61 protein-coding genes, 1 tRNA gene and 1 pseudogene are annotated in these 50,256 nt (G+C 69.6%); 31 read left to right on the forward strand and 32 right to left on the reverse strand.

Going from position 1 to position 50,256, the window contains the following annotated elements:
- Positions 1 to 179: 179 nt before the first annotated feature.
- The 3 genes from VGE03_RS02460 to VGE03_RS02470 all read right to left on the reverse strand — a co-directional run bounded on the left by VGE03_RS02460 (position 180) and on the right by VGE03_RS02470 (position 4,847).
- Positions 180 to 986: a TIGR02186 family protein gene (locus tag VGE03_RS02460; RefSeq protein ID WP_331044884.1), complete on the reverse strand. Its 807-nt coding sequence runs from the start codon at positions 984 to 986 to the stop codon at positions 180 to 182.
- Entirely contained in the window at positions 983 to 1,906 is a 924-nt protein-coding gene (locus tag VGE03_RS02465; protein WP_331044885.1) for a sulfite exporter TauE/SafE family protein, read from the reverse strand. The genes VGE03_RS02460 and VGE03_RS02465 overlap by 4 nt, the downstream gene beginning before the upstream one ends.
- Positions 1,907 to 2,021: 115 nt before the next feature.
- A complete protein-coding gene (locus tag VGE03_RS02470; protein WP_331044886.1) occupies positions 2,022 to 4,847 on the reverse strand; it encodes a hypothetical protein in 2,826 nt (941 codons plus the stop codon).
- A 228-nt stretch (positions 4,848 to 5,075) separates the two neighbouring features.
- On the opposite strand from VGE03_RS02470, the gene VGE03_RS02475 reads away from it, so the two are divergent.
- From VGE03_RS02475 to VGE03_RS02490, 4 genes are all read left to right on the forward strand, one after another.
- Positions 5,076 to 5,276, forward strand: coding sequence for a hypothetical protein (locus VGE03_RS02475; protein WP_331044887.1), 201 nt, complete (start codon positions 5,076 to 5,078; stop codon positions 5,274 to 5,276).
- A gap of 62 nt (positions 5,277 to 5,338) precedes the next feature.
- Positions 5,339 to 5,848 (forward strand): pyridoxamine 5'-phosphate oxidase family protein, encoded by a 510-nt coding sequence (locus tag VGE03_RS02480; protein WP_331044888.1) that lies wholly within the window; start codon positions 5,339 to 5,341, stop codon positions 5,846 to 5,848.
- A gap of 75 nt (positions 5,849 to 5,923) precedes the next feature.
- A complete protein-coding gene (locus VGE03_RS02485) occupies positions 5,924 to 6,376 on the forward strand; it encodes a hypothetical protein (RefSeq protein ID WP_331044889.1) in 453 nt (150 codons plus the stop codon).
- Positions 6,377 to 6,451: 75 nt separating this feature from the next.
- Positions 6,452 to 6,934, forward strand: a complete 483-nt coding sequence (locus VGE03_RS02490; protein WP_331044890.1) for a hypothetical protein — start codon at positions 6,452 to 6,454, stop codon at positions 6,932 to 6,934.
- 6 nt (positions 6,935 to 6,940) lie between these two features.
- Here VGE03_RS02490 and argF read toward each other — a convergent pair whose 3' ends face one another.
- The 3 genes from argF to VGE03_RS02505 form a co-directional block, all read right to left on the reverse strand.
- Positions 6,941 to 7,861, reverse strand: a complete 921-nt coding sequence (gene argF / locus VGE03_RS02495; RefSeq protein WP_331044891.1) for an ornithine carbamoyltransferase — start codon at positions 7,859 to 7,861, stop codon at positions 6,941 to 6,943.
- A 25-nt stretch (positions 7,862 to 7,886) separates the two neighbouring features.
- Entirely contained in the window at positions 7,887 to 9,059 is a 1,173-nt protein-coding gene (locus tag VGE03_RS02500; RefSeq protein ID WP_331044944.1) for an aspartate aminotransferase family protein, read from the reverse strand.
- A gap of 154 nt (positions 9,060 to 9,213) precedes the next feature.
- The gene (locus VGE03_RS02505) at positions 9,214 to 10,035 is read right to left on the reverse strand and encodes an ABC transporter permease (protein WP_331044892.1); all 822 of its coding nucleotides are present in this window, start codon (positions 10,033 to 10,035) and stop codon (positions 9,214 to 9,216) included.
- Between the two features lie 332 nt (positions 10,036 to 10,367).
- On the opposite strand from VGE03_RS02505, the gene VGE03_RS02510 reads away from it, so the two are divergent.
- A complete protein-coding gene (locus VGE03_RS02510; protein WP_331044893.1) occupies positions 10,368 to 10,892 on the forward strand; it encodes a GcrA family cell cycle regulator in 525 nt (174 codons plus the stop codon).
- Between the two features lie 278 nt (positions 10,893 to 11,170).
- On the opposite strand, the gene apaG is transcribed toward VGE03_RS02510, so the two are convergent.
- On the reverse strand, positions 11,171 to 11,578 hold the full coding sequence (gene apaG, locus VGE03_RS02515) for a Co2+/Mg2+ efflux protein ApaG (RefSeq protein WP_331044894.1): 408 nt from the start codon (positions 11,576 to 11,578) through the stop codon (positions 11,171 to 11,173).
- Between the two features lie 102 nt (positions 11,579 to 11,680).
- On the opposite strand from apaG, the gene VGE03_RS02520 reads away from it, so the two are divergent.
- Positions 11,681 to 12,703, forward strand: coding sequence for a 2'-deoxycytidine 5'-triphosphate deaminase (locus VGE03_RS02520; protein WP_331044895.1), 1,023 nt, complete (start codon positions 11,681 to 11,683; stop codon positions 12,701 to 12,703).
- Between the two features lie 183 nt (positions 12,704 to 12,886).
- Here VGE03_RS02520 and VGE03_RS02525 read toward each other — a convergent pair whose 3' ends face one another.
- On the reverse strand, positions 12,887 to 14,179 hold the full coding sequence (locus VGE03_RS02525; protein WP_331044896.1) for an MFS transporter: 1,293 nt from the start codon (positions 14,177 to 14,179) through the stop codon (positions 12,887 to 12,889).
- Positions 14,176 to 14,652 carry a cupin domain-containing protein gene (locus VGE03_RS02530; protein ID WP_331044897.1) on the reverse strand — a complete coding sequence of 159 codons (477 nt, stop codon included), beginning with the start codon at positions 14,650 to 14,652 and terminating at the stop codon, positions 14,176 to 14,178. The genes VGE03_RS02525 and VGE03_RS02530 overlap by 4 nt, the downstream gene beginning before the upstream one ends.
- A gap of 47 nt (positions 14,653 to 14,699) precedes the next feature.
- Here VGE03_RS02530 and dapE point away from each other — a divergent pair, with 47 nt between their 5' ends.
- The gene (gene dapE, locus VGE03_RS02535; RefSeq protein WP_331044898.1) at positions 14,700 to 15,887 is read left to right on the forward strand and encodes a succinyl-diaminopimelate desuccinylase; all 1,188 of its coding nucleotides are present in this window, start codon (positions 14,700 to 14,702) and stop codon (positions 15,885 to 15,887) included.
- Here the strand turns inward: dapE and VGE03_RS02540 are convergent.
- From VGE03_RS02540 to VGE03_RS02550, 3 genes are read right to left on the reverse strand one after another with little or no spacing between them, the layout of a single operon-like run.
- Positions 15,884 to 16,084 carry a hypothetical protein gene (locus VGE03_RS02540; RefSeq protein ID WP_331044899.1) on the reverse strand — a complete coding sequence of 67 codons (201 nt, stop codon included), beginning with the start codon at positions 16,082 to 16,084 and terminating at the stop codon, positions 15,884 to 15,886. The genes dapE and VGE03_RS02540 overlap by 4 nt on opposite strands.
- Before the next feature lies 1 nt (position 16,085).
- Positions 16,086 to 16,427, reverse strand: coding sequence for a RidA family protein (locus tag VGE03_RS02545; RefSeq protein ID WP_331044900.1), 342 nt, complete (start codon positions 16,425 to 16,427; stop codon positions 16,086 to 16,088).
- 4 nt (positions 16,428 to 16,431) lie between these two features.
- The gene (locus tag VGE03_RS02550) at positions 16,432 to 17,745 is read right to left on the reverse strand and encodes an amidohydrolase (protein WP_331044901.1); all 1,314 of its coding nucleotides are present in this window, start codon (positions 17,743 to 17,745) and stop codon (positions 16,432 to 16,434) included.
- Between the two features lie 79 nt (positions 17,746 to 17,824).
- Between VGE03_RS02550 and VGE03_RS02555 the strand changes: the two genes are divergently transcribed.
- From VGE03_RS02555 to VGE03_RS02565, 3 genes are read left to right on the forward strand one after another with little or no spacing between them, the layout of a single operon-like run.
- Entirely contained in the window at positions 17,825 to 18,175 is a 351-nt protein-coding gene (locus tag VGE03_RS02555; protein WP_331044902.1) for a hypothetical protein, read from the forward strand.
- 32 nt (positions 18,176 to 18,207) lie between these two features.
- A complete protein-coding gene (locus VGE03_RS02560) occupies positions 18,208 to 19,509 on the forward strand; it encodes an MFS transporter (protein ID WP_331044903.1) in 1,302 nt (433 codons plus the stop codon).
- A gap of 49 nt (positions 19,510 to 19,558) precedes the next feature.
- Positions 19,559 to 19,996 (forward strand): SRPBCC domain-containing protein, encoded by a 438-nt coding sequence (locus VGE03_RS02565; protein WP_331044904.1) that lies wholly within the window; start codon positions 19,559 to 19,561, stop codon positions 19,994 to 19,996.
- 41 nt (positions 19,997 to 20,037) lie between these two features.
- On the opposite strand, the gene VGE03_RS02570 is transcribed toward VGE03_RS02565, so the two are convergent.
- From VGE03_RS02570 to VGE03_RS02615, 10 genes are all read right to left on the reverse strand, one after another.
- On the reverse strand, positions 20,038 to 21,024 hold the full coding sequence (locus VGE03_RS02570; RefSeq protein WP_331044905.1) for a type II secretion system F family protein: 987 nt from the start codon (positions 21,022 to 21,024) through the stop codon (positions 20,038 to 20,040).
- Between the two features lie 9 nt (positions 21,025 to 21,033).
- On the reverse strand, positions 21,034 to 22,011 hold the full coding sequence (locus VGE03_RS02575; RefSeq protein WP_331044906.1) for a type II secretion system F family protein: 978 nt from the start codon (positions 22,009 to 22,011) through the stop codon (positions 21,034 to 21,036).
- A gap of 5 nt (positions 22,012 to 22,016) precedes the next feature.
- Entirely contained in the window at positions 22,017 to 23,486 is a 1,470-nt protein-coding gene (locus VGE03_RS02580; RefSeq protein WP_414644872.1) for a CpaF family protein, read from the reverse strand.
- A 165-nt stretch (positions 23,487 to 23,651) separates the two neighbouring features.
- Complete coding sequence (locus tag VGE03_RS02585; RefSeq protein WP_331044908.1) at positions 23,652 to 25,211, reverse strand: CpaE family protein; 1,560 nt, start codon at positions 25,209 to 25,211, stop codon at positions 23,652 to 23,654.
- A gap of 6 nt (positions 25,212 to 25,217) precedes the next feature.
- Positions 25,218 to 25,880, reverse strand: coding sequence for a CpaD family pilus assembly protein (locus VGE03_RS02590; RefSeq protein ID WP_331044909.1), 663 nt, complete (start codon positions 25,878 to 25,880; stop codon positions 25,218 to 25,220).
- Between the two features lie 8 nt (positions 25,881 to 25,888).
- Positions 25,889 to 27,304, reverse strand: coding sequence for a type II and III secretion system protein family protein (locus VGE03_RS02595; RefSeq protein ID WP_331044910.1), 1,416 nt, complete (start codon positions 27,302 to 27,304; stop codon positions 25,889 to 25,891).
- Between the two features lie 8 nt (positions 27,305 to 27,312).
- On the reverse strand, positions 27,313 to 28,236 hold the full coding sequence (cpaB, locus tag VGE03_RS02600) for a Flp pilus assembly protein CpaB (RefSeq protein WP_331044911.1): 924 nt from the start codon (positions 28,234 to 28,236) through the stop codon (positions 27,313 to 27,315).
- 111 nt (positions 28,237 to 28,347) lie between these two features.
- Positions 28,348 to 28,860 (reverse strand): prepilin peptidase, encoded by a 513-nt coding sequence (locus VGE03_RS02605; protein ID WP_331044912.1) that lies wholly within the window; start codon positions 28,858 to 28,860, stop codon positions 28,348 to 28,350.
- Positions 28,861 to 28,972: 112 nt separating this feature from the next.
- On the reverse strand, positions 28,973 to 29,152 hold the full coding sequence (locus tag VGE03_RS02610; RefSeq protein WP_331044913.1) for a Flp family type IVb pilin: 180 nt from the start codon (positions 29,150 to 29,152) through the stop codon (positions 28,973 to 28,975).
- A 233-nt stretch (positions 29,153 to 29,385) separates the two neighbouring features.
- The gene (locus VGE03_RS02615) at positions 29,386 to 29,565 is read right to left on the reverse strand and encodes a Flp family type IVb pilin (RefSeq protein WP_331044914.1); all 180 of its coding nucleotides are present in this window, start codon (positions 29,563 to 29,565) and stop codon (positions 29,386 to 29,388) included.
- Positions 29,566 to 29,858: 293 nt separating this feature from the next.
- On the opposite strand from VGE03_RS02615, the gene VGE03_RS02620 reads away from it, so the two are divergent.
- Genes VGE03_RS02620 through VGE03_RS02630 form a run of 3 tightly spaced genes read left to right on the forward strand, consistent with a single transcriptional unit; the run spans position 29,859 to position 31,357 of the window.
- Positions 29,859 to 30,269 carry a pilus assembly protein N-terminal domain-containing protein gene (locus VGE03_RS02620; protein WP_331044915.1) on the forward strand — a complete coding sequence of 137 codons (411 nt, stop codon included), beginning with the start codon at positions 29,859 to 29,861 and terminating at the stop codon, positions 30,267 to 30,269.
- Between the two features lie 30 nt (positions 30,270 to 30,299).
- Positions 30,300 to 30,824, forward strand: a complete 525-nt coding sequence (locus tag VGE03_RS02625) for a TadE/TadG family type IV pilus assembly protein (RefSeq protein WP_331044916.1) — start codon at positions 30,300 to 30,302, stop codon at positions 30,822 to 30,824.
- Positions 30,821 to 31,357, forward strand: a complete 537-nt coding sequence (locus VGE03_RS02630; RefSeq protein ID WP_331044917.1) for a TadE/TadG family type IV pilus assembly protein — start codon at positions 30,821 to 30,823, stop codon at positions 31,355 to 31,357. The genes VGE03_RS02625 and VGE03_RS02630 overlap by 4 nt, the downstream gene beginning before the upstream one ends.
- On the opposite strand, the gene VGE03_RS02635 is transcribed toward VGE03_RS02630, so the two are convergent.
- Genes VGE03_RS02635 through VGE03_RS02655 form a run of 5 tightly spaced genes read right to left on the reverse strand, consistent with a single transcriptional unit; the run spans position 31,354 to position 34,960 of the window.
- Entirely contained in the window at positions 31,354 to 32,637 is a 1,284-nt protein-coding gene (locus tag VGE03_RS02635) for an anthranilate synthase component I family protein (RefSeq protein WP_331044918.1), read from the reverse strand. The two genes, VGE03_RS02630 and VGE03_RS02635, sit on opposite strands and share 4 nt — an antisense overlap.
- Positions 32,634 to 33,413, reverse strand: coding sequence for a tyrosine-protein phosphatase (locus tag VGE03_RS02640; protein ID WP_331044919.1), 780 nt, complete (start codon positions 33,411 to 33,413; stop codon positions 32,634 to 32,636). Before VGE03_RS02640 ends, VGE03_RS02635 begins: the two co-directional genes overlap by 4 nt.
- 18 nt (positions 33,414 to 33,431) lie before the next feature.
- Positions 33,432 to 33,734 (reverse strand): transcriptional regulator, encoded by a 303-nt coding sequence (locus VGE03_RS02645; protein ID WP_331044920.1) that lies wholly within the window; start codon positions 33,732 to 33,734, stop codon positions 33,432 to 33,434.
- Positions 33,735 to 33,737: 3 nt separating this feature from the next.
- Complete coding sequence (locus VGE03_RS02650) at positions 33,738 to 34,376, reverse strand: hypothetical protein (RefSeq protein WP_331044921.1); 639 nt, start codon at positions 34,374 to 34,376, stop codon at positions 33,738 to 33,740.
- Between the two features lie 14 nt (positions 34,377 to 34,390).
- Complete coding sequence (locus VGE03_RS02655; RefSeq protein ID WP_331044922.1) at positions 34,391 to 34,960, reverse strand: hypothetical protein; 570 nt, start codon at positions 34,958 to 34,960, stop codon at positions 34,391 to 34,393.
- 182 nt (positions 34,961 to 35,142) lie between these two features.
- Here VGE03_RS02655 and VGE03_RS02660 point away from each other — a divergent pair, with 182 nt between their 5' ends.
- Positions 35,143 to 35,880 carry a class I SAM-dependent methyltransferase gene (locus tag VGE03_RS02660; protein WP_331044923.1) on the forward strand — a complete coding sequence of 246 codons (738 nt, stop codon included), beginning with the start codon at positions 35,143 to 35,145 and terminating at the stop codon, positions 35,878 to 35,880.
- Here VGE03_RS02660 and VGE03_RS02665 read toward each other — a convergent pair.
- From VGE03_RS02665 to tsaD, 3 genes are read right to left on the reverse strand one after another with little or no spacing between them, the layout of a single operon-like run.
- Positions 35,877 to 36,251 carry a Rieske (2Fe-2S) protein gene (locus VGE03_RS02665; protein ID WP_331044924.1) on the reverse strand — a complete coding sequence of 125 codons (375 nt, stop codon included), beginning with the start codon at positions 36,249 to 36,251 and terminating at the stop codon, positions 35,877 to 35,879. The genes VGE03_RS02660 and VGE03_RS02665 overlap by 4 nt on opposite strands.
- Positions 36,252 to 36,253: 2 nt before the next feature.
- A complete protein-coding gene (locus VGE03_RS02670) occupies positions 36,254 to 37,252 on the reverse strand; it encodes an NAD(P)H-dependent glycerol-3-phosphate dehydrogenase (RefSeq protein ID WP_331044925.1) in 999 nt (332 codons plus the stop codon).
- A 9-nt stretch (positions 37,253 to 37,261) separates the two neighbouring features.
- Positions 37,262 to 38,401 carry a tRNA (adenosine(37)-N6)-threonylcarbamoyltransferase complex transferase subunit TsaD gene (gene tsaD, locus VGE03_RS02675; RefSeq protein WP_331044926.1) on the reverse strand — a complete coding sequence of 380 codons (1,140 nt, stop codon included), beginning with the start codon at positions 38,399 to 38,401 and terminating at the stop codon, positions 37,262 to 37,264.
- Between the two features lie 42 nt (positions 38,402 to 38,443).
- Here tsaD and hemC point away from each other — a divergent pair, with 42 nt between their 5' ends.
- The 3 genes from hemC (at position 38,444) to VGE03_RS02690 (ending at position 40,189) form a co-directional block, all read left to right on the forward strand.
- Positions 38,444 to 39,391 (forward strand): hydroxymethylbilane synthase, encoded by a 948-nt coding sequence (gene hemC, locus VGE03_RS02680; RefSeq protein ID WP_331044927.1) that lies wholly within the window; start codon positions 38,444 to 38,446, stop codon positions 39,389 to 39,391.
- 20 nt (positions 39,392 to 39,411) lie between these two features.
- Positions 39,412 to 40,071, forward strand: coding sequence for a uroporphyrinogen-III synthase (locus VGE03_RS02685; protein ID WP_331044928.1), 660 nt, complete (start codon positions 39,412 to 39,414; stop codon positions 40,069 to 40,071).
- A 42-nt stretch (positions 40,072 to 40,113) separates the two neighbouring features.
- Positions 40,114 to 40,189 (forward strand) — tRNA-Thr (locus VGE03_RS02690).
- A gap of 14 nt (positions 40,190 to 40,203) precedes the next feature.
- On the opposite strand, the gene VGE03_RS02695 is transcribed toward VGE03_RS02690, so the two are convergent.
- A complete protein-coding gene (locus tag VGE03_RS02695) occupies positions 40,204 to 40,515 on the reverse strand; it encodes a DUF6916 family protein (protein WP_331044929.1) in 312 nt (103 codons plus the stop codon).
- A 77-nt stretch (positions 40,516 to 40,592) separates the two neighbouring features.
- Between VGE03_RS02695 and VGE03_RS02700 the strand changes: the two genes are divergently transcribed.
- From VGE03_RS02700 to VGE03_RS02735, 9 genes and pseudogenes are all read left to right on the forward strand, one after another.
- Positions 40,593 to 41,078, forward strand: coding sequence for a GNAT family N-acetyltransferase (locus tag VGE03_RS02700; RefSeq protein WP_331044930.1), 486 nt, complete (start codon positions 40,593 to 40,595; stop codon positions 41,076 to 41,078).
- Between the two features lie 92 nt (positions 41,079 to 41,170).
- Positions 41,171 to 41,722, forward strand: a complete 552-nt coding sequence (locus tag VGE03_RS02705; protein ID WP_331044931.1) for a phage tail protein — start codon at positions 41,171 to 41,173, stop codon at positions 41,720 to 41,722.
- Between the two features lie 103 nt (positions 41,723 to 41,825).
- A pseudogene (locus VGE03_RS16535) lies at positions 41,826 to 41,975 on the forward strand (helix-turn-helix domain-containing protein); the annotation flags it as partial.
- 112 nt (positions 41,976 to 42,087) lie between these two features.
- Positions 42,088 to 42,363, forward strand: a complete 276-nt coding sequence (locus VGE03_RS02710) for a hypothetical protein (RefSeq protein ID WP_331044932.1) — start codon at positions 42,088 to 42,090, stop codon at positions 42,361 to 42,363.
- An 8-nt stretch (positions 42,364 to 42,371) separates the two neighbouring features.
- Positions 42,372 to 42,497 carry a hypothetical protein gene (locus VGE03_RS02715; protein WP_331044933.1) on the forward strand — a complete coding sequence of 42 codons (126 nt, stop codon included), beginning with the start codon at positions 42,372 to 42,374 and terminating at the stop codon, positions 42,495 to 42,497.
- A 34-nt stretch (positions 42,498 to 42,531) separates the two neighbouring features.
- Entirely contained in the window at positions 42,532 to 42,996 is a 465-nt protein-coding gene (locus VGE03_RS02720) for a hypothetical protein (protein ID WP_331044934.1), read from the forward strand.
- 55 nt (positions 42,997 to 43,051) lie between these two features.
- The gene (gene metK / locus VGE03_RS02725) at positions 43,052 to 44,242 is read left to right on the forward strand and encodes a methionine adenosyltransferase (RefSeq protein ID WP_331044935.1); all 1,191 of its coding nucleotides are present in this window, start codon (positions 43,052 to 43,054) and stop codon (positions 44,240 to 44,242) included.
- 103 nt (positions 44,243 to 44,345) lie between these two features.
- Positions 44,346 to 45,053 carry a tRNA (guanosine(46)-N7)-methyltransferase TrmB gene (trmB, locus tag VGE03_RS02730; protein WP_331044936.1) on the forward strand — a complete coding sequence of 236 codons (708 nt, stop codon included), beginning with the start codon at positions 44,346 to 44,348 and terminating at the stop codon, positions 45,051 to 45,053.
- A gap of 64 nt (positions 45,054 to 45,117) precedes the next feature.
- A complete protein-coding gene (locus VGE03_RS02735) occupies positions 45,118 to 45,630 on the forward strand; it encodes a DUF1993 domain-containing protein (protein WP_331044937.1) in 513 nt (170 codons plus the stop codon).
- Here VGE03_RS02735 and VGE03_RS02740 read toward each other — a convergent pair.
- Positions 45,627 to 46,124 carry a hypothetical protein gene (locus tag VGE03_RS02740; protein ID WP_331044938.1) on the reverse strand — a complete coding sequence of 166 codons (498 nt, stop codon included), beginning with the start codon at positions 46,122 to 46,124 and terminating at the stop codon, positions 45,627 to 45,629. The genes VGE03_RS02735 and VGE03_RS02740 overlap by 4 nt on opposite strands.
- A 93-nt stretch (positions 46,125 to 46,217) precedes the next feature.
- Here VGE03_RS02740 and VGE03_RS02745 point away from each other — a divergent pair, with 93 nt between their 5' ends.
- The 5 genes from VGE03_RS02745 to VGE03_RS02765 all read left to right on the forward strand — a co-directional run.
- Positions 46,218 to 46,634 carry a hypothetical protein gene (locus tag VGE03_RS02745; RefSeq protein ID WP_331044939.1) on the forward strand — a complete coding sequence of 139 codons (417 nt, stop codon included), beginning with the start codon at positions 46,218 to 46,220 and terminating at the stop codon, positions 46,632 to 46,634.
- A 130-nt stretch (positions 46,635 to 46,764) separates the two neighbouring features.
- Complete coding sequence (gene rimP, locus VGE03_RS02750; protein WP_331044940.1) at positions 46,765 to 47,310, forward strand: ribosome maturation factor RimP; 546 nt, start codon at positions 46,765 to 46,767, stop codon at positions 47,308 to 47,310.
- 2 nt (positions 47,311 to 47,312) lie between these two features.
- A complete protein-coding gene (gene nusA / locus VGE03_RS02755; RefSeq protein ID WP_331044941.1) occupies positions 47,313 to 49,043 on the forward strand; it encodes a transcription termination factor NusA in 1,731 nt (576 codons plus the stop codon).
- Positions 49,044 to 49,061: 18 nt separating this feature from the next.
- Positions 49,062 to 49,730 (forward strand): RNA-binding protein, encoded by a 669-nt coding sequence (locus tag VGE03_RS02760; protein ID WP_331044942.1) that lies wholly within the window; start codon positions 49,062 to 49,064, stop codon positions 49,728 to 49,730.
- 90 nt (positions 49,731 to 49,820) lie between these two features.
- The coding region (locus VGE03_RS02765; RefSeq protein ID WP_331044943.1) for a translation initiation factor IF-2 associated domain-containing protein at positions 49,821 to 50,256 on the forward strand (436 nt) is incomplete at its 3' end.

The following is a 50,256-nucleotide window of genomic DNA, read 5'->3' on the forward strand; positions in this document are numbered from 1 at the left end:
GTTCGCGTTGCGAATGGGGAGGTGTCGCGCTTCGGATACGAAGCGTGACGGAGGGGGCGGCTCAGGCTTCTGAAAGCTGGCCGCCAATCCCTTTCCATCCGCGCCGCCCCCTCCGTCTCGTCGGCTGATCGCCGCCGAGCCCCCCATCGCGGATCGCGACGGGGAGGAGAGGCGGCGCATCAGTTCCGCCTGAAGATCCGGCTGGCCGCCCAGCCGGTGAACATGGCCAGGATCACGCAGAGGACGCCGTAGGTCCACGGGCGGCGGTGGGCGAACTCGAAGATGTCGCGCTCGATGCCGACCTTCTCGACGGTCAGGGTCAGGTTGCTGACCGAGACCGGCTCGCCGTCCTGGAACAGCCAGACCTCGGCGAAATACTGGCCGGTGGGGGCGACGGCGGGCAGCTCGACCTCCGCGCGGAACAGGCCGCGGTCGACGAACTGAACCCCCTCGGGGTCGCTGTTGTACAGGGCCGCCGCCTCGCGCAGGCGGATCACCGCGCGACGGTAGTCGAGATAGTCCTCGCCGATCCGGCTGACGACCACGTCTCGGACGCCGTAGCGGGTGACGGTGCGGCTCTCCTCCGGCGCGGCGATGCGCAGGTGGTCGACGCCGACGCCCAGACGGCGGAGCTGGCCGAAGTCGGCGATGTCGCTGAGCGGCCGCGTCGAGGCCGTCATGTAGAAGCCGGGCGCGCCCTCGAACAGGACCGGGCGGCTGTTCAGCCAGACGCCCATGTTGCGGGTCTTCTTGACCAGACGGACCGGGCCGTCGGGACCGCGCACCACGACCACCACGTCGGCGGGGGTGTCGGTCGGATTGAACACCGCGCCGTACAGGACGATGGAGGCGCCGCGGAAGCTGGAGTCGACCATGACCCGGGCGTCGGTCATGGCGGCGGCGACACGGACCTGTTCGGTGGTGCCGACGGACCGTTCCGGCGCGGGCGCCTCGACGGCGGGCGGCGGCGGGGGAAGCTGCATCATTGCGCGACCCCCGGGGCAAAGCTGAACAGGTCGCTGGGCCGGACGAACAGCTCCAGCCCCATGTAGATGCCGACCAGCAGGACGATGATGGCCAGCACCGCCCGCAGCTCCTCGGCGCGGAAGCGGCCCGACAGACGGGCACCGTACTGGGCGCCGACCACGCCGCCCAGCAGCAGGATGGTCGACAGGACGATGTCCACCGTCTGGTTGCGGCCCGACTGGAGCACCGTGGTGATGGCGGTGGTGATGATGATCTGGAACAGGCTGGTGCCGACGACCACGCTGGCCTTCATCCGCAGGACGTAGAGCATGGCCGGCACCAGGATGAAGCCGCCGCCGACCCCCATGATGGCCGACAGGATACCGACGAAGGCCCCCAGGGCGAACGGCGGGATGGCGCTGATGTAGAGGCCCGAGCGTGGGAATTTCATGCGCAGGGGCAGGCCGTACAGCCACAGCGGACGGCGGCGTTCCTTGTGCGGGACGACCTCGCCGCGGACCCGGCGCAGGATCTGGCCCAGGCTCTCGTGCAGCATCAGGGCGCCGATGGAGCCGAGGAAGAGCAGGTAGGACAGGGCCACGACCAGATCCGCCTGCCCCAGCAGGCGCAGGTAGCGGAACATCTCGACGCCCGCGAAGGCGCCCAGCACCCCGCCCAGGGCCATGATCCCGCCGATCCGGTAATCGACCTGCTTCTGCGAGGTGTAGTGGATCACCCCCGAGGTCGAGGAGGCGACGACGTGGCTGGCCTGGCTGGCGACCGCCACCGAGGGCGGGATGCCGAGGAAGATCAGGATGGGGGCCATCAGGAAGCCCCCGCCGATGCCGAACAGTCCGGACACGAAGCCGACCGTCGCGCCCAGCAGAACCAGGAGCGGCCAGTTCACCGAAACCTCGGCGATCGGCAGATAGATATCCAAAGGACGCGCCTTCGGCTGGAACTGAGGTCAAACGCCCGAAAGGCGACGGTGAAACTGTCCTGAACGCCCCGGGCCGCCGGTGCAACCCGATGCGCTCAAAAGGCGGAAGATCGCGTCAGCTGATCGGTTCAACCGTGAAGCGGTCGGCGTCGGCGCGGGCCTTGCCGCGATCCGCCACCGACAGCACCGTGCGCAGCCGGTCGACGGCGTCGCGGGCGTCGGTGTCTCCGGCGCGCGAGGCGATCAGGTACCATTTGTAGGCGTCGACCGGATCGATGCGGACCCCGCCCTCGCCGGTCTCGTACAGCTGGCCGAGGTTGAACTGGCTGTCGACCACGCCGGCTTCGGCGGCCTTGGTCAGCCAGAGCATGCCCTCGTCGATGTTCTGCGATCCGCCGGTGCCCTGGAACAGGTGCATGCCGTAGGCGAACATGGCCCGGGGATTGCCGGCGTTGGCCGCCCGCTGGGTCCAGGCCCGCGCCTTGGGCAGGTCGACCGGCAGGCCCTTCTGGCCGGTCTCGTACAGGGTGGCGATATAGACCTGGGCCGGGGCGTAGCCGAGCTCGGCCGCCTCGCGCAGGCTCTCCAGACCGGCGACGTCGTCCGCGTCCAGCTTGATGATGGCCTGCTGGTACAGGTCAGCGGCGCGGGCGCGGTCGGCGGGCGAGGCCTCGACCGGGGTGGCGGCCAGGGCCGCGACCGGGGCTGCGGGCTCGGCGCCCGGCAGGCCCGGGATGTGGACGCCCGCGTCGGTCAGCTCGCTGAAGGCGACGGCGCCGGTGGCGGTCAGGACCACGGCCACCGCCGAGGCGCCCAGCGCCTTGCGAACCGTGCCGCCCTGTTTCGAGGCCTGTTTGTCCAGCCGCTCCTGCAGACGCGACTTGCCGCCCCGCTTCAGGCCGAAGCCGGTGCGGGCGGGGGCTTCCTCGCCTTCGGACATGGCGGCGCGGGCCGCGTCGATGGCCTGACGGGTCGAGTTGGCGGCGCGTCCCTGGGCCGCGGCGGCGCGCAGGGCCCGCGGATCGACGAAGTCGGTCTCGCCCGCGAAGTCGTCGGGCCCGGCGTCGAAGGCTTCGGGCGCGGTCGCCGCCAGGGCGTCCGACACGTCGGCGCCGCCGAAGCTGTGACCGAACGGAGCCGAGGCGGTCGCCGCGGGCGGGGTGGTGAAGACCGGCGTCAGCGGGGTCTCGAGCTCGTCCTCGAATGAGGCGAAGGGCTCGGTGACAGCTTCGCGGCTGCCGAACGGGGCCGACGACGGCTCCGGCGCAGTGCGCGGACCGCGCATGACGGCGTCGAACACGGCGTCGGCGGTCAGGACTTCATGGGTGTCGACGGTTTCGGCGAGCACCGGCTCCGGGGCGAACTCCGGTTCCGGCGGCGCGAGATCGGCCGACCAGGCCTGCTGCTCGGTGTAGACCGGATCGGGATCGTCGAAGGTCTGCCCCTGGAAGGGCGCGTCGGGGAAGGCCGCGTCCGGGAAGGCGGCGGCGCGCCAGTCGGGCTGGGCGTCTGGCGCCGGAGCCTCGACCGGCTCGGGCTTCGCAGCCTCGGCGCGGCGCTCGATGTTCTCACGGGCCTCGGCGATCAGGGCGGCGGTGCGCTCTTCCGACAGGCGCATGCGCTCGGCCAGCTCGCCGGAGGCGCGGTCGTAGCGCTGCTCGATGCGGGTCGAGCTGTCGGCCAGACGGCGGCCGATGTCGTCCAGCGCCTGCTGCGAGCGGCGCTCGGACTGGGCGATGCGTTCGCTGAGGCGGTCCGAGATGCGGGTGATCTCGCCGCCCAGCTTCTCGATGGCGAGGGCGTGGCGGTCGTCGGCGGCGGTGAGGCGCTGCTCCAGCCCTTGCGCCAGACGGCCCATGTCGCCCTCGACCTTGCGGGTCAGGGCCTCGCCCAGCTTCTCGAAGCGGGTGGAGGCGTCGGCCTCGATGCGGCCGACCCGGCCGTTGAGGTTCTCGGCGATGCGCAGGACCTCGCGGCCCATGGCCTCGACGGCGCCGGCGGAGCGGGTCTCGGAGGTCTTGAGCTGTTCGCCCAGCGCCTGCACGGCCCGCTCGATGCGGTCCATGCGGTTGCCGGTTTCCGCCGTGTCGAGGCGGCGCATCATCTCGGCGCGGTTGGCGTCCACCTGCCGGGCGAGGGTCTCGGCCAGCTTCTCGAAGCGGGCGGCCTCGCGGGCGCCCTCGGGCTCGACCCGGGTCTCGGCCGCGCGGAGGCGCTGGTCCAGATGGGCGAAGGAGCGTTCGAGGCCGCGCAGGGCCTCGGTCGTGCGGGCCTGCGCCTGGTCCAGACGGGCGCCGACCTGGCCCAGCAGGTCCGAGCCCGCGCCGGGACCGGCCAGCTTCTCGACCGCGTCCATGCGCTGGCGCAGTTCGTTGACCCCGCTGCGCTGACGTTCCTCGATGTCGTAGAGGCGGCCCGCCAGGGCCCCCAGTCCGGTCTCGACCTTGCCGAAGGTCTCGGTGGTCTTCGGGCCGACCTCGTTCTCGAACTTGCGCAGGCGACGATGACCCTCGCGCAACTCCTCGGCGATGTCGTCGATGCGGCGGCCGTGCTGGCGGCCGTCCTGATCCGAAGCCTCGAGGCGACGCACCAGACCGGCGACGGCCTGGTCGATGCCCTGGACGGCGACGGTCGAGCGGCGCTCGGCGGCTTCCAGACGCGCGGCGATGGCGTCGACCGAGGCGCTGAGGCGCTGGATCACGTCCTCGCCGGCGCCGTAGGCGTCATCCAGACGGCGGCTGCGGCCACGGCGTTCGAAGATGTCGGCGGCGTGCGGGCGGCGCGGCAGGGTCGTATAGCCCTCGTCCTCCTCGCCATCCTCCATGATCATCGAGTTCAGCCACTCGCCGAGCGTCATGCCGGAGCGACGCGCGAGGTCCTTGGCGATCTCGCGAGCCTTGGGGTCTATCCCCTTCACGCTCCACGGCGCGGCTGCGCTCACTGATTCGCCTCCCGACCTTTGACTCGGACGCTAGTGCGCCAGATCAAGGGTGTAAACGCACGGTTAACCCCAAGATGTAGGGCCGCCCACAGCTTCCTGTGGAAAGACCGAACACCGACCGTATGGATGGCCCGAACGTGGTTAACGCCCCGTGAAGATTAACTTCTCGGCAAGGACTCCCACCCCCTTGCAACGGCCCCGCACACGGTCCACGTGGCGCGGATGGACATGCGCCTGACCCTGATCCTGACCGCCGTCGCCCTGGCGATCACCGTCTTCGCCGGCTGGCGCGGCGCCTGTCCGTGGGACCCGAGCCAGAAGGTGCGAATGGCGCCGTGGCGCTTCATCATGGTTCTGGGCGGCGCGGCGGTGATGGTCCTGCTGATCCACGTCGGCGCCCTGCTGGGCGTGCCGCAGCGCCAGTTCTGATTTCGGAACCGCCCGGACGCCCGACGCTTCCGTGATCGACCCCGATCACAGGAGAGACGTCCATGGGTGACAAGACCCTGACCGCCGCCGAGGCCGAACAGCATTTCTGGGACAGCCTGAAGAAGTCCAATACCGGCCTGCTGGGCCTCGACCAGCCCGGCTATCACGCCCAGCCGATGACCGCCTTCCGCGAGGAGGAGACCGGGACGATCTGGTTCTTCACCCGCAACGACACCGACCTGGCCAAGGACGCCGCCCTGCCCGGCGGACAGAGCGCCATGTTCCACTACGGCTCGAAGGACCAGAACGTCTGGGCCTGCATCCACGGCGACCTGTCGGTGCACGGGCAGGACCGTCAGATCATCGACCGCTACTGGAACCCGGTGCTGGCCGCCTGGTATCCGGACGGCAAGGACGATCCGCGCCTGACCATCCTGCGCTTCGACGCCGATGATGGGCGGGTCTGGGTCAACGAGGGCGGCTTCTTCAAATTCGCCTATGAGGTGGCGAAGGCCAATATCACCAGGACCACCCCGGATGCGGGCGGCGTCGCGGACGTGAACCTGCAGTAGGATTTCGTCAGGTTCCGACGGCGGCGGTGGCGACGCGGGCGTGAGACGGTGAGGCTTCCTTCCCCGGAGGCTGTCATGAAATCGGTCCTGCTGCTCCCCGCCGTCGCCGCCGTCCTGTGCGCCGCCTCGCCGGCGTTGGCGTGCCGTATTCCGTCCGAAGCCGCGCGAACCGAGGCCGCCACGCCCAAGGTCGGCGTGATCGCCACCGTTGAGGCCCGCGCGCAGACCTCGGGGCCGGACGGCGTCGAGACCGCCTCCGTGACCCTGTCCGTGTCGCGGGTCCTGGAGGGTGAGGCGCCCGCGCGGATCAGCCTGTCCGCGCCGGTCACCGACATCGTCATCACGACCTGCGGACCGCTGCGGCTTGAGGGCCGCGACCTGCTGGCCCTGCCGGTCGGCGCGCAGGTGGTGGCCACCGGCATCCAGCCAGACAGCGCGGCGCCCGACATCCGCCAGATCGCCCTGCTGGACAGCGCCCAGGGCCGCCTGCTGCTGGAGCGTCTGGAGCGGGACAGGGTGGAGCGCTAAGGCCGTCATCGTCAGATTTGAAGGCGCGCGCGTCCTCCAATGCGCGATAGACTTCGTCCTAGCCCGGAGGTTGCAATGAAGTTTGCCTTGGCCTGCGCGACCTTCACTGCCGCTATCGTCGCTGCGTCGCCCGTCGATGCATGCCGCTTCAGCGCCCCGCCCAAGCCGCCCGCCCTGCCCCCGCACGCCGAACGCATCGTGTTCACAGCGACCCTGAACGAACGTTGGGGGATGGACACCCATCAGGCCGGAGCAGACTTGCGGGTCAGCAACCGTCTCCTTGGCGAGGCGCCAGACCATGTCGACGCCACCTGGTCCCGGCAGGAATGGACGGCTGAGCCCATTTCAACAGCGACCGACGGAGGCGACATTTCGCAGGTCATCATTCAGAGCTGCGCCGGACGCGCCTGGTACGCCGAACGCCTTCGGGATGCGCTGATGGGTTCAGAACTGGTCGTCCTCGCTCGCCGCACGCCGTCGGGCGTCGATGTGCAAGATCTGGCCCTGCTGGATAGCGAAGAAGGCCGCCGTCTCTCGGCCCTTGCGGACACCCCTTAAAGAGGATCAGCCCTGGCCCGCGAAGCACCAGGCCAGCACCGCCTTCTGGGCGTGGATGCGGTTTTCCGCCTCGTCCCAGACCAGCGACTTCGGACCGTCGATGACCGAGTCCGTCACCTCTTCCCCGCGGTGGGCGGGCAGGCAGTGCAGGAAGACCGCGTCGTCATTGGCCAGCGACATCAGGGCGTCGTCGACGCCGTAGCCGTCGAAGGCCTCCAGACGGGCTTCGTAGTCCTGATCGCCCATCGACACCCAGGTGTCGGTGACCACGACGTCGGCGCCGGCGACGGCCTCGCGCGGATCCGAGGTCAGGACGACATGGTCGCCGCCGCGGGCGAGGTCGTGCAGGTCGGGGTGATACTCCGCCGGACAGGCGACCTGCAGGCGGAAGCCGAACTTGGGCGCCGCGTGCATGAAGCTGTGGCAGACATTGTTGCCGTCGCCGACCCAGGCGATCGTCTTGCCCGCCACCGGCCCGAGATGCTCCTCGATGGTCAGCAGGTCGGCCAGGATCTGGCACGGGTGCGAGCGGTCGGTCAGGCCGTTGATGACCGGCACGGTGGCGACGCGGGCGAAGCGCTCGACATCCTCATGGTTGTTGGCGCGGATCATGACCGCATCGACCATGCGCGACAGCACCTTGGCGGTGTCCTCGACCGGCTCGCCGCGACCCAGCTGCATGTCGCCGGCGTTGGCGATGATGCCCGAGCCGCCGAGCTGGCGGATGGCGGCGTCGAAGCTGAAGCGGGTGCGGGTCGAGTTCTTCTCGAACACCATGGCCAGCACGCGATCCTTCGCCGGAGCGTCGGCGTCGGCGCGCCCTTGCGGCCAGCCCTTGCGGGCCTGCTTACGGGCGTGGGCGTCGTCAAGGATGGCGCGCAGCTCGTCCGCTTCGAGCCGGTAGATATCGAGGAAGTGACGGACCATCGGGCCCTCCAGATCTGTCAGGGCCTCAGGCCAGTTTGGTCCGCGCGAACTCGCAGGTCTTCTCGAAGCGTTCGACGGCCTCGCGGGCCTCGTCCAGCGTCAGCACCAGCGGCGGCAGGATGCGCACGCAGTTGTCGCCGCCGCCGGCGACCAGCAGCTGCTGCTCGTCGCGGGCCCAGCCCATGAATTCGCGGTTGTTGGGGACCAGCTTCACGCCGATCAGCAGGCCCTTGCCGCGCACGTCGACAATGACGTCCGGGAAGCGCTGCTGCAGGCCGTGCAGTTGCTGCTTCAGATAGCCGGCGACCTCGTTGACGTGGGCCAGGGTCTCCGGCGCCGACAGTTCCGAGAAGGCGGCCTGACCGACGGCCATGGCCAGCGGGTTGCCGCCGAAGGTCGAGCCGTGGACGCCCACGGTCATGCCCTTGGCCGCATTGGCGGTGGCCAGGCAGGCGCCGATGGGGAAGCCGCCGCCCAGGGCCTTGGCGATGGCCATGATGTCCGGGGTCATGCCGGCCCATTCGTGGGCCCACAGCTTGCCGGTCCGGCCCATGCCGCACTGGACTTCGTCGAAGATGATGAGGACGCCGGTCTCGTCGGCCAGAGCGCGCATCCAGCGCAGGTCCTCGTCCGGCGTGGCGCGGCAGCCGCCCTCGCCCTGCACCGGCTCAAGGATGATCGCCGCCGTGGTCGGGTTGCGGAAGGCGGCCTCGAGAGCCTCCTTGTCGCCCCAGATCAGCTGGTGGAAGCCTTCCATCTTCGGGCCGAAGCCTTCGGTGTAGGAGGGGTTGGCGGCGGCGTTGATCGCGCCGTAGGTCCGGCCGTGGAACGAGCCGTCGAAGCCGTAGATGTCGATCCGCTCGGGCTGGCCGTTGGCGACGTGATGCTTGCGGGCGGTCTTCAGCGCGCACTCGACGGCTTCCGTGCCCGAGTTGGTGAAGAAGACGACGTCGGCGAACGACTTCTCGCACAGAGCGTCCGCCAGGGCCTCCTGGCCCGGAATGCGGAAGATATTGGAGACGTGCCAGAGCTTCTGGGCCTGCTCGGTCACGGCGGCGACCAGCTTCGGGTGGGCGTGGCCGAGGCCGTTGGTCGAGATGCCCGCGACGCAGTCCAGATACTCCGTGCCGTCCGTCGACCACAGACGCGCGCCCAGACCACGCTCCACTTCCAGCGGCGCGCGGTTGTAGACACCCATCAGATGTTCCTGGGACACGGACTGAACCTCCAAAAAGCGGAAGGCCCCGCCGCGGGCGCGGCGGAGCCGATAAAAGTGTCCGGTCTTGTCGGCCGCGAACCGGGGTTAGTCAACACCGGCTCCCGCTACGGAGCCGGAGCGACCGGCGACCGGCTCAGCTCTTCAGGCGCCAGCCCGATTTGAACACCGCCCAGCAGGCCCAGGACATGACCAGGGTCAGCACCGCGCTCATCACGACGCCGATCCAGAGATTGCCCTCGGCGTGGCCGATGAAGCCCGAGCGGAAGCCGTCGATCAGATAGAAGACCGGGTTGAAGTGGCTGATGATGGCGAAGGGCTCGGGCAGGTTGTCGACCAGGTAGAAGGTGCCCGACAGGAAGGTCATCGGCATGATCAGGAAGTTCTGGACCGCCGCCAGCTGGTCGAATTTCTCGGCCCAGAGACCCGCGAAGACGCCGAGCATGCCCATCAGCAGCGATGCGGTCAGGGCGAACCAGACGATGGTCAGGGCATTGGTCACCCCCAGCTTCGCAAACGGCATCACGCAGATCGCGGTGACCAGGCCGACGGCGATGCCGCGGGTGGCGGCGCCCAGCGAGAAGCCGATGGTCAGCTCCAGCGGGCTGAGCGGCGGAGTCAGGAAGTCCGTCGAGGTGCCCATGATCTTGGCCTGGATCAGGCTGGACGAGGCATTGGCGAAGGCGTTGTTCAGGATGGCCATCATGATCAGGCCCGGCGCCACGAACTCGGCGAAGGGCGTGCCGTCGATGGGCTCGCGCGAGTCCTTCAGCGCGACCACGAAGACCAGCATGTAGAGCAGGGTCGTCACCACCGGCGCGGCCACGGTCTGGGCCCCGACCTTCCAGAAGCGCCGCACCTCCTTGAGATAGAGGGTCTTCACCCCCTCCCAATTGACGCCGTCATAGCGGCGCGGCTGCGGAAGCCCGGACGGGCGCGTGGAGGCGAGATCGGTCATGGGGGCGGAGATGCGGCGGGAAGCGCGCGTGCGCAAGGGGCAGGGCGGCGGGAAGGGGTGATTGGTGGTTGGTGATTGGTGTGTGGCTGGCCCCGGTGCGGCGTTTCACCAAGCCTGCGCCCTCCCGGCGGCGGCGAACCCGTCACCAACCACCAAGCACCCGCCCTCACGGTCCCAGCCGTGAGACCATTTTAACCATACCAGATATGGTTCCTGTGGACGGACCAATTCCCACATATTGCGCGTTTTAAGGGGTGGTTTACGATTAGGAGTAGGTCGGCCCCACTGGAGGGACATACCGACCCCATATGTTGAATCCCCGGAGGGCGAACATGACCGCAGGCTGGACCGAAGATCGCGTCGGCGCGCTGAAGAAGCTGTGGCTGGAAGGCCAGTCGGCGAGCCAGATCGCCAAACAGCTGGGCGGCGGCGTGACCCGCAACGCCGTGATCGGCAAGGTGCACCGTCTGGGCCTGTCGGGCCGCGCGGCCCCGTCGCAGCCGGCGCGCGCCACCTTCCGCCCGACCCGTCCGCGTCCGGCCCCGCAGCCGACCCAGGCGCCGTCGGCCCCGCGCCGCATCGAGGCCGCCCAGCCGCGCCCCGTCGCGCCGGTCGCCCCGACGCCCGCCCCGATCCCGGATCTGCCGGGCACCGCCACGGTCATGACCCTGGGCGCCCACATGTGCAAATGGCCGATCGGCGACCCGTCCTCGACCGAGTTCAGCTTCTGCGGTCGCCGCTCGTCGGAAGGCGTCTACTGCGTCGAGCACGCCCGCGTCGCCTACCAGCCGCAGGTCCGCAAGGGCGGCAAGGACGGCGCCTCCGAACTGGCCCGCAGCCTGCGTCGCTACATCTAGGTCGTCCTGACCTGCCAAGGCGGTCCCGCTCCACCCGGCGGGCCGCCTTTTCTTTATCCAGCCATACGGCTGTCACAGATGGCCCCTAGAGGGGCCGCCGTCCGCGTTGACGCCGCCCGCCGCGGCGACGACGCCGGGGGCGGGGGCTGCGGTTATCCGGGTTGACGCAGCCCCTCACCTCCTGCCGGCAGGCATTGCCGCCGGCGCGAACTCCCAACATCCGTCACGCAAGTGGTTAGTCGCCCCGGCGCCTGCCCAAGGGCCCGCCACCGCCAGAGCTAGTTCAGCACGCGTCTCTCGCCCGGGACGTCGAGGCTGAAGGCGGGGATGGCGACCTCGAACATGCGGCCCAGATCGTCGACCATGGAATAGACGCCGACCATGGAGCCGGACGGGGCGCCCAGGGGGCAGCCCGAGGCGTAGGAATAGCTGTCGCCCGGCTGGATCGTCGGCTTCTCGCCGACCACGCCGGGCCCGCGCACCTCTTCCACATGGCCACGCGCGTCGGTGATCGTCCATCGGCGGGCGACCAGCTGCACCGGCGAGGCGGACAGGTTCACGATCTCGACCTGATAGGCCCAGACCCAGCGCCCGCCCTCCGGATCCGACTGGCCCGCCAGATAGCTGGGCCGGACGCGGACCACGATTCCGTCTGTCTCGGCTTCGTAGGCGGGAGTGTCGTGCATGGGGCAATGGTCCCGGAACGCACCCCTGCGTCAAGCGAGGCCTTGCCCGCCGCCCGGAATGGAGCGAGAGAGACAGGCCGCAAATTCGTGTAAGCGATAGGCATGACCCTGAGCTATCCCCGTCCCGGCATCCTTCCGGCCCAGTCGATCGAAGCCCTGATCGCCGGTGGCGCGATCTCAACCGAAACCCCGTTCGACGCCGATCAGGTGCAGCCGGCCAGCCTGGACCTGCGCCTGTCCGCCACCGCCTGGCGCGTGCGCGCCTCCTTCCTGCCCGGCCAGCGCAAGGTCGAGGACCGCATCGCCGACGTGGCCATGCACGCCATCGACCTGTCCGCCGGCTATGTGCTGGAGAAGGGCTGCGTCTATATCGCGAAGCTGCAGGAGCGGCTGAGCCTGCCCAAGGGCCTGATCGCCCGCGCCAACCCGAAGAGCTCGACCGGCCGGGTGGATGTCTTCGTCCGCCTGCTGACGGACCGGGGCGGCAGCTTCGACGATGTGGACGAGGGCTATGAGGGCCCGCTGTATCTCGAGATCGCGCCGCAGACCTTCTCCATCCTGGTCCGCCCGGGCACCCGCCTGAACCAGCTGCGCCTGAAGGCCGGAGAGCCGCCGAAGCTGGAGACCCGCTCGGTCGGCGTCGACCTGCAGGCCGGCGAGATCGTCGGCTTCCGCGGCCGCCGCCACGCCGGGGTGGTCGATCTGGACAATATCGACGGCCACGACCCCCGCGACTTCTGGGAGCCGCTGACCCTGCGTCGCGGCGAACTGCTGCTGGATCCGGGCGAGTTCTACATTCTCGCGTCGTCGGACGACGTGGAGATCCCGGTCGACCAGGCCGCCGAAATGACCCCGATCGATCCGTCGGTGGGCGAGTTCCGGGTGCACTATGCGGGTTTCTTCGACCCGGGCTTCGGCACGGACGAGGCGCACGGCGCGGGCTCCAAGGGCGTGCTGGAGGTTCGCACCCACGACACCCCCTTCCTGCTGGAGCACGGCCAGATCGTCGCCCGGCTGGTCTATGAGCCCCTGACCGAGCGCCCCAGCCGCCTCTATGGCGAGGGCGGCAGCCATTATCAGAAGCAGGGGCTGAAGCTGAGCAAGCACTTCAGGCCGTGGGGCTGATCCTCCCCATTCGCGTCGCGAATGGGGAGGTGTCGCGCTTCGGATACGAAGCGTGACGGAGGGGGCGGCTCAGGCTTCTGAAAGCTGGCCGCCAATCCCTTTCCATCCGCGCCGCCCCCTCCGTCTCGTCCGCGATGCGGCCGAGCCACCTCCCCATCGCGAACCGCGACGGGGAGGACGGGTTCAGCTCAGCTTGTCCGCCTTCCTGAGCCCCGGGAACATCGCGGCCCACAGGCCCGTGGCCGCCAAGGCGCCCACGCCGCCGAAGCAGGCGGCGCCCACGGCTCCGAGCAGGCGGACCATCAGGCCGGAATAGGCCTCGCCGAGCTCGTTGGACGCGCCGATGAACAGCATCGACACCGAGCTGACCCGGCCGCGCATGTGATCGGGGGTGGCCAGCTGGATCAGGGTCTGGCGGATGTTGACGCTGATCATGTCCGCCGCGCCGCCGAGGAACAGGGCCAGGCCGGACAGCCAGACGCTGCGCGACAGGCCGAAGGTCAGGGTGCACAGGCCGAACACGGCCACGGCGGCGAACATCCATCGCCCCCCGTGCTGCACGATGGGGAAGCGGCTCAGATAGATGGCCACGGCCATGGCGCCGACGCCGAACGAGGCGCGCAGCAGGCCGAAGCCGAGGGCGCCGACGTGCAGAATGTCCCGGGCGAAGATCGGGGTCAGCAGGGCCACCCCGGCCAGCAGGACCACCACGAGGTCCAGCGAGATGGCGCCGAGCACGATCTTGGTCTTCCAGACGTAGGCCAGACCTTCCTTGACCGACTCCAGCGGCGACAGCTTGGTCTCGACCATCGCGGGCTTGCCGCTGGTGCGAATGAGGATGAAGGCGGCGACGGCCAGCAGGAACAGACCCAGCGAGACCGCATAGGCCAGCGGCACGTTCACCCCGACAATCACCCCGCCCAGCGCCGGGCCGGCGATCGCGCCGGTCTGGAAGGCGATGGACTGGGCCGCGATGGCGGGCGGCAGGGCCTTTCGCCCGACGACCATGGGCAGGAAGGCCTGGCTGGCGGGGGCGAGGAAGGCGCGCGCGGCGCCGAAGACGGCGGCGACGGCCAGCAGACCCCAGAGCGGCGGCGAGCCGTGCAGCGCCATCATCAGGAAGGACGCCGCGCAGGAGGCCTCGACCAGGATGGAGATCCAGACGGTCCGCTTGCGGTCGCGCCGGTCGGCCATGGCTCCGGCGGGCAGGGTGAAGGCCAGCAGCGGCAGGAATTGGCACAGGCCGACGAGGCCCAGATACAGGCTGGCCTCGGCGACCGGGTGGTCCCGACGGGCGATCTCATAGACCTGCCACAACAGGGCGGACGACTGGATCTGGATGCCCAGCACCGCGACCACGCGGCCGAACCACAGCAGGCGGAAGTCGCGGATGCCCCAGGGACTGGCGGGGCCTTCGGGCGGCGGAGGCGGGACGGGCGGCGTGGGAGAGCCGGCGTCTAGGCTTTCAACAGTCACGTGCGTCGATCGTATTTCGGGTAGGGGGAGCCGTCCCGGTGGAAGTAGCGGTCCGCGCCCTCGGGCAGGACCATGTCGATATCTGGATAGTCGCAGGCGTCGGTCGTCGGGGAGCGCGTGCCGACTTCCAGCAGAACGGCCTCGCTGTCGGACCGGTTCTCGATCCTGTGACCGTTCGGTACGCCCGCCGGGAAGCCCGCGCAATCACCGGCGCGCAGGACCGTCTCGCCGTCATCCTCGATCAGCACCACCTCGCCGGACAGGACGGTGACGAACTCGTCCTCGCTCGCGTGCCAGTGCCTATGGCTGGACCAGGCGCCCGCGGGCAGGCGCAGCAGGTTGACGCCGAACTGGGTCAGGCCCGCCGCGTCGCCCAGTCGCCAGCGGCGGCGCGGTTTGCAGGGGCCGGCGAATTCTTCCGGATAGGAGGTGCCGTGTCCGGTCGGCGCGGCGGCGATGTCGATCTTCGGCATGACCCTGACCTTCTCCCCATCGTCGGGACCACGTAAAGCAAGGAACCATGAGCCATGCATCAACTCCCGTTATCGATCCTGTCGAACTGACCCGCGACCTGATCCGGATCCCGTCTGTCACTCCGGCGGACGAAGGGGCGATGGATGTGCTGGAGCGGACGCTGACGGCGCTGGGCTTCAGCTGCCGCCGGCTGGCCTTCGGCGACCCGGACGGGGTGGGCGCCGATGCGCGGATCGAGAACCTGTACGCGCGGCGCGGGACGGCCTCGCCCAACCTCTGCTTCGCGGGACATACGGACGTGGTGCCGACCGGTTCGACCGAGGCCTGGTCCTCGGCGCCGTTCGCGGCCGAGGTGAAGGACGGGGTGCTGTACGGCCGCGGCGCCGTGGACATGAAGGGCGGGATCGCCGCCTGGGTCGCGGCGGTGTCGAAGGTGCTGGCGGAAGGCGACCTGCCCGGCTCGCTCAGCTTCCTCATCACCGGGGACGAGGAAGGCCCCGCCCTGCACGGCACCAAGAAGGTGGTCGAGGCCCTGATGGCCGAGGGCGAGGTGATCGACGCCTGCGTGGTCGGCGAGCCGTCGTCGCAGCAGCGACTGGGCGACATGATCAAGATCGGCCGTCGCGGCTCGCTGAACACATGGTTCACGGTGCACGGCAAACAGGGTCACGTGGCCTATCCGGACCGCGCGGCCAATCCGGTTCCGGTGCTGGCCAAGCTGGCGGCGACGCTGGCGGCGCACCGGCTGGACGAGGGCTATGAGGCCTTCCAGCCGTCGAACCTCGAACTGACCACGCTGGATGTCGGCAACACGGCGACCAACCTGATCCCGGCCGAGGCGCGCGGACGACTGAACATCCGCTTCAATCCCTCGCACACGGGGGAAAGCCTGATGACCTGGCTGAACGCCGAGGCGGGCAAGGCCCAGGCCGAGAGCGGGCTGCGCATCGAGGTCGAGCACATGCACTCGGGCGACGCCTTCCTGACGCAGGCGGGCGTGTTCGTGGAGGCGGTGCAGGACGCGGTGGAGGCCGAGCTGGGCGTGCGCCCGGAGGCCTCGACCACCGGCGGCACCTCGGACGCCCGCTTCATCCGGGCCATGTGCCCGGTGCTGGAGCTGGGGCTGGTCGGCCAGACCATGCACCAGATCGACGAGCGGGTGCCGACCGCCGAGCTGGAGGCCCTGGCCGGGACCTATGAGCGGGTGATCCGGACCTATTTCGCCCGGGTCTAGTGGAGCTTGCCTTCAAGCCGGGCGATGCGCCGGTCCATGTCGGCGACCACCTCTTCCAGCCGCGCCTTCTCCGAGGCCATGTCGACGGGCGTGCCGTCGTCATAGTGGATCTGCGCGCCCTTGCTGATCAGGTCGAGGCGGTAGATCGCCGTCACCCGCTGGGCCCGGAAACGTTCGAGTTCGCTCTGGTCGCTCATGTCAGCGCGCCGCCACGACGATGATCTCGACCCGGTATTCCGGGGCGGCCAGACGGGATTCCCCGGTCGCGCGGGCGGGCGGATTGTCCCGGTCCACCCAGGCGTCCCAGACGCTGTTCATGGCTTCGAAGTCGGCGATGTCGGCCAGCCAGACAGTGGCCGATAGGATCTTCGACTTGTGACTGCCCGCCTCGGCCAGAAGGCTGTCGATCTCGGTCAGGGCCGTGCGGGTCTGGGCGACCACGTCCTCGCCCGGCTCGCCCACCTGACCGGCCAGCCAGATGGTGTCGCCATGGATGACCGCCTGGCTCATGCGGTCGTCGGGGTGCAGTCGGACGATCATCGCCTCACTCGCGCTCAAGGAATCGAAGCGCGCTCAGTACATGGGTTTTGACCCCGAGCGGCAGCACCTTTTCGTTCACGTCGAAGGCCGGCGAGTGGTTGGGCGCAGCCTGCGCCGGATCGACGCCGTCCGCGGTGCCGCCCAGATGGTAGAAGACGCCCGGCACTTCCTGCGACAGATAGGAGAAGTCCTCGGCCACGGTCGTCGGCGGGGTGGCCGGATTGACGTTCCCCTCGCCCGCCGCCTCGGTCAGGACGGGCGCCAGCCAGGCGGACAGCTCCTCATTGTTGAACACCAGCGCCGCGTTCTGGCGCACCGAGAACTCGGCCGTCGCGCCGTAGTTCTCGGCGACGTTGCTGATGGCGACCTCCGCCCGGCGGACCAGATCGTCGCGCTGGGCGATGTCGAAGGTGCGCAGGGTGCCCGACAGGGTCGCCGTGTCCGGGATGATGTTATAGCGCACGCCCGCGTCGAGCGTGGCGATGGTGAAGACCGTGGGCGTCGTGGTCGGATCGACGGTGCGGGCGGTCAGGCTGTTGATCGTCTGGACCACGTCGGCCGAGGCCGCGATGACGTCGACGCCCTTCCACGGCCAGGCGCCGTGGGTCTGGCGGCCGTGCAGGACGATGTCGATCCGGTCCGAGGCGGCCATGAAGCCGCGCGGCCGGTAGAAGACGGTCCCCGCCTGCCCCGGCACCACGTGCAGGCCGAAGATGGCGTCGGGCCGGGGGTCGCGCAGCGCCCCTTCCTCGATCATCAGCGCCGCGCCGCCCTTGGGCTCGCCGGGAGGCGCGCCCTCCTCGGCCGGCTGGAAGATGAAGACGATGACGCCGGGAATGTCATCCTTCATGCCGGCCAGCACCTCGGCCGCGCCCATCAGCATGGCGACGTGGGCGTCGTGGCCGCAGGCGTGGGCCACCGGCACCTCATTGCCCATGTAGGTCCCGGTCGCGGTCGAGGCGAAGGGCAGGCCCGTGGCCTCGCGCACCGGCAGGGCGTCCATGTCGGCGCGCAGGGCGACCGTGCGGCCCTGCCGTCCGCCGCGCAGGATGCCGACGACCCCGGTGCGTCCGACGCCGGTCCGGACCTCCAGCCCCAGCGAGCGCAGATGGTCGGCCACCACCGCCGCGGTGCGGGTCTCGGCGAAGCCCAGCTCCGGATTGGCGTGCAGGTCCCGACGCCAGGCGACCACGCGCGGATTGACCTGCTCCACCGCCGCCTCGACGCGGGCGAGCGACACCTGGGCGCAGGCTTCACCGGCCGCGAGAACGAGGCCGAGCGCGAGCGAGGAGGCGGCGATCAGGCGGCGGACGGTCATGGCGGTCTCCGGTCGGTGCGGCGCCGTGGCGGCGCGAGGGGCCCTTGCAGAAGACCACCGGTCTTTCGATTTGTCAGCCATGCCCCTGAAAAGCGCGAAGACGAACTGGCGGGACGTGGTCCTGGTCTGCCGCAAATGCCAGCGGAAGCTGGACGGCGAGGGCTTCGGGCCCGACGGCGACCGTCCGCTGAAGAAGGCCCTGCGCAAGACGCTGAAGGCCGGCAAGGGCCGCAAGGCCGGAGTGGTGGTCATGGAGACCGACTGCTTCGACGTCTGCCCGAAGAACGCCGTGGTCGCGGCGCGGGCCGGACGGCCCCACGCGCCGCTTCTGGTGGTGCCGCGCGGCGCGGCGATGGACGAGGTCCGCGCCGCCCTTGATCTGGACATCGACCGCCCCGCCCCGCCGATGCGGCTTGTCGGCGGGGGGTGACCCGGCCCGGACGAAGCCCTAGGCTTGCGTCCGTGAACCTGCGCTCTCCCGCCTTCGCGATGCTGTTCGCCGTGAGCCTGATCGCGGCGGCGGGCAATATGGCCCTGCAGTCGGTGCTGCCCAACATCGGGCGGACCTTCCATCTGCGGGACAGCCTGGTCTCGGGCGCCTTCGCCATTTCGGCCCTGATGTGGACCCTGGCCTCGCCCTACTGGGCGCGGCTGTCGGACCGCATGGGCCGCAAGAAGGTGATGATGATCGGCCTGATCGGCTTCATCCTGTCGATGACCGGGTTCGGCCTGGCCACGACCTCGGGACTGGAAGGCTGGCTGGGTTTCGTCGTCGCCTTCACCCTGATGGCCACCGCGCGGACCATCTACGGCGTGTTCGGGTCGGCCGCCCCGATCGCCTCCCAAGCCTATGTCGCGGACCGGACCAGCGCCGAACAGCGGACGCAGGCCATGTCGATGCTGGCCTCCGCGCAAGGACTGGGCACGGTGGTCGGGCCGACGCTGGCCCCGCTGTTCGTCCTGCCGATCGTCGGACTGGCCGGACCGATGTACGCCTTCGCGGCCATGGGGCTGGTCGCCCTCGTCGTGGTCTGGCGCAAGCTGCCGAGCGGCGACGTGGTCCGCACCCCGTCCGCCAGCGGACGTCGCGACGATGCAGGCAAGGGCCTGTGGAAGGACCCGCGCGTCCGGGACTATCTGCTGTACGGCCTGCTGGTCACCGGGGCGCAGGCGATCAACATCTCGGTGCTTGGCTTCCACATCATCGACGAACTGGCGGCGACCGGCACCGCGCAGGAGGCCAGCCACCCGTTCATCGCCCTGGCCATGTTCGCGGGCGCGGCGGCGACCCTGCTGGCCCAGTGGGGCCTGATCCCCATGCTGAAGCTGGAGCCCCGCGATCTGATGCGGTGGGGCGCGGCCCTGGCGCTGGCGGGCAATGTGCTGAGCATCGCCTCGCCCGGCTACTACGGCGTGGTGGTCGGCTATGCGGTCGTGTCGATGGGCGTCGGCTTCGCCCGCCCCGGCTTCACCGCCGGATCGTCCCTGTCCGTCGGCCGGGCGGAACAGGGCGCCGTCGCCGGCCTGATGATGTCGCTGGCCGGCCTGAGCTTCCTCGCCCCGCCGGTGATCGGCGTGGCCCTGTACGAGCTGTCGGAGCCCGCGCCGTTCATCGCCAACGCCCTGCTTCTGGGCGCGGCCACGGCCCTGTGTTTCGTCAGCGGCGTCCTGCGCGCCGGGCCGCCCGACCTGCCGGATCGGGAGGAGACGCCCTCCCCCGAAACCCCGCCCGCCTCCCAGCCGGGACCGGAAGGCAACCGCTGAGACCACACGCGCCCTTTTCTGGCCTCGCAAGCCGTGCCAGATCAGCGGCATGGACACCGCCAAGATCGAAAAGCGCATCGGCATTCGCGCCTCCACCGACCACATCTGGGAGGTCATCTCGAACCTGTCGGGGTGGGATGACTGGAACCCGGTCGAGACCGGCGTCGCCGGAACCATCGCCTTCGGCGGCGAGATCACACTGACCGAAGCCATCGAGGGCCTGCCCGAGCGCAAGGCCGTCGGCCGCGTCGGAGAATGGCAACCCTACGCGCAACTGGTGTGGATGGAGAACCGCGGCCTGTGGTTCCGCTCGATGCGCTATTTCGAGATCGAGGAACTGGAGCCCGGCAGCTGCATCGCCGCCAACGGCATCCTGTTCAGCGGCCTGCGCGGCGAGATGTTCTTCGACAAGAACCGCAAGCACCTGCGCCACGCCGTCGACGGCGTGGCCGAAGCCTGGAAGACGGCGGCGGAAGCGCTCGGCTGACTGCGGTCAGCCGCCCTTGGCCCCCTCGCGGTTGACCGTGGTCAACCGCCCTTGGCCATCGTGTCCTGGATGCTGATGATCGCCGGCGTCAGGATGACGATGAACAGCACCGGCAGGAAGAACAGGATCATCGGCACGGTCAGCTTGGCCGGAAGGGCGGCGGCCTTCTTCTCGGCGGCCGACAGGCGCATCTCGCGGTTTTCCTTGGCCATGGTGCGCAGGGCGGCGCCCAGCGGCGTGCCGTAGGTCTCGGCCTGGGTCATGGCGGTGGCGACCGACTTCACGCCCGGGTGGTTGGTCCGCTTGGCGAGACCCTCGTAGGCCATGCGGCGGTCGGGCAGATAGCTGAGCTCGGCCGACAGCAGGGTCAACTCCTCGGCCAGATCGATCGACGAGCCGCCGATCTCCTGACTGACCTTCTGGATCGCCGATTCGATCGACATGCCCGCCTCGACGCAGATCAGCAGCAGGTCGAGGGCGTCGGGGAAGGCCTGCATGATCGAGGTCTTCCGCTTGGAGATGCGGTTCGCCAGAAAGATGTTGGGACCGTAGAAGCCGATCACCGCCGCGACCATGCACATGGTCACCCGCATCATCACCGGCAGACCGAAGTCGTTGAAGATGAACAGGTAGAAGACCGCGACCGCCAGAAAGATGAACGGCATGGAGAAGCGGAAGAAGTAGAAGGTCGTCAGCGGCTTGGGCCCGCGATAGCCGGCCTGCGCCATCTTCTCGGCGACCTTGGGATCCTCCAGCAGCTGGGTCAGGTTCAGCCGTTCAACGACACGCTTCTTGAAGCCCTCGTCGGTGTGGCGCAGCCCGTTCTGCCCGCCGCCCTGGGCGATGGCCTGACGGGAGCGGCGCTTCAGCTCCTCGCGGCGCACGGCCACGGCCTTCATGCGGCCTTCCAGTTTCACCCCGCTGCCGAAGGAGCCCATCAGGGTCACCAGGGTGGCGAACACCAGCACGCCGACGCCGAGGCTCAGCAGGTTCTGGACGTTGGTGAAGAAGGCGATGAACTGTCCCATGGCCTGCCCTCAGAACTTGAACGAGATCATCTTCTTCATGACGAAGATGCCGAAGCCCATCATGCAGACCGCGACCAGCAGCATGAACTGGCCCCGGGGGTCGGTGAAGAGTTTGGCCATGTAGGCCGGGGTCGTGATGCTGACGAGGATCATCACCGCGGGCGGCAGGGAGCCGATAATCCCCGCCGAGGCGGTGGCTTCCGACGACAGCGCCTTGATCTTCTCGCCCATCATCTTCCGCGCGCGCAGGACGGTCGTCAGGTTCGACAGGGCCTCGGCCAGGTTGCCGCCGGTCTTCTGCTGGATGGCGATGACGATGGAGAAGAATTTCAGCTCCGGCGTCGGCATCCGCTCGTACATCTTGTCCAGCGCCTGCGGCAGGGTCAGGCCCACGCCCATGCCCTCGACCAGCTTCTGGAACTCCGGCCCCAGCGGCGCAGGGCTTTCACGGGCGATGATCTTGAAGCAGTCGTGGACCGGCAGGCCCGACTTGATGCCGCGCACGATGACGTCGACGGCGTCGGCGAAGAAGCTCGAGAACTTCTTCATCCGCCGCTTCCCGAGGAAGCCAACGAACCAGCGCGGCAGGCCCAGGCCGAACACCACGGCGGCGCCGGCGCAGATGAGGATGTTCAGCCCGAACAGGAGCGGCAGCAGGAAGGCGAAGACGCCCATCACCGCGCTGATGATCCAGAAGGTCTGGACCGTGGTCGACAGACCCGCCTGCTTCAGCTTGGCGCCGAGGCTGACCCGCGCCTTGCGCTCGGCCTTCTCGACCTCCTGCAGCTGCTGCATGATCTGCTTGCGGCGGAGTTCCGGCGTGGCCGCGGCGGCCGCCTTCTTGCTGGCCGCCGAGTTCTGACGGGGACCGCCGAAGGTCTGGGCGCGCTTGATCGCGGCGTCGCTGGAGTCGCCGCCTCCGACGAAGGCCCAGCCCAGTCCCCCGATGGTGATGAAAGCCAGAACGGCGGCGAGGATCGGAAGCATCGGCGTTACTCCGCCGCGTCCAGGGCTTCGGCCAGTTCGCGTTCCAGTCCGTAGTAGCGGGCGCGGTCCCAGAAACGCGGGCGGGCGATGCCGGTCGAGCGGTGACGGCCGACGATCTTGCCGTTCTCGTCCTCGCCGGTGATCTCGTAGACGAACAGGTCCTGGGTGACGATCACGTCGCCTTCCAGACCGACCACCTCGGTAATGTGGGTGATGCGGCGCGAACCGTCGCGCAGGCGGGCCGCCTGGACGATCACGTCGACGGAGCCGACGATCATCTCGCGGATGGTCTTGGACGGCAGGCCGTAGCCGCCCATGGTGATCATCGATTCCATACGGCTGATGGCTTCACGCGGGGAGTTGGCGTGCAGGGTGCCCATCGAGCCGTCGTGGCCGGTGTTCATGGCCTGCAGCAGGTCGAAGGCCTCGGGTCCGCGGACCTCGCCGACGATGATCCGCTCGGGACGCATCCGCAGACAGTTCTTCACCAGATCGCGCATGGTGATCTGGCCCTGCCCCTCGAGGTTCGGCGGGCGGGTTTCGAGGCGGACCACGTGCGGCTGCTGCAGCTGCAGTTCGGCCGCGTCCTCGCAGGTGATGACGCGTTCGGTCGGGTCGATGAAGGCCGTCAGGGTGTTCAGCAGGGTCGTCTTGCCCGAACCCGTACCGCCCGAGATGACCAGATTGCATCGCGACGCGCCGATGACGCCGAGCACGCGCGCGCCCTCGGGACTGATGGAGGCGTACTCCACCAGGTTCTTCATCGTCAGCTTGTCTTTCTTGAATTTCCGGATCGTCAGCGTCGGGCCGTCGATGGCCAGCGGCGGGGCGATGACGTTGACGCGCGAGCCGTCCGGCAGACGGGCGTCGCAGATCGGGGAGCTTTCGTCGACGCGGCGGCCGACCTGCGACACGATCCGCTGACAGATGTTCATCAGCTGGGCGTTGTCGCGGAAGCGGACGTTGGTCAGCTGGACCTTGCCGCCGACTTCAATGAACACCCGGCCCGCGCCGTTGACCATGATGTCGGCGATGTCGTCGCGGCTGAGCAGGGGCTCCAGCGGGCCGTAGCCGAGGACGTCGTTGACGATGTCCTGGACCAGATGCTCCTGCTCGGCGACCGACATGGAGACGTTCTTGATCGCCACCAGCTCGGCGACGATGTCGCGGATTTCCTCGGCGGCGGTCTTCGGATCGAGCTGGGCCAGCTGGGCCAGGTCGATGGTGTTCATCAGCGCGTTGAAGATCGTCGTCTTCGTGGCGTGATAATAGTCCGACTGCTCGCGGACGATCTCGGCGACCTGCTGGGCCTTCTTCAGCTGTTCGAAGCCCGGCGTGGCCTTGGGGCCCGGACCGGCGGCCTTGGGCTGCGGCGCGGCGGGCCTGGGACGCGAGGCCAGGGCGTCGAGACGATCGACCCCGGCGCCCGCGGCCTGTCCCATCGGCTGGGGCGCGGCGGGGCGCGGCGCCTCCATCACATCGGCTTCAGCACCACCGAAGGCGAAAGCCTGGGTCTGGACGCCCTGCTGGGGCTGGAAGGTCGGCTCGGCGGCGACGGGCGCAGGCTGGGGCGCCGCCGGCGCCGGACGCGGCGCCGGTGCGGGACTTCCGGGCTGGGCTGTGCGCTTGCCGAACACGCCTTACGACTTCTTCCTGAACAGGCCCGAGAACATCGAGGTCTTGCCGCCGGCGGCCTTGGGGCCGGCCAGCAGGGGGATTTCCCGGCGCGAAACGATCTGGGCCAGGGTCTGGAAGGCCTCCGCGGCCTTCGACTTGCCGCCGGCGTCCAGGATCATCTGGCCATTGTTGGCCGCGGCGCCGAAGGTCTTGGCGTCGAACGGGATGATGAGGCTGGGATGGACGCCCAGGGCGTTGCCGAACTCCTTGGCCGGAATCTCCGGGCGGCCCGGGACGCCGACCTGGTTGAGCACCAGACGCGGGGGCGCATCGTTGGGACGGCCCTGCTTGATCAGGTCGATCATGTTCTTGGCGTTGCGCAGCGAGGCCAGGTCCGGCGTGGCGACCACGACCACCTCGTCGGCGCTGATCAGGGTGCGGCGCATCCACGACGACCAGACGTGCGGCAGGTCCAGCACCACGAAGGGGGCGGTGGCGCGGATCTGGGTGGTCACCTCCTCGAACGCGTCCGGGCTGATCTCCCAGTCGGTGTCGAGGGTGGCCGGGGCGGCGAACAGGCTGAGCTTGTCGGTGCAGCGGACCATCATGCGGTCCAGCAGGACCGGATCGAGACGATCCGGCTGGGACAGGGCGTCGGCGACGCCGTTCAGCGGGTCCTGGTTGAAGTCCAGACCGGCGGTGCCGAACGGCAGGTCATAATCGACGATGACCGTATTGGCGCCGATCCGCTCGGACATGGCGTAGGCGGTGTTGTGCGCAACCGAGCTGGCGCCCGAACCGCCGCGCGCGCCGACGAAGGCGATCGAGCGGCCGACGAAGGGCTGGGCCGGGTCGGCGAACAGGCCGCCGATGGCCGAGATCAGCTGCAGCGGCTGGATCGGCGCGACCAGATATTCGCTCACGCCGCGACGCATCAGCTCGCGGAACAGCAGGATGTCGTTGGTGGCGCCGATGACGACCACCTTGGTGCCGGCGTCGCAGACCTCGGCCAGCTGATCGACTTCCCACAGCAGGGTCTGCGGATCTTTCAGGCACTCGACCACGATCAGCGGCGGAGTCGGCTCGTGGTGATAGGTCTCGACGGCCGCGGGGACACCGCCGACCCGGATCTGGGTGGTGGCGCGCGACAGGCGGCGGTCCTGCCCGGCGCGCTCGGCGGCGGCGAGGGTGTCCTGCCGCTCGGCGAAGACGTGGATGGCGATGCGCGGGACCGAAACCTCGGCGGCGTGACCACCGGCGACGGGCGGCGAGAAGGCGGCCTGGGCGCCGGCGACCAGATCGCCGACGGGATTGAACTCGCCGCCTTGGGCCATCGGCTCCGGCAGGGCCGGGCGCGGGGGCTGAGCGGCCGGAACCGGCGCGGCCTGCACGGCGGGCGGGGTAAACTGCAGCGGCGGGCGGCGGGCGGCCTCGGCGTCCATCATCGGAGCTTCGCCCGGGAAGGCGGCGGGCGCCTCGACGGCCTGGGCGGCGGGAACCCCCTGGGCGACATAGCCCATGTCGAGGTCGAACTCGTCGTCCTCGAAGTCATCGAAAGCGTTGGGGGCGAAGGCGTTGCTCATCTGGACCTAGTCCACGGCCTGGGAGATGCCGCCCTGGATCAGGGTTTCCTGCGGAGCGGCGGTGGGCTGACCCTTGCGGTAGTTGTCGAAGACGACGGCGGCGCGGCCGGAGTCGGCCGGGGTCATCGCCCGGGCGCCGATGATGTCGCGCGGGTCGGCAATCTGGGCGGCGATGTTGGCGTTGATCGCGCAGCCGAGGCCCAGCGAGGATTCGTTGGAGTAGCGCGGCCCCATGTCCCGGCGCTCGGCGGCGCAGTTGGGGATCACCGCGCGGACGGTCTCGAAGCCGGCCAGCACGGGCGCCCGGGGATCGGGGGCGTCGTAGGCCGCAACCTCGATGTTCTGTCCGGGCACGCCGGCGGACTCCAGCGCCGAGCGGACCGCCCAGGTCTGACGGGCCGAGGCCGGGTCGTCTCCCGACGGCCCCTGGATCTGGATGCGGCCCGTGCCGGTTCCGGCGTAGCGGACCGCGAGGTCGCGCAGGGCGGCGATCTGGGTCGAGGACAGGCCGTCCTCGTGAACCGCCAGGGCGATGCGGTCGAGGCCGGGCTCGACCCGCAGCGCATAGCGCGAGAGCGGCGTCAGCGGCGGCGGGGCGGAAGCGCCCGACGAGGCGCAACCGGCCAGCAGGGCCGCGGCGGACAGGGTGAGGAGCAGGGAGCGCGTCACGGAAGTCCTCATTCGATCACATAGCCGACCGGACCGGTCCAGCCCGTCCCGGCGGTCGTCACCGAGCCGTCGCGGGGGCCGTAATGCTGGTCCAGCTGGCCGAACAGCAGGGTCTGGGCGTCGTTGGCGATCTGCAGGCCGTCGGCGGGGGTCTGCATCGTGCCCGCGGCGGTCGGCGAGACGATGTAGGCCTCGACGATGATGACCAGTTCGGTCTCGCCGGAGATGTAGTCGCGCGAGCGGAACAGGGCGCCGAGCACCGGCAGTTCGCCCAGCGCGGGCAGGGAGTCGATGTTCTGGCGGGTGTCCTCGCGCAGCAGGCCCGCGATCATCAGCGACCCGCCCGACGGCAGTTCGACCGTGTTCGAGGCGCGGCGGACGTTCAGGCCCGGGATGACCAGGGTGCGGTCCGCGCCGCCGCCGAGGGTGAAGGCGCCCACCTGGGTCAGTTCGGACACTTCGGTCGACAGCTGCAGCGAGATGCGGCCCGGCGAGAGCACGATGGGGCGGACGGCCAGACGCACGCCGTAGGGCTTGAACTCGACCGTCACCTTGGTCGAGCTGTCCGAGGTCTCCTGGCCGACCGGAACCGGGAATTCGCCGCCGGCGAGGAATTCGGCGGCCTCGCCGTTGGCGGTGGTGATGTTGGGCTCGGCCAGGATGCGGACCAGACCGGCGCGCTCGAAGGCGCGCAGGGCGGTGTTCAGGCTGGAGCCGTCGCCGGCGCCGTCCTGGTAGCGGATGATGCCGCCGCCCAGCTGGTTGCCGTTGACCGCGAAGGTCGCGCCCTGGCTGAACGACAGCCCGTTGCCGACGCTGGCCAGAACGGCGGTGGCGTCAAAGCCCAGTTGCTTGATCGCGGTGCGCTGGACCTCGACCACGCGGGCGCGGACCATGACCTGATCCGAGCCGGCGATGGTCATCATGTTGATGACCTTCTCGGGGCTCGCGACGAAGGCGCGGGCCACCTGGCTGGCGCGATCCGCCTCGCCGGGGCTGTAGACGGTGCCGGTCAGGATGATGCTGTCGTTGACCGCCTCGGCGTGGACGTTGGCGTTCGGCATCACCCGGTTCAGCGTGTCCTGCAGGGCCGAGACGCCGGCGTCGACGCGGACGCGGAGCGACAGGATGGTGCGGCCGGCGCTGTCCAGAACCACGGCGTCGGTTTCGCCCGGCTGCAGGCCGATGATGGTGATGCGGCGCGGCGAGTGCAGCATGGCCTCGGCCACCTGCGGATTGGGCACGATCACATCACGGGCGTCGGCGGGCAGGTCGACCGCCATGGACGAACCCCGCGGCAGGCTGATCAGCTGGGACTGGGCGCCCATGGAGACGGCGGCCCGGCTCTGGGCGGCGGCGGGAACCACCGGGTTGATCGCGACCACCGTCAGTCCGGCCAGGGCGACGGCGAGGAGACGCTTCATCGGGCGTTTCATTGGACCACCACCACTTCCGGGGCGCCGCCGCGATAGACGCGAACGGCGGACGACTGCATGCGACGGGCGGGCGCGACGGCGCCGGACGGACCGCCGGTGTCGGCGTAGGAGCGCAGGACGAGGCTGAGTTCGCCCTCGGACTTGGCGAGGGCCAGGGTCTCGGCATCACGCGGACCGACCTCGAGGGTCGCGGTCGCGCCGATCACGGCCTGTTCGTCGTCGCCGGCGCGGGTCGACTGGTCGATGGCCAGGACCTTGATGTTCTGCATCACGGTGGCCGAGGTGAATTTCGACCGCTCGCCCTCGGTGGCGCCGGCGTTCGACAGATTGGTTTCGCGGGTCAGGACCACGTCCACGCGGTCGCCCGGAAGGATGAAGCCGCCGGCGGCGGTCTCGACCGTCACGCGGATGGCCATGGCGCGCATGCCCGGCTCCAGATAGGCGGCCATGTAGCCGCTGTCGCCCGCGCGGACGATCTTGCGCATGACGATGGGCTCGCCGGCCAGAATGGGTTCGCGGACGACCGAACCGACATAGTCGGCCTTGGCCCCGCCGGTGGCGAGGTCGGTCGCGGCGCGGGTGACCGAGGCGACGGCGCCTTCGGGCCGTTCGTCAGCCGGCGCGGCTTCGGCGGGGGCGGCGGCGCCCGGCACCGGCACGGAGCCGTCGGTGATGAAGACCGGATTGACCTCGTCAACGGGCCAGTCCTTCCACTCCATGTCGGCTTCGGTCAGGCGTTGGCCAGGCTGGAGATCCTTGGCGGCCACCAGAACCTTGGCCATCGGGCGCGTCTCGGCCGGCTCCGCGGCGGCGACGGCGGCGGGCTGGCCCGAGGGCGAGCCCATCGCACGCACGACCAGCGCCAGGCCGATGGCGGCCACGGCGGCGATGCAGATCACGATGATACGGGCAGGCTTCATCGACGGTCTCCGGCGGGCGATCCCGGACACGTGAATCGGTCCTTCGGCCCCCTACCGTTAACGACCATGCCGGGTGCGGGTTAACGCGGACCTAAGTCGCCCGCGCCGCGATCAGCCAACGATGAAAAGCGCCAGCAGGGGCGAGGCCGGATAGGCCAGGAGCGCGCCGGCGGCGATGGCCACGCCGTACGGAATGTCGCCCCGCGGCTCCATCAGGTGAACCACCCAGCCCGGGCCGCCCATCAGATAGGGACGCAGCTGGGCGCGGGCCATGATCAGGAACAGGCAGAACAGGCCGCCCATCAGACCGGTGTAGACCAGGAACATGCCCGAGCCCTGCAGCCCCAGCCACAGGCAGGCCGCTGCCATCAGCTTGGCGTCCCCACCACCGATCCAGCGCAGGGCGAACATCCCCATCCCGACCAGCAGGGCGCCGAAGGCGACGGCCATGTGTACACCGATCTCGACCGGCGACAGGCCGACCGACACCGCCGCCGGGAGGAAGCCGGCGATCAGGGCCAGCGAGATCCAGTTGGGGATCCGCATGGTGGTCAGGTCATTGAGCCCGCCGACGATGACCAGCATGGGCATGATGGCGAGGAGGAGCAGGGTCAGGGTGTCCATGAAGGATCTTCTGACACAGGTGCGGTTAAGACCCCGTTGCCCCGGACAGCAAAAGGGCCGGGGCGTTTCCGCCCCGGCCCTTCGCCGGTTTCACGACCGTGGTTGGCCCCGCTTACTCGCCCGGGGTGCCGCCCATGCCGGTCACGACTTCGTTGAACTTCGCCTTGATGGTCGCGCCCAGGGCCGTGACGGCCGAGATGATCACGACGGCGATCAGGGCGGCGATCAGGCCGTACTCGATGGCGGTGGCGCCCGATTCATCGGACATGAATTTCGAAACGAACTTGGTCATCTGGTTTCCCTTCCCGGATGGGTCGACTGAGGAGACAGTCGGGGAAGCCGGTCGCCCGTCTTGCCCCCCTGAACATCACCACCGTGCCTCGTTCAGGTTAAACCCGCGCGTACGAATGTGTTTACCGCGAGGTTTACAGATCACCGAAGTAACGGCGCCGTCCCGAAACGAGATGAGGGCCGGGACGTTTCCGCCCCGGCCCTCACCGGTTTCAAGACCGTGGGTGACCCGGCTTATTCGCCCGGGGTGCCGCCCATGCCGGTCACGACTTCGTTGAACTTCGCCTTGATGGTCGAACCCAGGGCCGTGACGGCCGAGATGATCACGACGGCGATGAGGGCGGCGATCAGGCCGTACTCGATGGCGGTGGCGCCCGACTCGTCGGACATGAACTTCGAAACGAACTTGGTCATGGTCTTTGATCCTTCAGGACAAGAGGTGTTGCGAGCTAACTGACGCGGGGGGAGCCGGCAGCCCGCTTGACCCCCAAAACGCAGGATGGTTATCGCCCGGATGGGTTAAAACCCGGTCTGCGGTCTTGGTTACTGGCCGGTTTACTCTAAAAAACTGCGGTGAAGCCGGTACAGCCCCGTCACGACAGCGCTTCGAACGCCGCTGAACCGGCGATTTCAGACTTTCTTGAGGATTGCGGCGGCAGTGTCCGGACCACGCTCACGCGCGCGCCCGTTCATTGGAAGTCGTCGCCATGTCCCATCCGATCCGTCTCGCCGCCGCCCTGGCCGCCGCCGCCGTTCTGGCCGCCCCGGCGATCGTCGCGGCGCAGTCCGCCAGCCTGAATGTCGAGATCGATCAGGCCCGCCGCGTCCAGCTGCGCGGTCCGGCCGGCTCGGTCATCGTCGGCAACCCGGCCATCGCGGACGTCACCGTCGTGGACGCCAACACCCTTTACATCACCGGCAAGGGCTACGGCGTGACCGAGGTCGTGGCCGTGGACCCCGTCGGCCGCACCGTCTTCCAGAGCCAGGTCGTCGTCACCGCCGGCGACGGCGGCGGCCGTGTCCGCGTGTGGCGCGGCGCCCAGGCGACGGAGATGGCCTGCGCCAGCTCCTGCTCGCCCTCGGTCCGGAGCTCCGGCGCCGCCGAAACCAACCCGTAAGGCCCGGTGACGGCCGCCCGCCTCAGGCAGATGACCCGAACCCGGCGCGCGCGGCGTGACCGGATGCGGGCCCGCGAGGGCTCCAGCGCGGTCGAGTTCGCCATGGTCGCCCTGCCCTTCTGCCTGATGATGTTCGCCATCCTCGAGCTGGGCCTCGTCTTCGTGACCGACTCGGTTCTGGAGAACGCCACCATCGAGACGGGCCGTCTGGTCCGCACCGGTCAGGCCAGCGCCCGCGGCATGGACGCCGCCCAGTTCAAGTCCGCGGTCTGCGCCCGGATGAGCGTCTTCTCCGCCGACTGCCCGACCCGCCTGAGCATCGATGTGCGGGTGATCCCGCAGTTCAACACCACGCCGCCCGATCCGATGGCCGGCGAGACCTTCAATGACGGCGCCCTGACCTATTCGAACGGCCTGCCCGGCGATCTGGTGCTGGTACGCGCCTGGTACAAGCAACCGCTGCTGACGACCTTCATGTCGCAGGGCCTGTCCCGGCTGAAGGACGGCACCGTGCGTCTGACCGCGACCACCGCTTTCAGGAACGAGCCGGCATGATGCGTCTGTCTGTCCTGCGTCGGCTGGCGAGCGATGACCGGGGCATCTCGGCCGTCGAGTTCGCCCTGCTGGCTCCGGTGGTGATCGCCTTCTACATGGGGCTGTCCGAGTTCTGTCAGGGCTACATGGCCCAGAAGCGGATGGGTCACGTCTCGGCCATGGTCGCGGATCTGGTCGCGCAGGAGGAGGCGGTGACCCCCGACACCCTGGACGACATCTTCGACATCGGCGGCCTGATCATGAAGCCGTTCAGCACCGCGACCCTGAAGCAGCGGGTGAGCAGCGTCACCCGCACCGGCAACCAGACCAAGGTCGACTGGAGCCGGGGCGACGGCATGACCGCCCTCGGCAAGGGCGACGTCGTCACCATGCCGGCCGACCTGCTGGCCGACGGCCAGAGCGTGATCATGTCCGAGGCGACCTATGACTATGACTCGCCGGCGGACTATCTGCTGCCGCGCCTGACCCGCTTCTCGCACACCTACTATCTGCGCCCCCGGACCACCGACAAGACGACCTGCGCGACCTGCTAGGGCCCGGTCAGGGCCTCGCGGAGGGCGCGGATCTTGGCTTCGGTCTCGGCCAGTTCGGCGGCGGGGTCGCTGTCGGCGACAATGCCCGCCCCGGCCAGGGTGCGGAAGCGCCAACCCTCCCCGTCCCGATCAAAGGCGGCGGTCCGGATCAGGACCGAGGCCGTCAGCCGTCCGTCGGCGATGTGGAACAGGCTGCCGCACCAGGGGCCGCGCGAAGGCTCATGGGCGGCGATGACCTTCATGGCCTGATGCTTGGGCGCGCCGGTGATCGAGCCGGGCGGGAAGGTCGCCTCCAGCAGGTCGGCGGGACCGACGCCGGGCGCGGCGCGGGCGACGACCGTCGAGACCAGATGGTGCACGGTCGGCAGGGGCTCGACCTCGAACAGGCGCTCGACCTCCACCGAGCCGGGGACGGCGGCGCGGGCCAGGTCATTCCGCATCAGGTCGACGATCATCAGGTTCTCGGCCCGGTCCTTGGCGCTGGCCCGCAGTTCGGCGGCGAGGCCGGCGTCGCGGGCGGGGTCCGGATCGCGCGGACGGGTGCCCTTGATCGGCCGGGTCTCGATCCGGTCGCCGTCGAGGGTGAGGAAGAGCTCGGGCGAGTTGGAGACAAGGGCCCGGTCGCCGAGACGCCAGTAGGCGCCGTAGGCGGAAGAGCGTCCGGCGAGGCGAAGCAGGACGTCGAACGGATCGGCCCCCGGATGCAGCCGCCCGGTCCAGGCCCGGGCGATGTTGGCCTGGAAGAGTTCACCCGAGGCGATGCGGGCGACGACGTCGGTGACGGCGGCCTCGTAGGCGGCGGGCGGGGCCTCGGGGTCGAGGCTGTCGGCGGGCGGCGAGGGCGTGACCGGCTCGACGGCGGCGGCGAGCCAGTCTTCGGCCAGATCGGCGGCGGCGGTCGCGGCCCGCGGGTCGTCGCCACGACCGACGGCGAAGACCTGTCGGCTCTCGTGGTCGAAGGCCAGCATGGCCGGGTAGCGGGCCAGCATCAGGTCGGGCCAGACCGACGGGCGCGGACCGGTGGCGGGACGGGCGCCGGCGTCATAGGCGAGCAGGCCGACCACGCCGTCGGCGAAGTCGGGGTCGCGCAGCCGGTCCAGCCCGGCTTCCATCGGCTCGACGATCACCCGGTCCGGGTCGCCGGCGACGAAGGACCAGCGGCCCAGCGGGCCGCCGTCCGAGATCAGGGCGAGCGCCCCGTCGCGTTCGCGCAGGCCGGCGGCGGCGGCGAGAGGCTCGCGCCACGGCAGGGGGCGGCGCTCGACCGCACGGAAGGTCACGCCGACAGCCGCTCGCCGATGCGGTCGCGTAAGCGCGCGTCCACGCCCAGCGCCTGTTCGAGATAGGCGTCGATGGACCCGTAGCGGGCCTCGATTTCGGCGATGGCGGTCTCGAGATAGACCGGCTCGACCCCGAGGAAGGCGACGACGGCGTCGTGGGCGGCGGGGCGGCCGGTGACCTTTTCCAACTGGCGGGCGACCTTGGGAGCCATGCCTTCCAGGTCCACGGCCGTATTGGTCAGCAGGTAGTCGGCGATCAGGTCGTCGCGGTGCACGCCGAGCAGGTGATGGGTCAGGGCGGCCAGGGTGCCGGTGCGGTCCTTGCCCGCCGTGCAGTGGATCAGGACGGCCCCCTCCCCTTCGCCGAGGGCGCGGAAGTAGCGGGCGAACAGGTCGAGGTGGGCGGGCTCGAACGGCAGGGCGCGATAGATGCCGGTCATGAAGGTGCGCCCCGCGTCCACGGTCAGGTCAGCAGTGCGCAGGAAGCGGATGTGGGGCGCCTCACCGTCGGGGCCGAGGTCGCTGTCCAGCACCTGACCGGCCCAGCCGAGCGGGCGTTTCGACGGCTGGTCGCGACGCTCGCCGGGACGGCGGAGGTCGACGATCGTGCCGATGCCGAGCGCGCCGAGGCGTTCGAGATCGGCGTCCGACACCCGCGCCTGATGGGCCGAGCGGAACAGACGGCCCCGGGCGATCCGGCGGCCGGCGGCAGTGTCGTAGTCGCCGTAGTCCCGGAAGTTGTCGAGCGCGTCGAAGCGATGGATGCGATCCGTCATGGCATCGCTCTAGCCCGTTCAGCCCTTGCCGACGAGCCCCTGCATGGCGTCCAGATAGGCGATGAAGGCCTTACGGCCCTCGGGGGTCATCGCCGCCTCGGTCAGGGGCTTCCGCCCCTCGAACCGCTTGGTGACGGCGACGAAGCTGGCGTCCTCAAGCTTGCGCAGATGGACGGACAGATTGCCGTCGGTCGTCTGCAGCCGGGCCTTCAGGGTGTTGAAGTCGGCGGTCTCCACCCCTGACAGGACGGCCATGATGCCCAGCCGCACCCGGCCGTGGATGACGTCGTCGATGCGACTGATGTCGAACTCTTCCGCCATGGCTCAGGCCTGTTTCGCGCGGCGCATCAGCAGGAAGCCCGGCAGGGCCATCAGCAGGAAGAGGGCGGCCGCGTAGCCGAGATACTGTGCCGCGGTTCCGGCCAGGACGCCGAGGAGCGGGGCGGCGATGAAGGAGGCGACGCCGAGGATCCAGAGTCGGCCGGACTTGAGCATGGCCGCCGTCACCGACCAGCCCATGCCGTAAAAGACCAGGATGATCGACGGGATCAGCCAGAAGATCAGGCCGTTCTGGTCGGCGCCCAAGCGGATGGTCACGGCCAGCATCGAGGCGAAGAGGGTGAAGATGCCGATGCCGACCCCGGCCCAGACGGTGGCGATGGCGCGCTGGCCCGCGGTGCGCACGCCGGAAGCGCGACGCAGGCGCAGGATCAGGACGAAGTTGACGATCAGGAACAGGCCGGTGGCGATCAGCCACTCCATGCCTGCCCCGGTGAAGGGGGCCGGGATCACGCCGACCATGTGCGACCAGTGCAGCAGGCTGGTCAGGCCGTAGATGAGGCCCGCGGCCAGCAGGATGGAGGCGCCGCGCATGGGGGCGGTCCCGTTCTCCTCGGCCAGCTGGCGCAGCCAGGCGATGTCGGCCTGGCCGGTGATCGGGGCGTTGTCTGAGTCGTGGGTCATGACGGTCTCTTGTTTCAGGCCTTGCGGCCGGACGCCAGCCAGGCGCCGGGAATGAGGACGAAGGCGAACAGGGCGCAGGCGTAGACGAGGCTGCGGATCGGGCTGTCCAGGACGGTCGCCGCGAGCCCGGCGGCGCACAGGGCGCCGAGCGCCGGCCCCATCATCCAGCCGCGCCGGGCGCGAACCGCCGCGACGGTCCAGGCGACGGCGTACAGGCTGATGCCGACGGGGGTCATCCAGTACATGGTGGTGAAGTCGCCCCGGGCGAACGAGACCGCCAGAAGGGTCAGGGCCGCGCCGATGGTGGCGGCGATGCCGAGCCGCGACCAGCCGGCGGCGCGACGCCCCGCCTCCCCGCCCGAGCGGCGCAGGCGGAACAGGGTGGTGAGAAAGATCGTCACGGCGATCGGCCAGCTGAGCGACAGGACCGCCGGATGGAGCGGCAGCAGGCCGCCCTGCACCCCGTACTGGAACAGATTGGCCAGGCCGAACACAGTCCCGGCGAGAAGCAGGACGCGCCCGGCCGCGACCGCGAGGGTCGGACCGGGAGAGGCGGCTGAGACGGGCAGGACGGCGGCGGTCATGAGGTGTTCCTGAAAACGACAGGGACACAGTGCATGAAGGACTTTGTTTTGTAAAGTACGGTTCGGGACTGACCCCGACGAGGGTGGGAAGGGTGTGGGAAGAAGAGGTGTGGGGTGTGGGGGGGTGGAGCATCCGCACCCGCGTCTTGCCCCCTTCCGCGTCGCGCGCCACAACCTTCGCCATGAGCACCAGCTATAATCGCATCGCCTATGAGGCGCTGGAGGTCTGCAACGGGGTGACCCTTCAGGCGGTCGAAGACGTCTTGGCGCGGGCGGCGCCGAAGCCCGGCGGGCGGGCCGCGGATGTCGGAACCGGCAACGCGACGGTGGCGATCCGGCTGGCGATGGCGTTCGGCCTGAAGGTGACGGCGATCGAGTATGACCCGGTCATGGCCGGTCTGGCGCGCGAAAGGATCGCGGCGGCCGGGGCCGACGTCGATCTGGTCGTCGGGGCCGCGGCGGAGGCGCTGGCGGACCTGCCGGCGCTGGACCTGATCACCGCCCTGGGGACGACCAACATCAACGGCGAGGGGCGGCCGACGCCCGAAGTCGGATTCGCCTTCCTGAAGACCCGGCTGGCGCCGGGCGGCCATCTGCTCTGGGGCGATCTGGTGTGGATCGCCGAGCCCCCGCCCCCGTTGCGACAGGTCGCCGAGGCAACCAATCAGTACACGGACGATACAGGCTGGAAGGCCGCCGCCGAGGCCGCCGGGTTCGAGGTGATCTGGTCCGAGGTGTCGCCGCAGACGGTGTTCGACGCCTATGCGGCGGCCGCGGACGGCGCGGCGCGCGACTGGCTGGCGGCAAATCCCGACGCGCCGGAAGCGGCGGCGGTGCAGGCCGTGGCCGACCGGGTGAAGATGGTGCTGGAGTTCGGCCGCCCGTTCATCGGCTTCGGGCTTTATCTGCTGAAGGCCTAGGCCGTCCGTATAATCCCGTTGACCGCGGCCACCGGCCAGGGGGTCAGGCGACCGCCCGCGCACGGGCCGCCGGTGCATTCGCCGGTCAGGGGCTCGAACACCGCCCCGTGCCAGCCGCACAGGATCAGCGACCCGTCCGGCGTCAGATAGCGGTCCAGCTCGACCGCGAGCGGGAAGCCCTGATGCGGGCAGCGATCGACATAACCCGCCACCTGCCCGTCCTTGCGCACCACGAAGCCATGGAAGAAGGCCTCGCCGATCTGCAGCACGAAGGCGCGCGAGCCCGGATCGGCGATGTCGCCCTCGGCGCAGAGCGCGACGTTGGGCGGGGTCTTCCATACCCGTTTCCGCTCAGCCTGAACTTCGGACACGGTCAGTCCCGTTCGGCGCGGAGCGGACGCGACAGCAGGTTGTCGATCACCTGATCCACCGTGGTCTGGCCGCTCAGCAGATCGGCCACCGCCAGCGAGATCGGCATGTCGACGCCCATCTTCGTCGCCAGTTCGCGAACCGCGGGCGCGGACTCATAGCCCTCGGCCACCGACCGCTTTCCGGCCAGCGCCTGCTCGACGGTCTGGCCCTGTCCCAGGGCGAGGCCCAGGCTCATATTGCGCGACTGCGGGCTGGAGCAGGTGAGGACCAGATCGCCCAGACCGCAGAGACCAGCGACGGTCTCGGCCTGCCCGCCCAGCGCCACGCCGAGACGGGTCATTTCGGCGAAGCCGCGGGTGATGATGGCCGCGTGGGCGCTGCGGCCGAGCCCCTTGCCCTCGCTCATGCCGCAGGCGATGGCGAGCACATTCTTGATCGCCCCGCCGACCTCGGCGCCGATCAGGTCGGTGGCGAGATAGGGCCGGAAGGCCGGGGCCGAGAGAGCCGCCATCAGAGCCTCGCCCAGACCTTCGTCGGCGCAGGCCAGGGTGACGGCGCTGGGCAGGCCGCGGGCGACTTCGCCGGCGAAGCTGGGGCCCGACAGGACGGCGATCGGGGCCGCCGGCAGGGTTTCGGCCAGGACGTCGGTCATCAGCTTGAGCGAGCCGCGCTCGATCCCCTTGGAACAGAGCACCACCGGCACGTCCGCCCGGTGATGGGCGGCGAAGGCGGTCAGGGTGGAGCGCATATGCTGGGCCGGCGGCACGGCCAGGATGACGTCGCAGTCGGCCAGATCGGCCAGTTCGGACGTGACCGAGATGCGCTCGCTGAGGGTGACGCCGGGCAGGAAGGCCTCGTTGACCCGGCGCGCGCGGATGCTGTCGACCACATCGGCCTCGCGCGCCTGCAGCAGGACGTCCAGTCCCGCGCAGCTGGCCACCTGCGCCAGGGCCGTGCCCCATGCGCCGGCGCCGATCACCCCTGCCCGTTTGAATTCCATACCCGTCCCTTAAGCCTTCGCACCCTTGCGGCCCGGCTTGTGGGCCGGGTCGGCGAGCGCCTTCTGTTCATCCAGCGGCCAGCGTGGGCGGGCCGCCGTATCGATATCCGACACCAGACCCTTCCGCAGACGCTCGGCGCCCGCAAGAGCGATCATGGCCGCATTGTCCGTGCAATAGGCCATCGGCGGGGCGAGGAAGGCGAATCCGTTCTTCGTCGCCACCGCTTCCAACGTCGCACGGACGGTCTTGTTCGCCGCGACTCCCCCCGCCACCACGAACAGGCGGTTGGCGTTATGCTCAGCATACTCCTTCAGCGCCCGGTCCGAGCGTTCGCCGAGCTGGCGGGCGATGGCGGTCTGGACGGCGTCGGCCAGGTCGGCCTTGTCCTGTTCGGTCTCGCAGGTGGCGGCGAGGCGCGAGGCGGCGGTCTTCAGCCCCGAGAAGGAGAAGTCGCAATCCTTGCGGCCCAGCAGGGCGCGGGGCAGGTCAAAGCGGGCGCCGTCGCCGGAGGCGGCCAGTTTCTCCAGCGCCGGACCGCCGGGATAGCCGAGGCCCAGGGCCTTGGCGATCTTGTCGAAGGCCTCGCCGGCGGCGTCGTCGATGGTAGTGCCCAGCCGGGTCATGTCCCCGACCCCGCGCACCTCCAGCAGCTGGCAATGGCCGCCCGAGACCAGCAGCAGCAGGAAGGGATAGGCCACCGGCTGCCCCAGACGGGCCGAGACCGCGTGCCCCTCCAGATGGTTCACCGCCACCAGCGGCAGGTCGCGGGCCAGGGCGACCGCCTTGCCGTAGCTGAGCCCCACCATGACGCCGCCGACCAGGCCCGGCCCGGCGGTGGCGGCGACGCCGTCCAGCTGGCCGTAGTCCAGCCCGGCCTCGGCCATGGCGCGGCGGGTGACGCCGTCGATCATCTCCACATGGCTGCGGGCCGCGATCTCGGGCACCACGCCGCCGAAGGCCGCGTGATCGTCGATCTGGCTGTGCACCACGGACGACAGGACGGTCGCCGCGCCGTCCGGCGTCAGGCGCACCACCGAGGCGGCGGTCTCGTCGCAGCTGGTCTCGAGACCCAGCACGGTCAGCACCGCGTCACCCGAGGCGGTTGTCCGGCCCGGTTCGCTGCTATAGTCGGCGGCGACTTCATTCATCCGGGCCGAGGTAGCGACCCGGCCGGACCCGCGCAACGCCTCATGACCTTTCCCATCCGCATCGGCACCCGTCGTTCGAAGCTGGCCCTCACCCAGTCGGGCATGATGCAGCGGGCCATCGGCCGGGCCATGGGCGTGGCCGACGCCGATCTGGCCGAGGCCGTGCCGCTGGTCGAGATCGTCACCACCGGCGACCGGGTGCAGGATCGCCGCCTGCTGGAGATCGGGGGCAAGGCCCTGTTCACCAAGGAGATCGAGGAGGCGCTGCTGGACGGCCGCGTCGATGTGGCGGTCCACTCGATGAAGGACGTGCCCGCCGAACAGCCGCCCGGCCTGTGCATCGCCGCCGTTCCCGAGCGTGAAGACCCGCGCGACGCCTTCATCAGCACGAATTTCGCATCGTTCGACGACCTGCCCATGGGGGCCGTGCTGGGCACCGCCTCTCTGCGGCGACAGGCGCAGGCGCTGGCCCTGCGGCCCGACCTGAAGATCGAGATGCTGCGCGGCAATGTGGACACGCGGCTGAAGCGGCTGGCGGACGGGGATTTCGACGCCATCCTGCTGGCGACCTCGGGTCTGAACCGGCTGGGCTTTGACGCGGTGATCCGCGAGCGGCTGTCGCTGGACGCCTTCCTGCCGGCGCCGGGTCAGGGGGCGCTGGCGCTGCAGACCCGCGAGGGCGAGAGCGCCGCCTGGGTCGCAGCCCTGAACCATCCGCTGACCGCCCTGGCCGTGGCCGCCGAGCGCGGGGCGATGACCGCGCTAGAAGGCTCGTGCCGCACCGCCATCGGCGCCCATGCCGAAATCGGTGAAGGTCATTTGCGTTTGACCGTCGAGATGCTGGCCCCGGACGGCTCGGCCCGCTGGCGTCGCGCCGGCGAACTGGTCGATGTGACCTCGGCAGAGGCTGAGGAGGCCGCGCGGGGGCTGGGCCTGCGGTTGGGCGGCGAGGTGCACGCCGCCGCCGGCGACCAGAGGATCGACCTCTGACGGGCGTCCGCCGCATCTGGGTGACCCGGACCGAGCCGGGCGCCTCGCGCACGGCGACGCGGCTGGCGGCGCGCGGCTTCGAGCCGCTGATCGCCCCGGTGCTGGCCGTCCGACCGATCATCCAGCCCGCGCCCGATCTGGCCGGGTTCAGCGCTCTCGCCTTCACCAGCCCGAACGGGGTGGCGGTCTTCGCCGACCTGAGCGCGGACCGGTCCCTGCCCGTCTTCGCCGTGGGCGACGCCACCGCCGAGCGGGCGAAGCAGGCCGGCTTCACGACTGTCGCTTCGGCCTCCGGCGCCCTGTCGGATCTCGCCTGGCTGATCGCCGGAGAGGCCACGGGCCGGGTGCTGGTCCCCGGCGCCCGCGAACCGGCGGGCGACCTGGACGCCCTGCTGAACCGGGCGGTCGAGACCGTGATCCTGCCGGTCTATGAGGCGACGGAGACAAGGGCGAAGCCGCCGGAGTCCTTCGACGCGGTGCTGGCCCACTCGCCGCGGGCGTCGCAGGCGGTGGCGAGGGCGCTGGGACGGACCGGGGGCGCCGGACGGCTGGCGGTGGCCATTTCGGCGGCCGCGGCGGCGCCGCTGGCGGCGGCCGGATTCGCCGAAATCCGCACCGCCGGAGAACCAACCGACGCCGCCGTGCTTCTGGCGCTTGGCAATCCGGCGGCCCGCGTATAAAGAGCCCCTCTCGCGCGGTCGGCCAGCCCCTCCGCGAACCGGGCCGCTTTAGCTCAGCCGGTAGAGCACCTCATTCGTAATGAGGGGGTCGCGTGTTCGAGTCACGCAAGCGGCACCACCTTTCCCGACGTCCTAGTTGAACACCGCGTGGTACTGACGCCGCGGGCCGGGGGCGGTTTGCGTGGGGATCAGGTGGATCTGGACCGCCTCGGCGTCGGGGCCCGGGCGCATCATGTAGTGGCCCTCGACCAGCAGATCCGTCCACGGCGTGCTGAAGATCAGGACGAAGGGATCCCGCGCCCCGGGCATGCCGCCGCGCAGGTCATCGACCTGGTCCAGCTGGATGGAGATGGCCTTGGGCTGGGTGTCGACCTCCCACTGGCGACCGACGAACGGCCGGAAATGCCAGGCCTGAAGGATGACGGGTGGCGTTTCGGTCAGCATGGCGTTTCCCCCGACGCCGGTTGGTCCGGCGCACGAACCTATGGTGCATGTTCGCACGAAGTCTGCAATCTGAAGCTATGGATGGGAACGACATCGGCGACGGGATCACGCTGCGGGCGGAGCAGGCCGGGGACGCCGCCTTCGTCGACGCCCTGACGCGCGGGCAACTGGGCGAAGGGCTGGGCGGCCTGATGGACGGTCCGCTGCTGGAGATGCAGCTTCGATCCCGCGCGGCCACGCTGGCGCACCGGTTCCCCGACCTGGGGCGTGAGGTCGCCTGGATGGGCGATGCCCCCGTCGGCAGCCTGCTGACCACTCCCCTCGGCGGGACCCTGCACGTGGTCGAGATCATCATCGTCCCGGCGTGGCGGCGACAGGGTCTGGCCCGACGGATGCTGGAGGCGGTGATCCGGCGGGCGACGGCGGACGGGCGGGATGTGACGGCGATGATCTACGTCTCCAACACCGCGTCCCTGGCCCTGTTCTCGACCTGCGGCTTCAGCCTCGAACGCGCGGACGGCGAGGCCCAGACAACGGCCCGGCTAAGAACCCGTCACAACTGAAGATAGTGGATGGCGCGCCCGACAACCTGTGCCATAGGTTGCGCCCGTAGAAAGATTCGCGTTCTGCGAACTCATCACGGAGGGGAAATTCCATGGATGTCTTTACCGGGACGATTCTCGGCTTCGGCTTCAATTTCGCGCCGCGCGGTTGGGCCATGTGCTGGGGTCAGGTCATCTCGATCGCCCAGAACACCGCCCTGTTCTCGCTGCTGGGCACGACCTACGGCGGCAACGGCCAGACCACCTTCGCCCTGCCGAACCTGAGCGGACGCACGGCGATCGGCTGGGGTAACGCCGGCGGCGGCCTGTCATCCTACAACATCGGCGAGGTGGCCGGCACGGAGACGACGACCCTGCTGACCACCAACATGCCGGCGCACAGCCATGCCATCAATGTGAACACCGGGGCGGCGACCACCAATGCGCCCGGCAACACCCTGTACCTCGGCCAGTCGGACGGCTCGGACCCGGGCACCGGCAATCCGGTGACGGTCAACATCTACACCCCGACCGCGCCGAACGCGCAGCTGTCCCCGACCGCGATGAGCATCGTCGGCGGCAGTCAGCCCTTCAACAACCTGCAGCCCTATCTGGCGATCACCTACTGCATCGCGCTGCAGGGCATCTTCCCCAGCCGGAACTGATCGCCGCGCCACACGGTAACGACAGATCGACCGTCCGAACGACGGTCGGTCTGGACGGCCTGACGCGGACCCCCTAGTCAGGACCGCAGTATCGGAGCGGTCTATGTCGCCAGGGCTCAGCGCGCGTCAGGAAGAATGTCTGAGGCTTACCGCCTTCCTGACCGACAAGGAGATCGCCGCCCGGCTGGGCCTGTCGGAAGCCACCGTCAAGAAGCACGTGCATGAGGCCTGCCGCCGTCTGGGCGTTAACCGGCGCAAGGCGGCCCTGGCCCTGCTGGAACGAAAAGTACCAGAGGCTACGAAAGACCCCATTGGCGACCCGGCCGGACCGCCGTCATCTGCCCCGCAAGTCAGGGAGACAGATGATGATGGACGCGCAGAAGCGGCCCCTCCCCCAGTGGACCTGGGAGGACCTAGAAGCGGCGCTGGACGGCTTCAGCAGCCTGGGCGCCAACGATCCGGTGCGGGCGCACCTGATGCGGGGCCTGGCCGCCGACGCGGAGCGGGCGTCGCCGAGGGAACTGCTGCAGCAGGTGCTGAGCGCGGGCTGGGTGATGGCGCAGGTGGGAGCGCAGAGCCCCGTGCAGAACCACGGCTCGGATATCGCCCCCCGCCACGCAACTGGGGTGTCCGTATCCTGATCATCGTGGTGATGGTGGTTCTGGCGGCGGTTATGATGCGGGCCATCGCGGACAGCATCGTCGCCTATCAAAGCCAGGTGCGCCTGATCGACGAAAACGTCACACGAAGCCAGGCCCAGGCGTCGACCCCTTGAGGTCGGACCGGGCTCCGCCTGAAGGGAGGGGGTCATGGCGCCGTTCCAGCTTTTCTATCTGCTTCTCAGCCTGATCGTCTTCGCCGTCGCCTGGATGCGCGGCGGCCACACCGAGCGCGCGGGCGTGGCGATCTTCGTCTTCGCCTTCCTCGCCAGCTTCATGCTGCAGCCGTTGACCCTGCATCATTTCCGCCTGGGCGAGTCGCTGGTCGATCTCGCCTTCGTGGCCGCCCTTGTGTGGCTGGCGCTGCGCCGTGACCGCTGGTGGACGCTGGCGGCCGCGGCCTTCGGCGCGCTGACGATGATCGCCCATGCCCTGGTGTTCGTGACGCCGGACCTGACCCCGGCCCTGATCCGGATGGACGTGGCCTCGCGCTGGGGGATCGGGGTGCTGATGATCCTGTGCCTGGGCGGCGGCGTGGTCGAACGCTGGATGGCCGGGGAGCAGCCGGTGAGCGCCAACGCCCGCTGGCGGCGCATCGCGCCGAGGGCGACTTGAACATATAAGCATGTCTTTATATGTTTGACGGACCTTTCCCCCTGAGGAGCCCGTCTTGTCCCGCACATCCTTCCTGTTCACCTCGGAAAGCGTCTCCGAGGGCCACCCGGACAAGGTCGCCGACCGCATCTCGGACACCGTGGTGGACCTGTTCCTGTCGAAGGACCCGGAAGCGCGTGTGGCGTGCGAGACCCTGACCACGACCAACCTGGTCGTTCTGGCCGGTGAAATCCGCGGCAAGGGCATCTGGGAGAATGACGGCTGGGCCCCGGGGATCGAGGCCGAGATCGAGGCCGCCGTCCGCGCCGCCGTGCGCGACATCGGCTACGAGCAGGACCAGTTCCACTGGAACACCTTCGAGTTCATCAACCGCCTGCACGGCCAGTCGGTGGACATCGCCGTCGGCGTGGACTCGACCAGCGAGAAGGATGAGGGCGCGGGCGACCAGGGGATCATGTTCGGCTACGCCTCGAACGAGACCCCGGAGCTGATGCCGGCGACCCTGGCCTACAGCCACCGCATCCTGAAGAAGCTGGCCGAACTGCGCCACGCGGGCGGTTCGATCCTGGAGCCGGACGCCAAGTCGCAGGTCACCCTGCACTATGAGGACGGCCGGCCGGTGCGCGCCACCTCGATCGTCGTCTCGACCCAGCACGCCAAGGGCAAGACCCAAGCCGAGGTCGCCGCCGTGGTCAAGCCGGTGGTCGAAGGCGTCCTGCCGCAGGGCTTCATCACCAACGAAACCGTCTGGCACATCAATCCGACCGGCATCTTCGAGATCGGCGGACCGGACGGCGACTGCGGCCTGACCGGCCGCAAGATCATCGTCGACACCTACGGCGGCGCGGCCCCGCACGGCGGCGGCGCCTTCTCGGGCAAGGACCCTACCAAGGTGGACCGCTCGGCCGCCTACGCCTGCCGCTATCTGGCGAAGAACGTCGTGGCCGCCGGCCTGGCCGACCGCTGCACCATCCAGATCAGCTACGCCATCGGCGTGGCCAAGCCGCAGTCGATCCACGTCGACCTGCACGGCACCGGCAAGATCGCCGAGGCGGTTCTGGAAGAGAAGATCCTGGGCCTGATCGGCGGCGCCACCCCGCGCGCCATCCGCGAGCACCTGGGCCTGAACAAGCCGATCTACGCCCGCACCACGGCCTACGGCCACTTTGGCCGCGAGCCCGACGCCGACGGCGGCTTCTCGTGGGAGCGGACCGATCTGGTGGAGCAGCTGAAGGCGCTCGCCTGATGGCCTGACGAGGTTTGAGGGTCGAGGGTCGGGGGTCGAGGGATTGACGCCCGCCTTCCTCGCCCCTCGCCCCTCGCCCCTCGGCGCGCTATAGGCGCGCCCCATGTCCTCCGATAACGACACCTCCAACTCCCCGACCTGGGGTCCGCTGCGCTCGTTCGGGCGGATCAAGTCGCGCACGCTGAAGCCGCGGCAGGCCGCGCTGTTCGACACCCTCCTGCCGACCCTCGCCGTCCCGGACCCCAATGCCGGACCGATCGATCCGCAGGCCCTGATGCCCGGCGCGAAGGAAGTCTGGCTGGAGATCGGCTTCGGTGGCGGCGAGCATCTGGCGGCCCAGGCGGCGCGTCACCCGGACACCCTGATGATCGGCTGCGAACCCTTCCTGAACGGCGTCGGCTCGGCCCTGCGCCACATCGAGGACGGCGCGCTGAAGAACGTTCGCCTGCACGCCGACGACGCGCGCGACGTGATGAAGGCCCTGCCCGACGCCTCGCTGGACCGGGTGATGATCCTGTTCCCCGACCCCTGGCACAAGGCGCGCCACAACAAGCGCCGCCTGATCCAGGACGAGAGCGCCGCCGAGATCGCCCGCCTGCTGAAGCCCGGCGGCCGCCTGCGGTTCGTGACGGACTGGAAGGATTACGCCGAATGGGCGCTGGAGCGTCTGGAGCGGACGCCGGGTCTGGAATGGACGGCCGACCGCGCCGCCGACTGGAAGACCGCGCCGGAGGATCACGTCGTCACCCGCTACGAAGAGAAGAAGCTGGGCGACACGGAACCGCTGTTCCTCGAGTTCGTCCGGGTCTGACGCCGGCTATGGCCTTCCGCCGGGAAGCGGCGCAGTAAGCCGGAAAACCCAAAGGGAGGACGCCATGACCTTTTCCATCCAGGACGCCGCCTCGCCCGTCTTCGTGCGTGGGCTGAACAGCCTGTCCCACCTGCTCGACAAGGCCGCCGCGGCCGGGCTGGACGAGGCGGAGCTGATGGAGGCGCGGCTGGCGCCGGACATGCTGCCCTTCCCGGCGCAGATCCGCATGGCCGCCTTCTCGGCCCGCAGCGCCGTGGCCCGCCTGACCGGGCAGGCGTGGCCGAAGACCGATGACAAGGAAGCGACGCTGGCGGAGCTGAAGGCCACCGTGGACCTGTCGATCGCCTTTATCGAAGGGGTCGACGCCGCGGCGTTCGAGGGGGCCGAGACGCGCCGGGTCGAGCTGCGCTTCCCGGGCGTCGAGCTGGATTTCGAAGGCGCCGGCTATCTGACCAGCTTCGCCATCCCGAACTTCTATTTCCACGTCAGCATCGCCTACGCCCTGCTGCGGGCGCGCGGCGTGGTGCTGGGCAAGCGCGACTATCTGGGCAAGCTGGCGCTGCTGCCGACCGCCTAGGCGGGGGTCTTCAGCCGGGCGGCGAAGGCCTTGACGAAGGCGTATTGCTCGTCGGTCTCGGGCACCGGGCGGCCGCGCGCGCGGCCGACGCGCAGGATGGCCTCGTCGGCGTTCATCCCGCCCGCGATCAGGGCGCAGATGGCCAGAGACGGGGCGCGGCCCAGACCGGCGCGGCAGTGGATGACGATGGCCTGGCCCGACCGCAGACGACCGTCGATGGCGCGGGCGACACGGGCGTAGTGCTCGATATTGCCCGGCAGGCCGTGGTCGACGATGGGGAAGTTGTAGAAGCCGACGCCGTGGCGTTCGGCCGCCGCGCCCTCTTCGGCCAGACCGAATTCGGCGGCCTCGTCCGGCTCCAGCAGGCTGACCACATGGTCGACCATGCCGCGATGCAGGTGTTCCATCTGCCCGTCCAGGGCGTCGCCGCCGTCGGGCTTGCGCGACACCCCGAGACGCCCGGGGGTGTCGAGACCAATCCAGTAGACTTTCATCAGGGCTGTTTCTGACGCTCCGGCGCGGCAAAGGCAATCGGCGTTCGCGCGGACGGTTCGCACGGCCGCGGACCGGCGCTATAGCGTGGCCGTATGCGCTTCCTGATCGAGATCGTCAGCCTGCTGATCGCGGCCGCCATCGGGGCGGCCGTCAGCCTGGTCGTGCTGGCGGCGATCCTGCTGGGCCTGCCCGGTCCCGCCGGAGTGCTGCGCTCGATGGGCGGGACGGTGCTGTGGACGGCGTTCGTCATCGCCGGCACCGCCTTCTGGCCCTTCGTGGCGGCGGCCGGGGCGTCACGCCTGATCGCCGGGGCGCTGGATCATCCGCGCGACTGGCGACGGACCGGCCTGTACGCGGCGGGCCTGATGGGGGCGATCACCGGCTGGATGAGCGTCATCGGCGCGACGGGCGGCCTGATGTTCGCGGCGGCCGCGGTCGCCGGCGGCGGCGTGGCCGGGGCGGCGGCCACCCTGCTGGTGAACCGGGCGACGACGCGGCAGGTGAACTGACAGCCCTTCCCACGGGCCGCCGAAGGGTCTATATGCCGCCCCACATCGTTAGACCGGCGTCCGACGGCGCCGTTTGAAGCGGCGGCCCTCGGAAGGCCAGCCGCTTTTGTTTTGCCCGGGACCAGACCGCTTGAAGGCCAAGACCGCAGAAGACCGCCAGCTGCTTGAGCTGATCGAACCCATCGCCGAAAGCCTGGGTCTCGAGGTCGTGCGCGTGCGCCTGATGGGCGGGACCCAGCGCCGCCGCCTGCAGATCATGGCCGAGCGCGCCAGCGACCACGACATCTCGGTCGAGGAATGCGCCCGCCTGAGCCGCGCCGTGTCGGAGGTGTTCGACGCCGCCGACCCGATCGCCGGAGAATATCTGCTGGAGGTCTCGTCGCCGGGCATCGACCGCCCGCTGACCCGCTTCACCGACTTCGACCTGTTCGAGGGCTATGAGGCGCGTCTGGAGACCGACCGGATGGTCGAGGGCCGCAAGCGCTTCAAGGGCGTGCTGGCCGGGACCGACGAGGACAATATCGCCATCGACCTGGAGGGGGAGGAAGACACCGCCCTGATCCCGTTCGAGTGGCTGGTCGACGCCAAGCTGGTGCTGACCGACGACCTGATGAAGGCCGGCGCCGAAAAACGCGCCGCCCGCAATGACGACACCCCTTCCGAGGCTGAGGACTGAACATGGCTGTTGGCGTTTCCGCGAACCGTCTCGAACTGCTGCACATCGCTGATGCGGTCGCGCGCGAGAAGAACATCGACAAGGAGATCGTCATCGAGGCGATCGAGGAAGCGATCCAGAAGGGCGCCAAGGCCCGTTACGGCGCGCACCACGACATCCGCGCCAAGATCGATCCGAAGACCGGCGAGCTGACCCTGACCCGTCACGTCACCATCGTGGCCGACGACTGGCAGCCGGAAGACGAGCTGGAAGAGTTCAACGACAGCGCCATGGTGCGCCTGCGCGACGCCTCCAAGCGTGACCCGGAAGCCGAGGTCGGCAAGGAATACGTCGAGCACCTGCCGCCGTTCGAGTTTGGCCGCGTGCAGACCCAGATGGCCCGCCAGGTCGTGACCGGGAAGGTCCGCGAGGCCGAGCGCGCGAACCAGTACGAAGAGTTCAAGGACCGCGTCGGCGAGATCGTCAACGGCACCGTCAAGCGCGTCGAATACGGCAACACCATCGTCGATCTGGGCCGTGGCGAAGGCATCATGCGCCGCAACGACTCGATCCCGCGCGAAGCCTTCAACATCGGCGACCGCATCCGCACCTACATCTACGATGTGCGCCCGGAAGCGAAGGGCCCGCAGGTCATGCTGTCGCGCTCGCACCCGGGCTTCATGGCCAAGCTGTTCGCGCAGGAAGTGCCGGAAGTCTACGACGGCGTGATCGAGATCCGCGCCGCCGCCCGCGACGCCGGCTCGCGCGCCAAGATGGCCGTGCTGTCGAACGACTCCTCGATCGACCCGGTCGGCGCCTGCGTCGGCATGCGCGGCTCGCGCGTGCAGGCGGTCGTCGCCGAGCTGCAGGGCGAGAAGATCGACATCATCCAGTGGAACAACGACGAGCCGACCTTCATCGTGAACGCCCTGGCCCCGGCCGAGGTGTCGAAGGTTGTGCTGGACGAGGAAGCCGACCGCGTTGAAGTCGTGGTGCCGGACGAGCAGCTGTCGCTGGCCATCGGCCGCCGCGGCCAGAACGTCCGCCTGGCCTCGCAACTGACCGGCTGGCAGATCGACATCATCACCGAGTCGCAGGACTCGGAACGCCGCCAGAAGGAATTCACCGAGCGCACCGCCCTGTTCCAGGAAGCCCTGGACGTGGACGAGGTCATCGCCCAGCTGCTGGTCACCGAAGGCTTCGCCACGGTGGAAGACCTGGCCTTCGTGGAAGCCTACGAAATCTCGGAGATCGAGGGCTTCGACGAGGAGACCGCCGAGGAGCTGCAGGCCCGCGCCCGCGACTTCCTGGACCGCAAGGCCGCCGAGCTGGACGCCAAGCGCACCGAACTGGGCGTCGAGGACGGCGTGCTGGAAGTGCCGGGCGTGACCCTGGCCATGGCCGTCGCCCTGGGCGAAGGCGGGGTGAAGACCGTCGAGGACCTGGCCGACCTGGCCACCGACGAAATCCGCGGCGGCTATGAAGTCCGCAACGGCGAACGCGTGAAGGTCCCGGGCGTGCTGGAAGCCTTCAACCTGGCCCAGGAAGACGCCGAACTGCTGATCCTGCAGGCCCGCGTGGCCGCCGGCTGGATCGACGCCTCGGAACTGCCGCAGCCGGAACCCGAGCCGGAATATGAGGAAGAATACGCCGACGGCGAATACGACGCCGACGCCGTCTTCTCGACCCCCGCTTCGGCCGGAACGGCTGAAGAGGCTCCGGCGGACGACGCCGACCAGCCCGAAAACGCGTGATGGGAGCCCCCGCCGTCCATGAGCTTGCGCGACGCAACGATCGATAGGGAACGCCGGGACCTGGTGACGCACCAGGTCATGGATGAGTCTCGTCTGATCCGTTTCGTCGCCGCTCCGGACGGCGGGGTCGCCCCCGACCTCGCGCGGAAACTGCCCGGCCGCGGCCTGTGGGTCGCCGCCGACCGCGCCTCGATCGAGGCGGCGGTGAAGAAGAACCTGTTCAGCCGCGCGGCGAAGGCCCCGCTGAAACCGGCCGCCGACCTGGCCGACCTGGTCGAATCCCTGCTGATCAGACGCTGTCTCGAGCAGCTGGGTCTTGCCCGGCGCGAAGGCGTGCTTATCTCGGGCTACGAAAAGTCGGCCGCCGCGATCCGCTCCGGAAAGGCCGCGTGGATCGTCGAGGCGGCGGACGGGTCCGCCGACGGCCGCGGCAAGCTGCTGGCCCTCGCGAAACACCAGACGCCGCCCCCCAAAGTGTGCGGGGCGTTCTGCGCTGACGATTTGAGTTTGGCCCTCGGGCTGGAAAATGCGATACACGCCGTCCTGCTAGAGGGCGGGCGGGCCGATCGCTGGACCTTCGAGGTCGAACGACTGGCGGGATTTCGACCGTTGACGCCCCCGCAGTGGGGCGACGAGGCGGCTGAGGCCCCGAATGGATTTTCAGACGGGCGGGGCTCCGCTCCCTGAGGGGGGCGGAGTTCCGCACGGCTTTTTGTGTTTGGCGAACCCAGTTTGGAATGGGCCCGGGACTGCCCCGGGTCAAAGTAAAGCGACCGGATGACTGACGAGAACGACAAGACCAACGACGGCAAGACGACCCCTTCCTCGACGGGGCCGCGCGCGCCGCTGAGCCTGAAGCCCCGGACGGCGGGATCGGTTTCGACCGGCACCGTGCGCCAGAGCTTCAGCCACGGCCGCACCAAGACCGTGGTGGTCGAAACCAAGCGTCGCGTGGGCGCCGCCCCGGGCGCGGGTCACCAGCGTCCGCAGGGCTTCGACGTCGCGCGTCCGAGCACCCCGGCCCCTGCCCCGCAGGCGCCGCGTCCGGCCGCGTCCTCCGACGGCAACCTGTCCCAGTCGGAGCAGGAAGCCCGCCGCCGCGCGATCGAACTGGCCACCGCCCAGCAGGCCGAGCGTGAACGCGCCGCCGCCGAGGAGCGCGCCCGCAAGGACGCCGCCGCTCGCGAACAGGCCGCCGCCGCCGAGCGCGCCG

The organism is Brevundimonas sp. (genome assembly GCF_036400995.1).
Lineage (GTDB): Bacteria > Pseudomonadota > Alphaproteobacteria > Caulobacterales > Caulobacteraceae > Brevundimonas.

Bases quoted from the DNA above. Each gene is read 5' to 3' on its own strand.
- VGE03_RS02460 (WP_331044884.1), bottom strand. From the start codon at position 986: ATGATGCAGCTTCCCCCGCCGCCGCCCGCCGTCGAGGCGCCCGCGCCG.
- VGE03_RS02475 (WP_331044887.1), top strand. From the start codon at position 5,076: ATGCGCCTGACCCTGATCCTGACCGCCGTCGCCCTGGCGATCACCGTC.
- VGE03_RS02480 (WP_331044888.1), top strand. From the start codon at position 5,339: ATGGGTGACAAGACCCTGACCGCCGCCGAGGCCGAACAGCATTTCTGG.
- VGE03_RS02485 (WP_331044889.1), top strand. From the start codon at position 5,924: ATGAAATCGGTCCTGCTGCTCCCCGCCGTCGCCGCCGTCCTGTGCGCC.
- VGE03_RS02490 (WP_331044890.1), top strand. From the start codon at position 6,452: ATGAAGTTTGCCTTGGCCTGCGCGACCTTCACTGCCGCTATCGTCGCT.
- argF (WP_331044891.1), bottom strand. From the start codon at position 7,861: ATGGTCCGTCACTTCCTCGATATCTACCGGCTCGAAGCGGACGAGCTG.
- VGE03_RS02500 (WP_331044944.1), bottom strand. From the start codon at position 9,059: ATGGGTGTCTACAACCGCGCGCCGCTGGAAGTGGAGCGTGGTCTGGGC.
- VGE03_RS02505 (WP_331044892.1), bottom strand. From the start codon at position 10,035: ATGACCGATCTCGCCTCCACGCGCCCGTCCGGGCTTCCGCAGCCGCGC.
- VGE03_RS02510 (WP_331044893.1), top strand. From the start codon at position 10,368: ATGACCGCAGGCTGGACCGAAGATCGCGTCGGCGCGCTGAAGAAGCTG.
- apaG (WP_331044894.1), bottom strand. From the start codon at position 11,578: ATGCACGACACTCCCGCCTACGAAGCCGAGACAGACGGAATCGTGGTC.
- VGE03_RS02520 (WP_331044895.1), top strand. From the start codon at position 11,681: ATGACCCTGAGCTATCCCCGTCCCGGCATCCTTCCGGCCCAGTCGATC.
- VGE03_RS02530 (WP_331044897.1), bottom strand. From the start codon at position 14,652: ATGCCGAAGATCGACATCGCCGCCGCGCCGACCGGACACGGCACCTCC.
- dapE (WP_331044898.1), top strand. From the start codon at position 14,700: ATGAGCCATGCATCAACTCCCGTTATCGATCCTGTCGAACTGACCCGC.
- VGE03_RS02540 (WP_331044899.1), bottom strand. From the start codon at position 16,084: ATGAGCGACCAGAGCGAACTCGAACGTTTCCGGGCCCAGCGGGTGACG.
- VGE03_RS02545 (WP_331044900.1), bottom strand. From the start codon at position 16,427: ATGATCGTCCGACTGCACCCCGACGACCGCATGAGCCAGGCGGTCATC.
- VGE03_RS02550 (WP_331044901.1), bottom strand. From the start codon at position 17,745: ATGACCGTCCGCCGCCTGATCGCCGCCTCCTCGCTCGCGCTCGGCCTC.
- VGE03_RS02555 (WP_331044902.1), top strand. From the start codon at position 17,825: ATGCCCCTGAAAAGCGCGAAGACGAACTGGCGGGACGTGGTCCTGGTC.
- VGE03_RS02565 (WP_331044904.1), top strand. From the start codon at position 19,559: ATGGACACCGCCAAGATCGAAAAGCGCATCGGCATTCGCGCCTCCACC.
- VGE03_RS02570 (WP_331044905.1), bottom strand. From the start codon at position 21,024: ATGGGACAGTTCATCGCCTTCTTCACCAACGTCCAGAACCTGCTGAGC.
- VGE03_RS02575 (WP_331044906.1), bottom strand. From the start codon at position 22,011: ATGCTTCCGATCCTCGCCGCCGTTCTGGCTTTCATCACCATCGGGGGA.
- VGE03_RS02580 (WP_414644872.1), bottom strand. From the start codon at position 23,486: ATGGAGGCGCCGCGCCCCGCCGCGCCCCAGCCGATGGGACAGGCCGCG.
- VGE03_RS02585 (WP_331044908.1), bottom strand. From the start codon at position 25,211: ATGAGCAACGCCTTCGCCCCCAACGCTTTCGATGACTTCGAGGACGAC.
- VGE03_RS02595 (WP_331044910.1), bottom strand. From the start codon at position 27,304: ATGAAGCGTCTCCTCGCCGTCGCCCTGGCCGGACTGACGGTGGTCGCG.
- cpaB (WP_331044911.1), bottom strand. From the start codon at position 28,236: ATGAAGCCTGCCCGTATCATCGTGATCTGCATCGCCGCCGTGGCCGCC.
- VGE03_RS02605 (WP_331044912.1), bottom strand. From the start codon at position 28,860: ATGGACACCCTGACCCTGCTCCTCCTCGCCATCATGCCCATGCTGGTC.
- VGE03_RS02610 (WP_331044913.1), bottom strand. From the start codon at position 29,152: ATGACCAAGTTCGTTTCGAAATTCATGTCCGATGAATCGGGCGCCACC.
- VGE03_RS02615 (WP_331044914.1), bottom strand. From the start codon at position 29,565: ATGACCAAGTTCGTTTCGAAGTTCATGTCCGACGAGTCGGGCGCCACC.
- VGE03_RS02620 (WP_331044915.1), top strand. From the start codon at position 29,859: ATGTCCCATCCGATCCGTCTCGCCGCCGCCCTGGCCGCCGCCGCCGTT.
- VGE03_RS02625 (WP_331044916.1), top strand. From the start codon at position 30,300: ATGACCCGAACCCGGCGCGCGCGGCGTGACCGGATGCGGGCCCGCGAG.
- VGE03_RS02630 (WP_331044917.1), top strand. From the start codon at position 30,821: ATGATGCGTCTGTCTGTCCTGCGTCGGCTGGCGAGCGATGACCGGGGC.
- VGE03_RS02640 (WP_331044919.1), bottom strand. From the start codon at position 33,413: ATGACGGATCGCATCCATCGCTTCGACGCGCTCGACAACTTCCGGGAC.
- VGE03_RS02645 (WP_331044920.1), bottom strand. From the start codon at position 33,734: ATGGCGGAAGAGTTCGACATCAGTCGCATCGACGACGTCATCCACGGC.
- VGE03_RS02650 (WP_331044921.1), bottom strand. From the start codon at position 34,376: ATGACCCACGACTCAGACAACGCCCCGATCACCGGCCAGGCCGACATC.
- VGE03_RS02655 (WP_331044922.1), bottom strand. From the start codon at position 34,960: ATGACCGCCGCCGTCCTGCCCGTCTCAGCCGCCTCTCCCGGTCCGACC.
- VGE03_RS02660 (WP_331044923.1), top strand. From the start codon at position 35,143: ATGAGCACCAGCTATAATCGCATCGCCTATGAGGCGCTGGAGGTCTGC.
- VGE03_RS02670 (WP_331044925.1), bottom strand. From the start codon at position 37,252: ATGGAATTCAAACGGGCAGGGGTGATCGGCGCCGGCGCATGGGGCACG.
- tsaD (WP_331044926.1), bottom strand. From the start codon at position 38,401: ATGAATGAAGTCGCCGCCGACTATAGCAGCGAACCGGGCCGGACAACC.
- hemC (WP_331044927.1), top strand. From the start codon at position 38,444: ATGACCTTTCCCATCCGCATCGGCACCCGTCGTTCGAAGCTGGCCCTC.
- VGE03_RS02695 (WP_331044929.1), bottom strand. From the start codon at position 40,515: ATGCTGACCGAAACGCCACCCGTCATCCTTCAGGCCTGGCATTTCCGG.
- VGE03_RS02700 (WP_331044930.1), top strand. From the start codon at position 40,593: ATGGATGGGAACGACATCGGCGACGGGATCACGCTGCGGGCGGAGCAG.
- VGE03_RS02705 (WP_331044931.1), top strand. From the start codon at position 41,171: ATGGATGTCTTTACCGGGACGATTCTCGGCTTCGGCTTCAATTTCGCG.
- VGE03_RS02710 (WP_331044932.1), top strand. From the start codon at position 42,088: ATGATGGACGCGCAGAAGCGGCCCCTCCCCCAGTGGACCTGGGAGGAC.
- VGE03_RS02720 (WP_331044934.1), top strand. From the start codon at position 42,532: ATGGCGCCGTTCCAGCTTTTCTATCTGCTTCTCAGCCTGATCGTCTTC.
- trmB (WP_331044936.1), top strand. From the start codon at position 44,346: ATGTCCTCCGATAACGACACCTCCAACTCCCCGACCTGGGGTCCGCTG.
- VGE03_RS02735 (WP_331044937.1), top strand. From the start codon at position 45,118: ATGACCTTTTCCATCCAGGACGCCGCCTCGCCCGTCTTCGTGCGTGGG.
- VGE03_RS02740 (WP_331044938.1), bottom strand. From the start codon at position 46,124: ATGAAAGTCTACTGGATTGGTCTCGACACCCCCGGGCGTCTCGGGGTG.
- VGE03_RS02745 (WP_331044939.1), top strand. From the start codon at position 46,218: ATGCGCTTCCTGATCGAGATCGTCAGCCTGCTGATCGCGGCCGCCATC.
- nusA (WP_331044941.1), top strand. From the start codon at position 47,313: ATGGCTGTTGGCGTTTCCGCGAACCGTCTCGAACTGCTGCACATCGCT.
- VGE03_RS02760 (WP_331044942.1), top strand. From the start codon at position 49,062: ATGAGCTTGCGCGACGCAACGATCGATAGGGAACGCCGGGACCTGGTG.